At 26.8% G+C, this 57,671-nt stretch carries 46 protein-coding genes and 1 pseudogene (2 of these 47 running past the window's edge); 17 read left to right on the plus strand and 30 right to left on the minus strand.

What is annotated here, in order from left to right; genetic code table 11:
• The 5 genes from AVENP_RS11740 to AVENP_RS11760 form a co-directional block, all read right to left on the minus strand.
• Positions 1–89, minus strand: partial view of a 4Fe-4S binding protein gene (locus tag AVENP_RS11740; RefSeq protein WP_128359079.1) — the 5' portion only. 781 nt of this gene lie to the left of the window's left edge; 89 of the gene's 870 nt are visible here — the first part of the coding sequence; its start codon is at positions 87–89; its stop codon lies beyond the left edge, outside the window.
• Positions 68–541, minus strand: coding sequence for a TlpA family protein disulfide reductase (locus AVENP_RS11745; protein WP_128359080.1), 474 nt, complete (start codon positions 539–541; stop codon positions 68–70). The genes AVENP_RS11740 and AVENP_RS11745 overlap by 22 nt, the downstream gene beginning before the upstream one ends.
• Positions 538–1,866 (minus strand): c-type cytochrome, encoded by a 1,329-nt coding sequence (locus AVENP_RS11750; protein WP_128359081.1) that lies wholly within the window; start codon positions 1,864–1,866, stop codon positions 538–540. Before AVENP_RS11750 ends, AVENP_RS11745 begins: the two co-directional genes overlap by 4 nt.
• Positions 1,863–3,257, minus strand: a complete 1,395-nt coding sequence (locus AVENP_RS11755) for a c-type cytochrome (RefSeq protein WP_128359082.1) — start codon at positions 3,255–3,257, stop codon at positions 1,863–1,865. The genes AVENP_RS11750 and AVENP_RS11755 overlap by 4 nt, the downstream gene beginning before the upstream one ends.
• A gap of 108 nt (positions 3,258–3,365) precedes the next feature.
• Positions 3,366–4,031, minus strand: a complete 666-nt coding sequence (locus tag AVENP_RS11760) for a response regulator transcription factor (protein ID WP_128359083.1) — start codon at positions 4,029–4,031, stop codon at positions 3,366–3,368.
• Positions 4,032–4,132: 101 nt separating this feature from the next.
• On the opposite strand from AVENP_RS11760, the gene AVENP_RS11765 reads away from it, so the two are divergent.
• Positions 4,133–4,687 (plus strand): GNAT family N-acetyltransferase, encoded by a 555-nt coding sequence (locus AVENP_RS11765; RefSeq protein WP_128359084.1) that lies wholly within the window; start codon positions 4,133–4,135, stop codon positions 4,685–4,687.
• 7 nt (positions 4,688–4,694) lie between these two features.
• Here AVENP_RS11765 and AVENP_RS11770 read toward each other — a convergent pair whose 3' ends face one another.
• Both AVENP_RS11770 and AVENP_RS11775 read right to left on the minus strand, forming a co-directional pair.
• Positions 4,695–6,164 (minus strand): HoxN/HupN/NixA family nickel/cobalt transporter, encoded by a 1,470-nt coding sequence (locus tag AVENP_RS11770; protein ID WP_128359085.1) that lies wholly within the window; start codon positions 6,162–6,164, stop codon positions 4,695–4,697.
• Positions 6,161–7,015: a metal ABC transporter solute-binding protein, Zn/Mn family gene (locus AVENP_RS11775; protein WP_128359086.1), complete on the minus strand. Its 855-nt coding sequence runs from the start codon at positions 7,013–7,015 to the stop codon at positions 6,161–6,163. Before AVENP_RS11775 ends, AVENP_RS11770 begins: the two co-directional genes overlap by 4 nt.
• Positions 7,016–7,134: 119 nt before the next feature.
• Here AVENP_RS11775 and AVENP_RS11780 point away from each other — a divergent pair, with 119 nt between their 5' ends.
• The 5 genes from AVENP_RS11780 (at position 7,135) to AVENP_RS11800 (ending at position 11,807) form a co-directional block, all read left to right on the plus strand.
• Positions 7,135–7,515, plus strand: coding sequence for a Fur family transcriptional regulator (locus AVENP_RS11780; RefSeq protein WP_128359087.1), 381 nt, complete (start codon positions 7,135–7,137; stop codon positions 7,513–7,515).
• Complete coding sequence (gene nhaA, locus AVENP_RS11785) at positions 7,512–8,792, plus strand: Na+/H+ antiporter NhaA (protein ID WP_128359088.1); 1,281 nt, start codon at positions 7,512–7,514, stop codon at positions 8,790–8,792. Before AVENP_RS11780 ends, nhaA begins: the two co-directional genes overlap by 4 nt.
• 73 nt (positions 8,793–8,865) lie before the next feature.
• Positions 8,866–9,657 (plus strand): AraC family transcriptional regulator, encoded by a 792-nt coding sequence (locus tag AVENP_RS11790; protein WP_128359089.1) that lies wholly within the window; start codon positions 8,866–8,868, stop codon positions 9,655–9,657.
• 52 nt (positions 9,658–9,709) lie between these two features.
• Complete coding sequence (locus tag AVENP_RS11795) at positions 9,710–10,621, plus strand: DMT family transporter (protein ID WP_128359090.1); 912 nt, start codon at positions 9,710–9,712, stop codon at positions 10,619–10,621.
• The gene (locus tag AVENP_RS11800) at positions 10,605–11,807 is read left to right on the plus strand and encodes an APC family permease (protein WP_172664301.1); all 1,203 of its coding nucleotides are present in this window, start codon (positions 10,605–10,607) and stop codon (positions 11,805–11,807) included. The genes AVENP_RS11795 and AVENP_RS11800 overlap by 17 nt, the downstream gene beginning before the upstream one ends.
• A 9-nt stretch (positions 11,808–11,816) precedes the next feature.
• Here AVENP_RS11800 and AVENP_RS11805 read toward each other — a convergent pair whose 3' ends face one another.
• On the minus strand, positions 11,817–13,118 hold the full coding sequence (locus AVENP_RS11805; protein ID WP_128359092.1) for a dicarboxylate/amino acid:cation symporter: 1,302 nt from the start codon (positions 13,116–13,118) through the stop codon (positions 11,817–11,819).
• A 161-nt stretch (positions 13,119–13,279) separates the two neighbouring features.
• Entirely contained in the window at positions 13,280–15,190 is a 1,911-nt protein-coding gene (locus AVENP_RS11810) for a methyl-accepting chemotaxis protein (RefSeq protein WP_128359093.1), read from the minus strand.
• A 192-nt stretch (positions 15,191–15,382) separates the two neighbouring features.
• On the opposite strand from AVENP_RS11810, the gene AVENP_RS11815 reads away from it, so the two are divergent.
• On the plus strand, positions 15,383–16,180 hold the full coding sequence (locus AVENP_RS11815; protein WP_128359094.1) for an AraC family transcriptional regulator: 798 nt from the start codon (positions 15,383–15,385) through the stop codon (positions 16,178–16,180).
• A 44-nt stretch (positions 16,181–16,224) separates the two neighbouring features.
• Entirely contained in the window at positions 16,225–17,112 is an 888-nt protein-coding gene (locus AVENP_RS11820) for a DMT family transporter (RefSeq protein WP_128359095.1), read from the plus strand.
• A gap of 39 nt (positions 17,113–17,151) precedes the next feature.
• Here the strand turns inward: AVENP_RS11820 and AVENP_RS11825 are convergent, their stop codons facing one another.
• The gene (locus AVENP_RS11825; protein WP_128359096.1) at positions 17,152–17,856 is read right to left on the minus strand and encodes an SDR family NAD(P)-dependent oxidoreductase; all 705 of its coding nucleotides are present in this window, start codon (positions 17,854–17,856) and stop codon (positions 17,152–17,154) included.
• A 105-nt stretch (positions 17,857–17,961) separates the two neighbouring features.
• Here AVENP_RS11825 and AVENP_RS11830 point away from each other — a divergent pair, with 105 nt between their 5' ends.
• Positions 17,962–19,845 (plus strand): sensor histidine kinase, encoded by a 1,884-nt coding sequence (locus AVENP_RS11830; protein WP_128359097.1) that lies wholly within the window; start codon positions 17,962–17,964, stop codon positions 19,843–19,845.
• Between the two features lie 69 nt (positions 19,846–19,914).
• Here the strand turns inward: AVENP_RS11830 and AVENP_RS16115 are convergent.
• Positions 19,915–21,246: pseudogene (locus AVENP_RS16115) on the minus strand (methyl-accepting chemotaxis protein); the annotation flags it as partial.
• A 1,253-nt stretch (positions 21,247–22,499) separates the two neighbouring features.
• Here AVENP_RS16115 and AVENP_RS11840 point away from each other — a divergent pair.
• Positions 22,500–23,576: an RNA polymerase factor sigma-54 gene (locus AVENP_RS11840; RefSeq protein ID WP_172664302.1), complete on the plus strand. Its 1,077-nt coding sequence runs from the start codon at positions 22,500–22,502 to the stop codon at positions 23,574–23,576.
• Here the strand turns inward: AVENP_RS11840 and AVENP_RS11845 are convergent.
• The 3 genes from AVENP_RS11845 to AVENP_RS11855 form a co-directional block, all read right to left on the minus strand.
• Positions 23,546–25,171 (minus strand): EAL domain-containing protein, encoded by a 1,626-nt coding sequence (locus AVENP_RS11845; protein WP_128359100.1) that lies wholly within the window; start codon positions 25,169–25,171, stop codon positions 23,546–23,548. The two genes, AVENP_RS11840 and AVENP_RS11845, sit on opposite strands and share 31 nt — an antisense overlap.
• Before the next feature lie 178 nt (positions 25,172–25,349).
• Positions 25,350–27,146 carry a methyl-accepting chemotaxis protein gene (locus tag AVENP_RS11850; protein WP_128359101.1) on the minus strand — a complete coding sequence of 599 codons (1,797 nt, stop codon included), beginning with the start codon at positions 27,144–27,146 and terminating at the stop codon, positions 25,350–25,352.
• A 2-nt stretch (positions 27,147–27,148) separates the two neighbouring features.
• Complete coding sequence (locus AVENP_RS11855; protein ID WP_128359102.1) at positions 27,149–28,345, minus strand: EAL domain-containing protein; 1,197 nt, start codon at positions 28,343–28,345, stop codon at positions 27,149–27,151.
• A 395-nt stretch (positions 28,346–28,740) separates the two neighbouring features.
• On the opposite strand from AVENP_RS11855, the gene AVENP_RS11860 reads away from it, so the two are divergent.
• Positions 28,741–30,021, plus strand: coding sequence for an MFS transporter (locus AVENP_RS11860; RefSeq protein ID WP_128359103.1), 1,281 nt, complete (start codon positions 28,741–28,743; stop codon positions 30,019–30,021).
• 26 nt (positions 30,022–30,047) lie between these two features.
• The gene (locus tag AVENP_RS11865; RefSeq protein ID WP_128359104.1) at positions 30,048–31,676 is read left to right on the plus strand and encodes a bifunctional protein-serine/threonine kinase/phosphatase; all 1,629 of its coding nucleotides are present in this window, start codon (positions 30,048–30,050) and stop codon (positions 31,674–31,676) included.
• A gap of 9 nt (positions 31,677–31,685) precedes the next feature.
• Here the strand turns inward: AVENP_RS11865 and AVENP_RS11870 are convergent, their stop codons facing one another.
• Complete coding sequence (locus AVENP_RS11870; protein ID WP_128359105.1) at positions 31,686–33,683, minus strand: EAL domain-containing protein; 1,998 nt, start codon at positions 33,681–33,683, stop codon at positions 31,686–31,688.
• A gap of 250 nt (positions 33,684–33,933) precedes the next feature.
• Between AVENP_RS11870 and AVENP_RS11875 the strand changes: the two genes are divergently transcribed.
• Complete coding sequence (locus AVENP_RS11875; protein ID WP_128359106.1) at positions 33,934–35,922, plus strand: molybdopterin oxidoreductase family protein; 1,989 nt, start codon at positions 33,934–33,936, stop codon at positions 35,920–35,922.
• 164 nt (positions 35,923–36,086) lie between these two features.
• Positions 36,087–37,259: a hypothetical protein gene (locus AVENP_RS11880; RefSeq protein WP_128359107.1), complete on the plus strand. Its 1,173-nt coding sequence runs from the start codon at positions 36,087–36,089 to the stop codon at positions 37,257–37,259.
• 136 nt (positions 37,260–37,395) lie between these two features.
• On the opposite strand, the gene AVENP_RS11885 is transcribed toward AVENP_RS11880, so the two are convergent.
• The 7 genes from AVENP_RS11885 to AVENP_RS11915 form a co-directional block, all read right to left on the minus strand.
• Positions 37,396–38,574: an EAL domain-containing protein gene (locus AVENP_RS11885; protein ID WP_128359108.1), complete on the minus strand. Its 1,179-nt coding sequence runs from the start codon at positions 38,572–38,574 to the stop codon at positions 37,396–37,398.
• A 13-nt stretch (positions 38,575–38,587) separates the two neighbouring features.
• Positions 38,588–39,997: a methyl-accepting chemotaxis protein gene (locus AVENP_RS11890; protein ID WP_128359109.1), complete on the minus strand. Its 1,410-nt coding sequence runs from the start codon at positions 39,995–39,997 to the stop codon at positions 38,588–38,590.
• A 106-nt stretch (positions 39,998–40,103) separates the two neighbouring features.
• A complete protein-coding gene (locus tag AVENP_RS11895) occupies positions 40,104–41,126 on the minus strand; it encodes a sulfate/molybdate ABC transporter ATP-binding protein (protein ID WP_128359110.1) in 1,023 nt (340 codons plus the stop codon).
• 19 nt (positions 41,127–41,145) lie between these two features.
• On the minus strand, positions 41,146–42,003 hold the full coding sequence (gene cysW / locus AVENP_RS11900; protein ID WP_128359111.1) for a sulfate ABC transporter permease subunit CysW: 858 nt from the start codon (positions 42,001–42,003) through the stop codon (positions 41,146–41,148).
• On the minus strand, positions 42,000–42,854 hold the full coding sequence (gene cysT / locus AVENP_RS11905; RefSeq protein ID WP_128359112.1) for a sulfate ABC transporter permease subunit CysT: 855 nt from the start codon (positions 42,852–42,854) through the stop codon (positions 42,000–42,002). The genes cysW and cysT overlap by 4 nt, the downstream gene beginning before the upstream one ends.
• A gap of 69 nt (positions 42,855–42,923) precedes the next feature.
• A complete protein-coding gene (locus AVENP_RS11910; RefSeq protein ID WP_172664303.1) occupies positions 42,924–44,012 on the minus strand; it encodes a sulfate ABC transporter substrate-binding protein in 1,089 nt (362 codons plus the stop codon).
• A gap of 179 nt (positions 44,013–44,191) precedes the next feature.
• Positions 44,192–44,653 carry an RrF2 family transcriptional regulator gene (locus AVENP_RS11915; RefSeq protein ID WP_128359113.1) on the minus strand — a complete coding sequence of 154 codons (462 nt, stop codon included), beginning with the start codon at positions 44,651–44,653 and terminating at the stop codon, positions 44,192–44,194.
• Between the two features lie 296 nt (positions 44,654–44,949).
• Between AVENP_RS11915 and nirB the strand changes: the two genes are divergently transcribed.
• From nirB to AVENP_RS11930, 3 genes are all read left to right on the plus strand, one after another.
• Positions 44,950–47,415: a nitrite reductase large subunit NirB gene (gene nirB, locus AVENP_RS11920; protein ID WP_128359114.1), complete on the plus strand. Its 2,466-nt coding sequence runs from the start codon at positions 44,950–44,952 to the stop codon at positions 47,413–47,415.
• 1 nt (position 47,416) lies between these two features.
• Complete coding sequence (gene nirD / locus AVENP_RS11925; RefSeq protein ID WP_128359115.1) at positions 47,417–47,725, plus strand: nitrite reductase small subunit NirD; 309 nt, start codon at positions 47,417–47,419, stop codon at positions 47,723–47,725.
• A 96-nt stretch (positions 47,726–47,821) separates the two neighbouring features.
• Positions 47,822–48,916: an AI-2E family transporter gene (locus AVENP_RS11930; protein WP_128359116.1), complete on the plus strand. Its 1,095-nt coding sequence runs from the start codon at positions 47,822–47,824 to the stop codon at positions 48,914–48,916.
• On the opposite strand, the gene AVENP_RS11935 is transcribed toward AVENP_RS11930, so the two are convergent.
• From AVENP_RS11935 to AVENP_RS11970, 8 genes are all read right to left on the minus strand, one after another.
• On the minus strand, positions 48,913–49,551 hold the full coding sequence (locus AVENP_RS11935) for a hypothetical protein (protein WP_128359117.1): 639 nt from the start codon (positions 49,549–49,551) through the stop codon (positions 48,913–48,915). The genes AVENP_RS11930 and AVENP_RS11935 overlap by 4 nt on opposite strands.
• 221 nt (positions 49,552–49,772) lie before the next feature.
• The gene (locus AVENP_RS11940; protein ID WP_128359118.1) at positions 49,773–50,045 is read right to left on the minus strand and encodes a hypothetical protein; all 273 of its coding nucleotides are present in this window, start codon (positions 50,043–50,045) and stop codon (positions 49,773–49,775) included.
• Positions 50,046–50,114: 69 nt separating this feature from the next.
• The gene (locus tag AVENP_RS11945) at positions 50,115–51,242 is read right to left on the minus strand and encodes a cytochrome-c peroxidase (protein WP_128359119.1); all 1,128 of its coding nucleotides are present in this window, start codon (positions 51,240–51,242) and stop codon (positions 50,115–50,117) included.
• Positions 51,242–52,147 carry a sterol desaturase family protein gene (locus AVENP_RS11950; protein ID WP_128359120.1) on the minus strand — a complete coding sequence of 302 codons (906 nt, stop codon included), beginning with the start codon at positions 52,145–52,147 and terminating at the stop codon, positions 51,242–51,244. The genes AVENP_RS11945 and AVENP_RS11950 overlap by 1 nt, the downstream gene beginning before the upstream one ends.
• 3 nt (positions 52,148–52,150) lie before the next feature.
• Positions 52,151–53,095 carry an imelysin family protein gene (locus tag AVENP_RS11955; RefSeq protein ID WP_228201879.1) on the minus strand — a complete coding sequence of 315 codons (945 nt, stop codon included), beginning with the start codon at positions 53,093–53,095 and terminating at the stop codon, positions 52,151–52,153.
• Positions 53,095–54,453, minus strand: a complete 1,359-nt coding sequence (locus AVENP_RS11960) for a di-heme oxidoredictase family protein (protein WP_228201880.1) — start codon at positions 54,451–54,453, stop codon at positions 53,095–53,097. Before AVENP_RS11960 ends, AVENP_RS11955 begins: the two co-directional genes overlap by 1 nt.
• 1 nt (position 54,454) lies before the next feature.
• Positions 54,455–55,807, minus strand: a complete 1,353-nt coding sequence (locus AVENP_RS11965) for an imelysin family protein (protein WP_128359123.1) — start codon at positions 55,805–55,807, stop codon at positions 54,455–54,457.
• A gap of 220 nt (positions 55,808–56,027) precedes the next feature.
• Positions 56,028–57,671, minus strand: the 3' portion of a protein-coding gene (locus AVENP_RS11970) for a hypothetical protein (RefSeq protein ID WP_128359124.1). The gene runs 441 nt beyond the window's last position; only the last 1,644 of its 2,085 coding nucleotides appear in the window; its start codon lies off the right edge, out of view; it ends in the stop codon at positions 56,028–56,030.

Genomic DNA, 57,671 nt, shown 5'->3' on the forward strand with positions numbered 1-57,671 from the left:
TGTACATTATTAAAACTCAACCATGGAAATAGAATATACAAACAAGATGTAACTAACAAAGTAGGAGCTAAAATCTGTTTTTTTGCCATAAATCTATCCTTTGTTCTGGTGCTAAAGTACCATTTTCATATAAGTCATTTTTTAGATTATTAATCAATTTACTAATCAGATTTTCGTTAAAAGTATGATATTTTTTTACAAGTTCACTTTTTTTATCAAAAATCAAAATATAAGGAACACTTTGAGTCACTCCAAACTTTTTTGAATCATTAAAAGAAATTGAACTAAGTTTTAAATTAGCAGTTTGAGTTATTGAACTTGGAATATCTTCATCCACAAAAAGTAGGAAAACAGAAATTCCACTATTATTTTGAGATAAAGAGATTAAATAATCATTTGTATTAATACAAATAGGACACCAAGAAGTGACAAAGGCAACAACGTTTACTTTGCCTTTTTCAAGTGATTCTAATGAAAAAGAGGTGGCAAAAACCACCTCTTTTAATATCACTAATAGAAAAAAAATTTTAACTATTCTCATTTATTGGCATCTTTTAAAGAAAGAATCCAATCTACAAGTATTTGAGCTTCTTCAGCTGATACATCTTGTGCAGGCATAGGAATAACATCATATTTATTTGCACTTCCATATTGAATAGAATGAATTAAGACATCTTTGTCTCTTTCTTTATTTGATACCTCATTATATGAAGGTCCAACTAACTTCATATCCACACTATGACAAGCTAAACACCCTTTTGATTCAGCTAAAGTTACTGGATTAGTTAAATCAAGAACTGGTTTATTAGCCATCTCTTCTTTATATTTTTTATACTCAGCAATTGAAGCATTCATAAACTCTGATGTAGCTTGGGCTTGAAGAGCAAGTGGCTCAGCAAAAGATACAACTCTTACACCCTCTCTTGTTGTTGCCATTAAAAAAATTGATAATAATACCAATGCAATAGCTCTTATTGCTGATTGAGGAGTTACAATCTCATCTTTGAATTTACTTAATACAAATAAAAATGCAATAATTAAAAGTATTGAAGAGATAAATGGTAAATAAATAAATCCCGTATGCATTAAAGCTTCACTAATTCTTGCTGTAAATACAAATGGCAATAGAGGCATTACAACTATATTTAAAGGAGTTGCAAGTAAAAACCATTTTTTACCTTGGCTAATTGCAATTTTTCCAATTTCAACATCTCCTTTTTTTACCCATCTAGCTCCAATAAATATCATAACAACACCTGTTGCCATAAATGCTGTTAGGAAAAAATTTAAAAGTCTAAAACCAGTAACTGGCGTAAACATAATGTCCCAAATATTATTTATAGTTGCAAATAATTCTGGTTGCATATAAAGATTTGTCATTGACATAAATACAAAAGGAAGTGTAAAAAATGCTAAAACAGCAGATATTCCTATTGTTATATGAAAACCTTTATGATTTTCTAAAGCATGCCAAGAAAATTTATACGCATATGAAAGTAAAAAGGCAATAATATTTCCATAAATAATATGTAAAATATGCGGACTAACTTTTAAAATTGCTGTATAAAAAAATCCAGTAAAAAGTACAGAAATTACAAGTAATGGAGCAACTCCCCATAAAGCACCCATATTTTCTGAAACTGTTGTGTAGTTTGTCATTCTATAGGCAAACTTGTCATAATTTGAATCTTTTTTAAATACTCCCATAATATTATAAATAACAGAAGCAGTTGAAGCTCCAATTAACATATAAATAAAACAGATATGAACAACAAAAACTATAATTCCTAAAATACTAAAAAACTCTAAAGGTAATCCTAAAGTTGGTGTAATTAATGGAATATCAAATGGTAATTTCCAATTCATTTTATAACTCCTTTAGCGTTTATAGATTTAATATAAGCTGCAAGTGCATCTTTTTCAGCTTCAGTTCCAACAAATGGAGGCATATAAGGTGTTCCACCACCTGGAAGATTATTTAGTCTATTTCTAATAGCATCATGTGACCAACCAGCTGTTAATCCTTTTAGTCCATTAATACCATTATTAGTGTGACAGATACGACACTCTATTTGAAAAATTGATTTCCCAACTTCCAGAATATTTGATTTATCTTCTTTTACAACTTTTTTATCTTCATCTAAAAAAACTGCGTGTTTTAAAATACCAACTTTATTTAAATATGGTACATCTGTAGTTCTAATTCCATTTGAATACATATAGTTATAAATTAAGAATGGTTTTCGTATAAACTCTCTTACTCTTTCTTCATATCCCCAAAGAATCAAAAATCCTGCAACCATTAAACTAGCTGCAATATAAGGCATTCTTTTTGGTGAAAAATATGCAATAATAGTTGTAATAACGATTGAACCACCAACTCCAATAGCCATAAGATACATTAAATCAAATCTATCTTCAAAAGCTCTTGTCATAACAGCTGTTGGAATCATAGCAAGCGCAGCTGCTGGGATTTCTGTGTAATACCAATAACCAAAAACTGCACTTAAAGGAACAGTTATCATCATAATTCCTGCTAAAAACTTAACAAGTCTAGCTTTTGCTTCTTTATCTTCTTCATTTTTTGAAAAAGTTGCAATTATCCAAGTCCACATGATTGCAAGAGCTGCTGCAAAAGCAATAGATGTAAATGTTCTAAAAGCAAGTGATGGCCACCAAGTTGGATTAAATAAAGCATTGTTGTAGTTTACATTCCCAGGGTAAACTTCAGGGTCAACCCAAGGTTGTCCATCAAAATTTGGAGTAAGCATAAATGCTAAAATAGCCGTAATAATAGCCATTGTTAACCAAGAAGAAATGGCATAATAAACACCGATTCTTACAGTTTTTGCTCTTCCTTCAACACTTGTTTGATTTTTCTTCCAACTCATAAATAGTAAAAGTAAAAGTACAACTTCAAAGTTAAATACAATCCACTCTATAAACCATTTCCAGAAAAACACTCTAATTAATCCACCAATTGCATTCGGACTTAAAATATTCGCATGTATCCACATACCAACACCTGTTAATGCTCCAACTGAAGTAGAAATAATAAAGAAAACCATAACAACTTTAAATGTTAAATTATATGCTGCCATATCGTTCTTTTTATTTGCCCACCAAGCCATTGCTGCAAGTACTACAGATCCACCAACTGCTCCTCCATGAGATACAAAAACATGTATAATCGCATTTATTGCCATTAACATTCTTTGACCTATAAAAGGCATCTCAAAAATGGGGTAATCAAACATACCCAAATCCTCCCTATATTTTTATTTGCTTATGCAGCTGCTATTTTAATGCTACTTTGTTAATTGTTCGTTTGTGAAATTTTTATTATTTTAAGAGGATTAAGAAGTTTATTTGATATTTATTTTATAACCATTTACACGGCTTGAGCTTATAATATCATTACCTAAAAGTTGTCTAATTTTATGAATATGAAAACGAATTACTCCCATTTTAGAGTTGCTATTTGCAGGATATGCTCCTTTTTCTAAACTTTGCGTTGAGACATAATATCCTCTGAATTTTAATAGATAATCTAATATTAATAAAGCTTTATCTCCTAATATTATTTCATCTTTATTTTTTAATACTTTTTTACTAAAAATTTCATATTTAGTATTTTCTTTTAAAACTATAGAATCTGTATATACTTTATATTGTCTTCTAATAAGAGCTTTTATTCTTAAAAGTATTTCATCTTCATCTATATTTCTAATTACGCACTCATCACAGCCAGATAAAAAAGAGGGTTTTATTATATTTGGAATTGAAGCAATTACCATTTTCATTGTAATATCTTTATAATCATTTAAAAGCTTAATTAGTTGAAATCTTGGAAGTGATTTTTCATTAATATTTATTAAATATAAATCATATAAATTATTATAGATACACTCCAAAAACTCATTGTTATTACAGCAAATATCCACATAAAAATCATTACTTTCTAAAATTTCAATAATTTGAGAGATTGAACTATCATTACTTTCTAAGACTAAAATTTTTACAGCTTTCAATATTTTCTCCAATTTTACAATGGGAACATTTTAGAGAATATCTATTAATTATCTGTTAGTTTAATAGGATATAATTCATAAATTTATTTAAAAGAAACCAAATGATAAAACAAGCACACAAAAATAATATCTCAAATATTTCAACTCTGATTTTAGATGCAATTCATAATATTGCAAATACACTAACAGGTGAAGATGAAAAATCAAAAATATTAGAAACTTTAGACTCATATATAATGATGGATATAAATAGATTAAGTTATAAAAATATTTGGCTTTACGAAATAGAAAATCAAACAGTAGGATTAATCCTAGCTTACAATTCAAATGATGTAAAAAAGTTGGATGAGCCAATTTTAGAACATCTAAAATCTAAAAATATTTTCCTAGACTCTTTTGATAAAGAGTGTTTTGAAAATGAGTTTTATATTGATACAGTTAGTGTTAATGAAAATTTTCAAGGAAAAGGAATAGCAAAAGAGTTATTTGTTTTTATTGAAAAAAAAGCTAAAGAGTTAGGATTTGAAAAAGTCTCACTTTTAGTGGATTTAGAAAATCCAAAAGCTCTAGCTTTATATGAAAAAATAGGATTTAAAAAGAATACTATTTTAGAAGTATCAAAACATCAATATCATCACATGATAAAGATGCTTTGATAAAAAATTAGAATTTATTAGCATTTAAAAATAACAATAATCCCAAAACAAACATAAAAATTGGTGAACCTATTTCTAATATATTTACCAATTTTGTTGATTTACGAGATGCCTTATTTAAAGAAACTCCTAAAAATGAAGATAAAAAAATCACAAATGCCATTCCAAAACTAATACTAATACTTGCAAGTATAACTGCAAAATATGTTTTTAATAAAAAGGCATAAACAAAAAGTAAAACAGTACCTGGACAAGGAATTATTCCAGCTGTTAGAACAAAAATTAAATCTTGTCTCTTAGTTCTAATAGGTTTAATTACAGGTATATTTGAAGCTGCTTTTACAAAGTTCATATTTGAAGAAACTGCTGTGAAATTTGTAGTTTTTAAATCCACACTACAACAACAACCACATGATTTTTTGCTCAACTTTCTATATAAAATATAAATTGCAAGTAGCATAATAATCAAGGCTGAAAAACTTGTAATATAAGAAACTGAATCTTGCATAAATCTATTTAAAACACTTTGTAAAACAAAAACTGAAAATAAAACTATTCCTAAAGCCCCAAGAATATGAACAAATGCCGTAGCAAGAGAAATTATTAAAGCTTGAAAAACAGAGCTTTTTTGAGAACTAAAATATGAAAATGCCAAAGCTTTTCCATGACCAGGTCCAAAAGCATGAATAACTCCATATAAAAAAGAGGCCATTAATAAAAAGAATAAGGCAGATTTATCTTCACCTTTTTGAATTGCTATTAAATATTTTTTTATATTTTGTGTAAATTTTTCTAAAATATTTTGAGTTTGGATTTGAGTATTTACAGGAGTTTGTGACTCTTTATTTTCTACTTTTTCTTCAACTTTTTTTATTTCAGGTGTTACAATTTCTGCTTTTGGTGCGTCTTCTTGTTCTGGCAATTGTGGAGCATCTATTTGAAAACTCACATCATTTATATTTGAAGTTTCTATAATTTTATAAGGTATACTCATTAACTGTTTATTAGGATTAAAAACTATATCAAAATAATTTTGATCATCTACAATTTTTATTTGTAAAATATTTTTATCATAAATCTTATAGTTTAAATCAATATTATAAGTAAAACTCAAAGTTGAGTTTTTATAATTCATTTTAAAATCTTTAACTTCATAATCATTTGATTTTGAGTCTATTTGTTTACCATAAGAAATAGCTGTAATAAAATGTTTTTGTTCTAAATAATCAACCAAAGATGCTTGAATTAAAACTAGCTCTTTTTCATTAAAACTTCCATCTAAATTTGTATCATAAATTTGCATTAACTGTTTTGTAAAATCATCTGCAAAAGTCCAGTTTATTCTCAAAGTTTTGATATATTCTTTATCTGCTTTGATTTGTGTGTCAACGTGTGTTTTTGGAGTTATCATAGAACATAAAGAACATCCAAAAAGAATAGTTGTAAAAAGTAATAAACTTAAAATAAATTTTATCATTTATAACTATTTACTATTTGATTTGCTGTATCTAACATACTTTGTTCCCAATCTTGAGATAGAGGATCTATTTCAAAAATATTTGCTTTAATATTTTTTGAAATTGCTTTTGCACTTTTTTGTGAAAATTGTGGTGAAACAAAGATAATTTTTATATTATGTTCTTTTGCTTTTTGAATTAGTTGAACCAATTCACTAGGTTTTGGCTCTTTGCCCTCAATTTCAATAGAAATTTCTTCTAAATTATATCTTTTAGCAAAATATCCCCAAGATGGATGAAATACCATAAATGGTTTTTCTTTGTACGGATTTAAAATTATTTTAATATTCTCATTTAAAACATCAAGCTCTTTTAAAAATTCTTCATAATTTTTTTTATAAAAATCTGCATTAGAAGAATCAATTTTAATCATTGTTTCATAGATATTTTTTGCCTGAGTTTTTACTAAAATAGGATCTAACCAAACATGTGGATCCAAACCTGAATGATCATGCCCTTCTTCTTCATGATGATGTTCATCTTCTACCATTTGCATTTTATCAATTCCATTTGTAGCATCTACAAAAAGAGTATTTTGAGCGTTTTGTTTAAATTTATCCAACCAAGCTTGCTCAAAAGAGACTCCCGTATAAAAATAAACTTTTGAAGCAACTAATGATTTCATTTGTGAAGATTTTGGTTCATAAGTATGTGGAGAAGCACCTGGTTTTACCATAACATTTATTTCATATTTATCTTTAACTATTTTTTCAACAAAATATTTCTGAGGTAAAATACTTACAGATAATTCTGGTTTTGAAGCGTATAAAAATGAAATTAAAAATATAAAGATTAATACAATTTTTTTCAATATAAATTCCTGATTTTTTTTTGCAACCTTGTTGCAGTTTGGCAATTCTAATTAATTTTCTCTTTATCGCAACTTAGTTGTAAAAGTAAATTTAAAAATAAATTGCTATAATAAATACTATGGATAAAATAACAAACTTAACAAACATTACAAATATCAAGCTAACAAGTGCTAGAAAATCAATTTTAGAACTGTTGATTAGTTCTAATAAACCTTTATCGTATGAAGATATGAAAGATAGTATTTCAATGGATAAGGCAACTTTTTATAGAAATATAACTATTTTTGAAGAAGAAAATCTAATTAGTTCTTTTGAATCAAATGACAAAAAAAGATATTTTGAAATCAAAAAAACTCAACATTCACATTTTATTTGTTCTTCATGTTCAAAAATTGAGTGTATTCATGAAAAATTGGACTTTTTTCTACCTGAATATAAAATTGAGAATATCATCATAAAAGGTATTTGTAAAAATTGTTTACTCAAGGAAAACATATGATTAAGAAATTTTTATTATTAGAAGATTTCATTTCAAAAGAAGCATTAAGTGGTATTTTACTCTTTCTTGCAACTGTTGCTGCTGTTATAGTTGCAAATTCAAGTTTAGGTCAAGCCTATTATGATTTATGGCATATGCAACTTGGAATGACCTTAGGAGAAAAATCAATCTCTATGAGTTTAACTTATTGGATTGATGATGGCCTTATGGCACTATTCTTTTTAATGGTTGGGCTTGAGATAAAAAGAGAAATGGTAATAGGTGAACTTTCATCTGTTTCAAAAGCTGCTTTTCCAATTATTGCAGCTATTGGAGGGATGGTAGTTCCAGCACTAATTTATGTTGCTTTAAATACAGATAATCCATTAGGATTTGGTATTCCAATGGCTACAGATATTGCTTTTGCTCTTGGAATTTTAATGTTATTAGGAACAAGAGTAAACCCAGCACTTAAACTTTTTTTAGTTGCACTTGCAGTTGTTGATGATTTAGGAGCTGTTTTAGTTGTTGCCACTGTTTATACAAGTGAAATAAAAGTTGAATATTTTTTACATGCTGGTGTTACTTATGCTCTAATTTGGCTTTTAAATTATTTAGGTGTAAAAAAGCTTTTACCTTATTTAATTTTAGGTATTTTCTTATGGATTTTTATCCATGAAATTGGAATTCATGCAACAATTGCTGGAGTTTTATTAGCTTTTGCAATTCCTATTAGCTCAAAAATGAATGAAGATAGATTTATTGAAAAAACGAGAAATTCGCTGGATAAATTTGAAAGAAACATAGATGATGTTCCTATTTTGAATCATCATCAAATTAATGCTCTTGAAAAAATTGCACACAGTTATGATAAGGTTCAAAATCCACTTGTAAAATTAGAACATAATCTTCATGGTTTATCTGCCTTTTTTATTATGCCTTTATTTGCATTTTCAAATGCAGGTGTATTAATAGATTTTTCAACAATATCAGCAAATATGATGATAGTTTTAGGAGTAGTTTTGGGATTAATTCTTGGAAAACCAATCGGTATTTTTGGATTTACTTTCTTAGCTACAAAAATTGGAATCATTAAAAAACCAGATGATATTTCATGGTATGATGTAGTTGCAGTTGGTTTTTTAGGTGGTATTGGTTTTACAATGTCAATTTTTATCACTCATCTTGCATTTACAGATGAAACAGTTATTGCAGCAGTTAAATTAGGAGTTTTTGCAGCTTCTTTTATTGCAGCTATTATTGGAGTAATTCTTATTATGTTAAAGAAAAAAGCTTAAATGCTTTTTTCTTTTTACTAAAATAATACACTTATTATATTTTTTTAAACTATTACTTTGATATAATCTTTTAATGACTAAATTATTAAAAAATACGCTTTTTGAAAATGTAAAACATCTAAATGAAAACTTCTCAAAACACTACCATGATACCTATACTATTGGAATCACATATAATGGAGTTATAAAAACATATAACTCAAATAGAAGTTTAGATTTTTACAAATATTCAATTAGAGTAAATAATCCAAATGAAGTTCATAGTGGAGTTTCACAAGATTGGTCTCATTCAAATTTTTATCCAACTATTGAGCTTTTAAGCGATTTATATGAACAAATATTTTTTGAAAAAAAAGTTCCATATTTTGAAAACTATATTATAAATGACAAATTTTTATTTCTTAAATTTCATAACTTCTTTGACTCTTTTTTCAAAAAAGAAAATGATATGATTATTGAGTCAAATCTTATTGATGCTTTATCTTATTTAATCATAAATTTCACTTCTTATACAAAAGTTTATGACAAAATGTTTGAGAATAAAATTGTTTTGAAAAAATCATTAGAGCTAATAAATGACTGTATAGATGAAAATATTAGTCTTGATAAATTAGCAGATAACTGTAATCTTAGCAAATACCATTTTTTACGTGTTTTCAAAAAAGAGATGGGTTTAACACCTCACTCATTTATAATAAATGAACGATTAAATAGAGCAAATCATTTAATACAAAAGGGTAAAACAATTAGTGAAGCTTGTATGTTAGTTGGTTTTAATGACCAATCTCATTTTACAAGAAATTTCAAAAAATATTTTGGTTACACTCCTAGTTTATTTCAAAAAAATAGCAATATTATTCTATAAATAATTACGTATTTTTAATACTATTCCACCATATTATTACAAAAGATTTTAAATGACACAAACAAACAAAAATATATTTTATTTTATGATGGTTTTAGCAATGGCTGGCTGGGGAGCATCTTGGGTAAATGCTAAAGTGCTAAGCTCATATGTAAATGAATATGAGATGATGTTTTTACGAAATATTTTTACGATGATTACCCTTGCTCCTTTTTTAATCTTTACAAAAAAGTATTTTCACACAAATAAAAAAAGCCTTTTTCTAGCTTTTATTGCAGCTCTTGTAATGATTGTTTATTTAAAATTTTACTTTTTAGGAGTGAAATTTGGAACTGCAAGTCTTGGTGGAGCATTAGTTACAACATTAATTCCTATAAATACTTTTATTTTTATGGCCTTGTTTTTTGGTAGAAAAATGACAAAAAAAGATGTTTTTGCACTGATAATTGGTGTTATTGGGGTTTTAACTATTTTAAATATTTGGTCTTTTTCAGTTGAACAAATATTTACAATTCATAATATGTATTTTTTAATTGCCTCTGTTTTATGGCCAATATTTACAATTATTAGTTCAAAATCGACAAAAACTTCACCTTTAGTTTTCTCTTTTTATATGTATGCATTTATGACTATTTTACTTTTAATATTTTTTGTAGAACCTACAAAAATGCCTTATGCAAGTTTTGATTGGATTTTTTGGGCAAATATTTTATGTGTAGCAGTTATTTCAACAACCTTTGCCACTTCAATATATTTTGTTGGGATTGAAAAACTAGGTACAAATGAAGTAAGTTCATTTCTATTTTTAGTACCATTTTTTGCCATTAGTTTAAGTGTTATTTTCTTAAAGGAACAAGTAAATATTTCAATAATTATAGGTACAATTTTGACTTTAATTGCTGTAAAAATATTAAATAATATTAAAATATTCAGAAAGAAAACTACACTTGATTCAAACAAATAAAAAATTAAATACCTTTACTCTTTCAGGGCTTATAATTGGACCAATTTTAGGCTCAGGAGTGATACTTCTTCCTCCCTTGCTTTACAATATGATAGGAACTTACTCTTTAATTATTTGGGCCGTGATATTAAGTTTAGGTTTTATTTTTGCCCTTGTTTTTGGAAAACTAGCAATCATTTATCCAGGAGATGGTGGAGTTTCCCTTGCAACAAAAGAGGCTTTAGGTAAAAAATATCAACTTTTAACCTCTTTTTATTTAATATGTGCAGTTTTTTTTGGACCAGTTGCGGTATTGTTAATTGCAGCACAATTTATCAAACCTTTTTTTCCAAATGAATCAATAGTAAATTTGGGATTTTATGTTTATATAATTACTTATATTTTACTTTTATTAAAAATTGATTTCATTGGAAAATTGATGTTATTTGTTAGTTCTGCAATTACATTAATATTTTTTATTTCAAGTATAAATATTTTATTAAATACTACAAATTTTACTTTTGTTATTCCCTCTTTAGAGTTATCGCAAATTGGCTATTCATTTATTTTAGCCTTTTGGGCTATTGTTGGATGGGAAGTAATTGGAAACTATTCAAATGAAGTTAAAGAGACAAAAACCCTCACAAATGCTGTAATATTTTCAGCAATAATTGTATCAACAGTTTATATTTTAATGTGCCTATCAATATCTTTTGGAGATTTTCCAAATAAAACAAGTGAAAAATTTAAATTGCTTTGGTTAATTGAACCTCTATTTAAATCTTACTCAAATGTAATAATTTCAAGTATATCTTTAGTTTTATGTGTTGGAACTTTGATTTTATTTGTTGGTGGAGTTGCACGACTTATATCATCACTAAAATTAACTACTTATACCTCAAAACATCTAGCAAATAATACGCCAATTGGTGCTTTAAATCTATTATCTATGATTTATATTATGACTCTTGTTTTTGTATATTTTAATATTTTAACTTTAGATAATCTTGTAGCTTTTGCAGATGGATTTTTTATTGCAAATGCAATTATTGGACTTATAACTGCAATTGTACTTTTTGAAAAAGGATTTTTAAAATATTGCTCAGTTCTTTTAGCTTTAATATTTTTTATAATACTTCTCTTTTCAAATATTTTTATACTTTTGACTATTATTGCTTTATTTATATTTACCTATTTAAAAAAATAGTATTAAATACTACTTTTGCGCTTGAACCAAATTATTTGCACTTTTTTCACTTGTATTTGAAAAACCTGTTAGCTTTTTCATAACCAAAGTTGCAGTTAAATCTCCTGTAACATTTATTGTGGTTCTGCACATATCAAGAATTCTATCAACTCCTAAAATAAGTGCAATTCCCTCAACTGGAACTCCAATTCCCTGTAAAATCGTAGCAAGGATAACAATACCAACTCCTGGAGTACTTGGAGCTCCAATAGAAGCTCCAACTGTTGTTAAAGCTAAAATTACTACTTCAACTAAAGATAAATCAAGTCCATAAAGTTGAGTTAAAAAAATAGCTGCACATACTTGATAAATTGCTGTGCCATCCATGTTTACAGTTGCTCCCAAAGGTATTACAAATTTTGAAATAGTTGTTGGAACATTTAGTTTCTCTTCTGCTGTTTTCATTGATAATGGCATTACAGCTGCTGAGCTTGAAGTTGAAAAAGCCATTAATTGAACTTCTCTGATTTTACTCAAGAAATCAAAGGGTTTTATGTTTGCAACAAAATATACAATTGTCAAATAAAAACATAAAAGCAATAACAATCCTGAAATTACCGTTAAAACATACATAGACATAGAAGATATGGCATCAAAACCAATCTTGATAGTAATATTACATAAAAGTCCAAATACAGCATAAGGTGCTAGTTTCATAGCCCAATCTACTACTTTCATAGAAAAAGCCTGCATTGATTTTGCTAAATCTTTCATTGGTCTTGCATCTTCATCATCAATATTCATCAAAGCAACGCCTATGAATATTGCCAAGATTACAAAGGCTAAAATATTTCCATCAAGTTCAGCTTTTGCTGTACTTATTGGAATTAGTCCAACTATCATATCAGGTATAGAAAGATTTAAAACAGTTTTTTCAACTGGAACTGATGTTGTTGCAATTTGATTTATTATCTCACTTGAAACATAAGTTCCTGGATGAATTAGATAAGTTATGAAAATACCTAAAGTAACTGCAACCATAGTTGTAAGAACAAAATATGGAGCAATTTTAAGGCCTAAACTTCTTAAAATATCCACATTTCCAGCACTTGTAATCCCTAATATTATTGAACTCATTACAAGAGGAACAACAATCATTTTTATAAGTGCTAAGAAAATATTTCCACATAAAGCAACCCAAGGAGCTATAGCAAAAGCAATTTTTTCATCAACTAAAGCAAAAGCACTTGGAGATAATAAAAGACCTAAAACAATTCCTCCAATCATTCCTAACATTACTTGAAACCACAGTTGTTTTAATAAATCTTTCATTTTAAACCTTTTTTATTCTAAAAAATAGTGTATATAAACAGGAACAAAACCAAGAAAAATATTATTGATATGATTAAAAAAAGAAGTAATTGATATAGCCATGGGTTCCAACACCCATTACTATACCATAAAGTAAAAAATCTAGTAGAATTTAGCTTTTATTATATTTGTATATTTCCTTGTTTATCTATAACTTTTACTTTTACACTATCTTTTCCAATAAATTCTTTATCATTTGCATTTTTCACAACTCTATTTGCTATAAAAAGTGTAGTTTGAGCAACTTCTTTTGTTTGTAAAGCAACATTTGCATTTTGTTGAGTTTGTTGGTCAAGTTCTGATACAGCTGAATTTATTTGCTCTATTCCTGAAAGTTGTTCTTTTGATGAGTGTTCAACATCTTTTATTAAATCAATAGTTTTTAGAATTGATTGATTTAGCTCTTTATAACCAACTATCATATTATTTGCTATTTGTTTTCCACCATTTGCTTTAGACGTTGCTATTTCAACAATATTTTTTATTTCACGGGCTGCTTCTGCTGAGCGAGATGCTAAGTTTCGCACTTCTGCTGCAACTACAGCAAATCCTTTCCCTGCTTCACCAGCAGTTGCAGCTTCAACAGCTGCATTTAAAGAAAGGATATTTGTTTGAAAAGCAATTTGATCAATTACTGTTATTGCAGCATTTATTGCATTTACTTGAGTATTAATCTCTTCCATTGCTGTTGTAGTTTCATTAGCAAGTTTTTCACCTTGAGAAGCTGAATTTATAACTTCATTTGCATAACTTGACATTTGAATTACATTATTATTATTACTTGCAATATTTGAAGTTATCTCTTCTAATGCTGCTGCTGTTTCTTCAAGTGAAGCTGCTGCTTGTGTAGATGATGAACTTAATGTTTCAACATTTGACATTAAAATATTTGAACTACTTTGAAGAGTTAGTCCATTTGATTTATTTTCCACAAGCATATCATTTATAATATCAGCTAGTTTATTTAAACCAACGGTAACTTCACTACTACAACCTTTAATTCTATGTGTAAAATCAAGTTTTGAGTATTTCTCTAAAGCGAATGAAATATCATTTATATTTGTACAAACTTTTAATTGTAAATTAAATAACATTTCATTTATGTGTTCTCTTAATTTTTCCATACTTTCAGATTGAACTTTATTTTCAAGTTTTTTATTTAAATGCCCATTTTTAACTTCGTTAACTACCTCAGTAATTTCTGATAAAAATTTAGTATCTGAATCAATAATCTCTTTTGTTTTTGTAATATTTTCATTTATTACTGTTGACATTTTCCCAAATTCATCTTGAACCCTATCATCTAATAATTGAACCACTTTTGATTCCTTATTTAAATAGGCAAAAAAAGACAACAATCCACCTTGGAAAATTTCAAGAGAAGAAGATATTCTTCTTATTAAAATAACAAAAACTATTAAGTTTAAAATAATTATAAATAATCCTAAAATAACTAAGTTATTTTGAGTAAAGTTTATAGTATTTTCTATTTCTACAGATTTTTCACTATTTTCTTTAAGATGAACACTTATCCATTTATCTAATTTATCTGTTAGTTTTTCAGCAAAAGGATCAAGTTCTTCCATGATTTTATTTCCTTCTTCAGGACCAAATTTCACATAAGTATTAGCCATTTTTAGCCCTACTTCATAAAATTTATTAAAATTATTTTTAAACTCTTCTAACTCTTTTACATCAGCACTTTCATTTTTGTTTTTATGTTCAAGAATCATTTTATCAAGTAAAGTATTTGCTTTTATAAAATACTCTTTTGAAATATCAAAACCATCTGAAAAACCATCTGCAGCTCTTGTTGCGGAAACATCTGTTAGCCATTGTTGTACTTGAATTACATCTTTTTCTAACTCTAAAAAGTTAAACACTGAAGGTAAAATATCATGTTCTTTTTCTTTAACTTTATTTTCAACCGATGAGAGTTGAAAAATATTAACGACTAAATTAATAGAAGCTACAAAAAATATTAAAATACCTGACAAAACTAAAATTTTCTTAATTGAAAAATTCTTAAACATTAAAACCCTTGAAATAAAATAAAGCCCGCATCTTATAATAATTTTTCTTAATATTTTATCTTTTTAAACACTCAAATAAAAGGAAAGATGGGCATTCTTCTACTTCAAATAAAATAAAAAAATATTAAAATTTCTTTTGAAAATAGCAACTTTCTACTATATTTTATTTTTCATATCTTGATATAATATATTATGAAACTAAAATCTTTAAGTAATACTTTTTTTGAAAATGTTACAAATTCACATAGTGAATTTAAAAAACATTTCCATGATACTTATACTATTGGATTAACCCATGAAGGCTTATTTAAATCTATTCATGAAAATAATATTAATCTATCATACAAAAATTCAACCAAAGTAATAAATCCAGGAGAAATGCACGGAGGAAACTCAAACTCATGGAAATATACAAACTTTTATCCATCAATTGAATTAGTAAGCGCGATTTACGAACAAATATTTTTTGAAAAAAAAATTCCTATTTTTACAGAACATATTATTGAAGATTTGAATTTATACAAACTTTTATATAGTTTTTTTTTAAGTGCTTTAAAAAATGAAGATGAAATGATAGTTGAGACATATTTAATATCCAGCTTATCTTATTTGATAAAAAACTATACTTTTACAACTTTAAAAGAGCCTAAATTTAACAATAATATAATTCTTGAAAATTCTATAACTTATATAAAAGATTGTTTAGAAACAAATATTTCATTGGATGAATTAGCACTTAATTCAAGTCTTAGTAAATACCATTTTTTAAGAATTTTTAAAAATTCAACTGGAATTACTCCTCATCAATATATTTTAAATCAAAAAATTGAAAGAAGTAAAGAACTTATATTAAAAGGTATGAACCTTTCAGAAGTTGCTTTTAATTTGGGATTTAATGATCAATCTCATTTTATTAAAACCTTCAAAAAAACCTATGGTTATGTACCAAGTCAACTAAAACAAAAAAGCAATTTTTTACTATACAAATAACTTCTCTAGTTGATACAATCCTTCATCAAATTAGAAAGATTAAAATGAGCGAAAAAAACAAAAATATTTTTTATGCCTTTATGTTTCTTGCAATGGCAGGATGGGGATTATCTTGGGTTAGTGCAAAAGTTTTAAGTGCTTATATAAATGAGTATGAAATGATATTTTTTAGAAATATATTTACAGTGATTACTCTTCTTCCTGTTTTATTATTTACCAAAAAGAGTTTTTATATAAACCTAAAAAGTTTTATTTTAGTTCTTGTGGCATCAGTTGTAATGATAGCTTATATGAAATGCTTTTTTTTAGGAACAAAATTTGGAACAGCAAGTCTTGGTGGTGCATTGGTTACAACTATGATTCCTATAAATACCTTTATAATTATGGCTTTATTTTTTGGAAAAAAAATAGAAAAGAAAGATATTTTTGCTTTGATTCTTGGAGCTCTTGGAGTTTTTACAATGTTAAATATTTGGTCTTTTTCCCATGAGGAAATATTTTCACAAAAAAATATTTATTTTGTATTAGCTTCTATTCTTTGGCCAATTCTTACAATTGTAAGTTCAAAAGCTACAAAAATTTCACCTATGGTTTTTACCTTTTATATGTATGTAATTACAACTATAATGGTTATGGTATTTTTTGTTGATGTGCCAAATATAAATTATAAAGAGTTTGATTGGATTTTTTGGTTAAATGTTCTTTCAATATCAATTATTTCAACAACATTTGCAACAACTCTATATTTTGTAGGAATTGAAAAACTAGGAACAAATGAAGTGAGTTCCTTTATTTTCTTAGTTCCTTTATTTGCCATTATTTTAAGTGTAATTTTCTTGAAAGAGAATATAAGTTTATCTATAATTGGGGGAACTATATTAACTCTAATTGCCGTAAAAATTCTAAATAATATAAAAATTTTCAAGAAATAAAAATAGCAAAAAACTATAGTTTTTTGCTATTTTTTAATCTTATCTAGGATATGAACAATTATTTATATCTAAACAAATTCCATTTATATACTCTGGACAATCTGTTGCTAACCAAACAATAGCTTTTGCAACTTCTTCCGGTGTTGCGAATCTTCCAGTTGCTACTGTTTTTTTGAATTCTGCTTTTCTTTCTTCTGAATTATCTTTTTGCATATCAGTTTCAGTTGGACTTGGAGCAACACAATTTACAGTTATACCGTGACTTCCTAACATTTTTCCATAGATTTTTGTAGCATTTATAAGTCCTGCTTTTGCAATTCCATACCAAACATCTGGATGACCGATTTGTCCAGCAATTGAGGCTGTATTTACAATTCTTCCATATTTTTGTTTTTTCATATGTTCACAAAAAATATTCATTAATTCAACTGGAGTATATAAATCCACATTCATAATGTGTTCTTTCGCTTCCTTTGGATAGTTATTATAAGTATATTTTGGTTGCATATAACCAGCATTATTAATTAAAATATCAATATTTCCAACCTCTTTTGCAAGGGCTGGTAAACCATCTACATCCGATAAATCATATTCAATAGCCGTTACATTTTTAACTCCAACTATTGGACAAGTATCAAAATCACGTGCTACGATAATTACTTCATAACCAAACTCTAACATAGCTCTTGAAACAGCTAAACCTATACCTTTATTTCCACCTGTTATTAAAACTTTTTTTGACATTTTATTCTCCTATTAATAATTATATTTTATAAAACCATTGATTACAATCATTCTATTAAAATTTAAATTGTGTTAAAATTAATTTAACTATAAAATAGGAAATAAATGACATATAAAAATGAAAAATCACTTGTAAACATCATTAAATATACCCCTTTAATATTTATAATCTCCCTTTCTTTAATTATTAGCCTATTTTTATATTTTGAAAAACAAAATGAGTTAGAAAAACAAAAAGAATTTATAAAAAATGAATTTATAAAAAGAAACCAAGAATTTGTAAAAAATGAAGTAGAAAATTTATATGATTTAATTCTTAGAACTCAAGCAAAAACTGAAGAAAAATTAAAACAAAGTATAAAAGAAAGAGTAAATGAAGCAAATAATATTGCTATGAGAATCTACAATGAAAATAAAAATACAAAATCAAAAAAAGAAATTATTAAAATGATTAAAGATGCTATTGTTGAGATAAAATTCAACGATGGGCGAGGTTATATTTTTATTTATGATTTTGATTATAAATGTATTTTATTACCAATAAATAGAACAATTGAAGGAAGTAGTGTTTATAATTTTCAAGACTCAAATGGCATGTATTTAGGTAGAGAAATTGTAAATAGTTTAAAAGGAAAAGACGAAGCTTTTTTAGATTGGTACTTTCCAAAACCTAATGATTTAAATTCTTCTTTTAAAAAAATTGGTTTTAATGTTCACTTTAAACCTTATGATTGGTTTATAGGAAGTGGAGAATATGTTGTGGATTTTGAAGAGAGCATGAAAAAAGAAGTTTTAGAATATATCTCAAGATTAAAAACAAATGAAAATAATTACTTTTTTATTCTAGATTATAATAATAAAACTATTTTTCAAAAAGTTGACAATGTAGTTGATAAATCTTTTCAAAAGTTTACATCTAATGAAGATATTGAATTATTTGAAAGAATCTTAAGTTTAGCAAAAAAAGGAGGAGGATTTGCCACTTATGATTACAAAATTCTAGATAATGAAATACCTCTTACAAAAACCAGTTATGTAAAATCTTTGGATAATTGGGGTTGGATTTTAGGAAAAGGTTTCTACCATAACTATTTAAATCATCTAATTGAAGAAAAAACTTTACAACTAAATAAAGAATTCAATAACAATATAAAAAATATTTTATTAATTACTTCTGTATTAACTCTAATCTTATTAATTCTTTCTTTTTATATTTCTAAAATATTAGAAAAAAAATTTCAAAATTATAAACAAGAGATAAAAAAACAACAACACATTTTATCTCAACAATCAAAAATGGCTGCAATGGGTGAGATGTTAGGAAATATTGCCCATCAATGGAGACAACCACTTTCTGTTATTACAACCGTTGCTTCTGGTATGAAATTACAAAAAGAGTACAACACTCTTGACGATGAAACTTTTGATAAATCAATTGAAAATATAAATAATTCAGCTTTATATTTATCAGATACAATAGATGATTTTAGAAACTTCTTTAGCACAGACAAAACTAAAAATAAATTTAGTATAAAAAAAGTTTTTGAAAAAGTTTTTAAATTAACCGGTGCTCAATTTAGAAATCATGAGATTATTTTTATTAAAAATATAAATGATTTTGAACTATATGATTTTGAAAATGAATTTATTCAAGCACTAATTAACATTTTAAATAATGCAAAAGATGCTCTAGAAAATAAAGATAATCCTAAAGTGATTTTTATCTCTACATATAAAAAAGACAATACAGCTTTTATAACAATTACAGATAATGCAGGAGGAATAGATGAAGATATTATTGATAAAATTTGTGAACCCTATTTTACAACAAAACATCAATCAAAAGGTACAGGAATCGGCCTTTATATGACAGAAGAAATTATTACAAAACATATGAATGGAACTCTTTTAATCAAAAATTGTGAAGTAGTTTATGAGGATATAAAATACAAAGGTATAGAAGTTACTATTGAACTTACTATAAATTAAATTTTGATAGGATTTTTCCTATCAAAATTATTTTAACTTCTAATGCCCAAGATTACAAATTGGGAAGTGTTAGAAATTTTCCCAGTCCTCTTCATCTAATTTACTTGAAATACTCTTTTTTCTATTTGAGTTATTTTTATGTGTAAGTTGAGTGGTTTTTGTATTATTTTTAGTATTCATATCTTTTGCTTTTACTTCTTTCTTCCCTGCAAACTCTTTTTCATCTGCATTTGTAACAATCAATTTTGCTATTTCATCCGTAATTTCAGCTATATCTTGAGTTTGAGTTGCCACTGCTGCATTTTGTTGTGTTTGTTGATCTAATTGATTTACTGCATCATTTATTTGTTCAATTCCCGTTAATTGCTCTTTACTTGACATCTCTATATCTTGAATTAAATTTATTGTTTGTGATATATTTTGATTTAATTGTTTATATCCAATTATCATATTACTAGCAATATCTTTTCCTTGATTTGCTTTTATTGTTGCTGTCTCTACTATACTTTTTATCTCACGTGCTGCTTCTGCTGAACGAGATGCTAGGTTTCTCACTTCTGCTGCAACTACTGCAAATCCTTTTCCTGCTTCTCCTGCTGTTGCTGCTTCTACGGCTGCATTTAAAGAAAGAATATTTGTTTGGAAAGCTATTTGGTCAATTACTGTTATTGCTTCATTGATAAGGTTTACTTGATTGTTTATCTCATCCATTGAAACTGTTGTTTGATTAGCAAGTCTTTCACCCTCAGAAGCAGAAGCTGTTACATCATTTGATAGTTTAGCCATTTGTGCAATATTTTCTGTGGTACTTCTAATATTACTTGTAATCTCTTCTAGTGCTGCTGCTGTCTCTTCTAAAGATGCTGCTGCTTCATTTGAACTTTGGTTTAATTTATCTACATTTGATAAAAGTATATTAGAACTATTTTCTAATGTTAAACCATTTGATTTATTTTCAACTAACATTCCAGTGATTGAATCACCTAATGTATTTACACCATTTGCTAATTTTAAAAGTTGTTGTTTCAGATTTTTTTTATCAATTTTATTTAAATAATTATAATTACTATATTGCTCTAAAATTTTTAACACATTTTCAATATTATTTTCAAGATTATTTGCCATTTTATTTAAAACTGTTTTTAGTTCCATAAGTGCTGGATTATCTACACTTATATTTAATCTTTGACATAAATCACCTTGTTCAAATTCTCCTAAAACAGCGATTGCTTCATCTATTAATTTTCTATCTTCATCTATACTTTTTTGTGTTTTTTCTATATTCTCATTTACTATTTTTGCCATTATTCCAAATTCATCTGTTGAATTTATATTTATTAATTGAACAGTTGGAGATTCTCTATTTAAGTATGCAAAAAAGCTAAATAATCCATCTTTAAAAAGATTTAAAAGATTTGCTATATTCCGAGGAAGTGCAATGGCTATAAAAATTCCAAATACTAATATAACAATAGAAACGATAGTTATTAAAAATTTTGTTTCATCATTTAATTTTGCAACTTCTGGTCCAATTTCATCTTGTCTTTTTTTTAGTGATAATTTTATATCTTCTGCAGTTTCAGCGATTGCAGGTCCAATAATATAAATTTTTTCATCCAAAATTTTATTTCTTTGATTTATAGTTTCATATATCTCATTAACACCATTACTATATATTTTTGTTAATTCAATAATCTCTTTTATTTCTACGCTATCAAAATTATTTCTAAATTGCTTTACTTTATCTTCAAAATTCACAAACTCACTAAGTATTCGTTCATAATCATTTTTACTATTTGATTCTAAAAATTTCATAGTATATAATCTACATAAAAGAAAATCTTTTAAAATTTTCGAATACTCAAAAGATAAATCTATTCTATTTTTTTCTTGATTTTTTAATATTATAGAAGTTAAGGCATTTTCGACTTTTTTACCATTAACATTCAAATTATTAGTAAGAATATTATCTCTTTTTTTCATCAGTTCAACAACTTGTAAAAAACTCTCTTTATACGTATCAAGTGAACTATCCATATTTTTTAATAAAAGGTTATTATTTGTATCTTTTATATCAGATTTTGCTTCATTTATAAAGCTTTTTGAGTTATCAAGATAATCACTAAATTTTTCTAAATCTGCACTAGATTGATTATTTATATAATTCAAAACAGATAATCTCATCATAAGCATATTTGCTTGAACTCTACTTGCTAGAACGCTACTTTTTGCAATTCCTCGATATTCTGTAAAACCATCAGATGATTTATTTGTTGCATAAATACTATACACTGCCAATAATACTATCAGACCAATAATCACAGAAAAAGATAGTATTAACTTTATCCTGATTGTTAAATTATTAAACATGTTTTTCCTTCTTAATTAATATCTATATTTCAAAATATTTTCCTTTACTTTAAACTATAAGCCTTTTTACAAAAGATAATTCATCTTCTCTTAATTGGAATTATTTCATATTTAATTCCTCCCTATTTTATTAGTATTTTATTACTATTTTATATATGTAAAAAGTTATTATCTTATCTTATCTTATCTTCCAATTAATTGGCCAATTTATTTTTTAGCTTATTTTGATAAAATGCCGAATGAAAAAAATCTCTTTTTATTTACTCATTAACAAGCTCTATTTGATGAGTTTTAGGACTTATTTAAATTATTTAAAAACAGATATTTTGAGTTCTAGCTGGTTTAAAAAAGCATGTAAAGAGAAAAAAATTAAGATTAAATTTTTATCGAAGAGCTACTTTTGTGATGAAACAAAAGATTATTATTTTAAGTATGAAAAGAAAAATCTTTATTTTTTTAAACTATTTTTAATAAAATTTGAATACCAACAAGAGTTAGAGAATAATAATCATTTAAAACTATTAAATATCAATATCAAAAATGAAACTATTTTTAAAGTTGTTACTTTTTTATTTTCAATTCAAAAGTTATTTTTAAAAACAAACTATTATTTAGATATGAATATAATTGATAGAAAAATATTTATAAGTGAATATATTAAAAAATATGACTCTTACTTAGATACCTCAATACTATCAAAAATAATAAATAACACTTCTTATATGAATGAAAACAAAATTTATAAACTGACTAATTTATTTCCTAAAAAAACATTTATCTATTCTTTATATATAAAAGAATTGATTCATTCTGAATCTATAAAAAATGATGATAATTTAGTAGAATTATTATTTATTAAATATCATATTAAAATATCTAGAAGAACTGTTTGTAATATTAGAAATACATATCTGATACCAAGAACTAAAAAAGAGAATTTAATTGATTTAACTTTACATACAAAAGATTTTTATGTTGAAAGAAAGAAATTAACTAAAAAAAATATTTTTATTTTAGAAAATGATTTATCAGGTGTTTATGAACTATCATCTGAAAAAACAATTAGTTATCCTTTTTTAAAAAATAAAGTTATATATATAGGGTCATCAAATAATATAAAAAAAAGATTAAAAACATATACATTTAAATATGCTCACACAAAAAATATCAAAGAGTTTATAAAAGAGAATAAAAATATCTACTTTAGAATAATCAGAACTCTAAATCATAAAGAATTTGAAAGAAAACTTATCAATTCTTTTATAAATATTCATGGAGATTTGCCAAAATTAAATACTCAAAGAGTTTTAAATGTCCCAAATGAAAATAATTATTTTAATAAATCAGGTTTTCCAGTATAAAAACCTTGTGAGAAATCTACTCCAATCTCTTTTATGATTGAGAAAATTGTTTCATCAATTACATATTCAGCAATTGTTTTAGAGTTGGTTTTTCTTGCAAAATCAACAATTATTTCCACGATTATTCTATGTCTTTTATTTGTGTGAATACTTTTAATTAAAGAACCATCAATTTTTATAAAATCAACATTTAGTTTTAAGATATGCTCAAAGTTAGAATAACCTGTTCCAAAATCATCAATTGCAATTTTTGCGCCAAGTGCTTTTACTTGTGTTATAAAATTTGCAACTTCATCATAGTTTTCAATTCCCTCAGATTCTAATATTTCAAAAACTATTCGTGAAGCTGTATTTGTATTTATAATTGTATGAATAATTTCTTGTACTGTAGTTGCATCTTGAATATCATCTATTGATAAATTTACAGAAAAACTCTCTTTTCTATTTTTAAAGGTATTACAAGATTGATGAATAACCTCTTTTGTAATGTGAGAATAGAGTTTTGTTTTTTTAGCAATTTTTAGAAAATCTAAAGGGGGAATTATTTGATTATCTTTATCAACCATTCTAACTAATGTTTCGTATTTATTAATTTCACCTGTTTGAACATCCATAATTGGTTGATAATGACAAATAATTCTATCATCTAAAAGTGCTTCTCTTATTGAAGTTGCAATTGCAAGATTTTGTTTATATTTTTGTTCAATATTTGCATTTTCTTCATAAATTGAAACTTTTATTTTTTGCTCTCTTGCATAATTAATAGCAATATCAGCTTTTGTAAGTAGTTTATCTTTTACTTTTGCAATTCCTGCAGAAAATTGAATATGAATAGTTTCATCTTCAATATGAAATAGTTCTTCTTCAAATAAAGCTAAAAGATGCTCAATATTATGTTTTATATTTTCAACTGAAATATTTTCATAATATAAAATTGCGAATTCATCTCCATCAATTCTATATGGTTTTAAATCCAAACTTAAAAACCATTTTGAAATATCTTGTAAAATTTTATCTCCACTTTCCACACCAAAAAAATCATTTATTACTTTAAATTCATCAATATTAAAAATTACACATGCTGTTGGTGCTTTTTCATTAATATCCAAAATTATCTTTTGTCTATTTGGTAAATTTGTTAATTGATCATAATAGGCTAATTCTTCATTTTTCTTTTCTAATAAAACTTGTGCTGTAATATCTCTTCCACTTCCAATAGTTCCAATTAATTTCCCATTTTCATCATGTAAAGGAGCTTTATGAACTTCAAGATATACGAGTTTTCCTTTGATATTTCCATACTCTTCAAAAATCATAGGTTTCATTTGCTCAATTACCACATAATCAGAATTAAAACATAACTCTCCAAAAGTATGCCATTGTTTATTTTGTGGGTGTTTTTCTCTTTCTCTTTGGGCAAAAAAAACATCTTTTTGTCCAACTACTTCTTCTGGATTTGCCATTAATAATTTATTACAAATTGCATCATTTGCATACAAATATCTACCTTCTAAATCTTTTGCCCACAACATATCTGGTAAATGTTTTGATATAAGTTTCAAAAAGTTTGCAGCTTGGGGAAGAGTTAAATCCATAGAATTTCCTTGAAAAAGTTATAAAATATTCATATATAAGTATTCTATCAAATTATTTTATTTTTTATCTTAATATTAATATAATTATTATTTAATTAAGATATTAAATAAAATCCCTTAAATTGGCAACTTCTTCAATTATTATAATTAGCGATTTCTTATTTTCTTACATTATATTCTATTGTTTTGTATTTTTCATATTGTTTAATTCTACAAATAACTCGTCTAATATATTTTCTATTTCAACGGATGTAGTTAATATATTTTTTTCATCTCTTTGTTTTATTGCTAAACCATAATATGAAAGTTTTGTATCTAGTTGAACTGTTTTTTCTTTTATTTTATCTAAAGATAAAGTGTTAACTTTTCCTTTTGATTCATATTTTTTTATAAATATATCTATATTTTTTCTATTTTCAACATCTATATTTATATCTTTACTATTATTATTTACTTGATTTAAAATAGCTTGTTTATATTTTGCATAATCTATTTTTACATTGTTTATCTCTTGAACTAAATCAAAATCTGAAATTCTATTTTCCACACTTTTATCATATTTATTTAATGCGGCAGCTTTTATCATACTTTTTGCCACGTCATTAGTTTGAGTTGCAAGTTCTTTTGTTTTTGTTGCCATATTTGCATTTTCTTGAGTTATATGATCAAGTCTATTCATCGTTTCACTTATTTGTGAAATATTTTGCATTTGAATTTCATTTGATTTTGCAACATCATCAATGATTACTGTATTTTCTTGAATCATTGAAGCTAGTTTTTCAAAACTATTTTTCATCTCTTGTGAATAATTTTTACCATCTATTGATTTTAAATTTGCAACTTCAACAAGATGTTTTATCTGTTTTGCAGCATCGGCACTTCTGTTTGCAAGATTTCGCACTTCTGCTGCAACTACTGCAAATCCCTTTCCAGCTTCACCAGCAGTTGCTGCTTCAACGGCTGCATTTAAAGATAAGATATTTGTTTGAAATGCAATTTGGTCAATAATTGTAATTGCTTCTTGAATAGCACTTGTTGAATCATTTATCTCAAGCATTGATTTTTCAGTATTTTCAACTAACTTAATTCCCTCATTTGCATAGTTTTTTGTTTTTGTGGCAATTTCTAACATGTTTTTAGCTTTTACTGAAGTATCTGCAATATTTGATGTAATCTCAGCAACTGCTGCGCTTGTCTCTTCAAGTGATGCTGCTTGATTAATAGTAGCATTATGTAAACTACTAACTAAGGCTAAAAGTTGATTTGATTTTTCATCTAAAACATATCCATTTTTATTTATCATTGCTAAAAACTCAGATACATTTGTTCCAATCATATTTAAACATCTTAAAAGTGTATTTACAATTGCTCCAATATCACTTTTATCAGCTTTTATCTCAAAATTTCCATTTGCATAACTAAGTGATGTAATAAATGAATTAACAATATTTTCCCTTAAAGAGTCAATCATATGGTTAAAATTATCTTTTAATTCATTTATGTAAACATTATTTGCATTCCCATTTATTCGATAAACTAAAAAACCTTTCCCTATCATTTTTGATACAAATTTTGCTTCACTTATAACTTCATTATCAATTGCAAGCCCATCTTTTATTTTTTGAATATTTTGATTTAATTCTTGTGCCATTTCACCTAAATGGTCATTTGAATTTAAATCAATCATATCAAGATTTTTTTCCGTTGAAGTAAGATAGTTAAAAAATCGGCTAAGTCCTGATTTTATTGTCAATATAGAGTTATTAATATTGTTTGAAATTGATACAAACAAAAAAAGTGTAATTAAAATTACAAGTAGTACAAATATTACTATAAAAATTGATTTATTATCAAAATCACCTAATAACATCTGATTTATATAAAGTACTGAAATTAATAAAAATCCCAGAAAAGGGAATGTTATTAAAAATATTAATTTCGTTTTTAAACTAAGTTTGTCCAACAAACTTTTCATGATTAATTCCTTTTAATTATTATGTCTAAACATATTATGTAAGATTCATTTTCTAATTCAAATTTTTTAGCAAATGTTTTACATATATTTCCACTGGCATATGAGATATATTTTTCACTTAAAAATATCCCTTGTTTTGACTCCAAAGTTATGTAGTAATACTCTTTTAGATAATGTTCATCGCCATTTTTAGATGGTTTGAAACGGTCATTAATACTTTTTATACTTGTATCATGTACTTGTTTTGATGTTTTTACATCTATTAAATATATGGCTTCTAAAGTAGAATAATTATCTAACTCTTTTCCAATAATATTTTTTGCATTTTCAATATAATTAAATTGTTCAATGATTTTATCTGAGACTAAATTATAATTATTTACCAAATCTCTTTTTTTATTTATTGAATCAATTGTTCTTTGCTTAAATATATTCCCTATTTCAGCAATTTTTGACAAAATTTTATTTTCTTCATTACTATCTAATTCATTAATTGCTTTAGAAAAATAGTAACCTTGAAAAAGATTTACATTTGATTTCATTGAAAGACAAATTGGATCTTCATCTTCTACGCCTTCTGCTAAAACTGTAATTCCTGAATTGTGACTCATTTTAATTATTGCTTTTACTATCTCTTTATTTATTTGATTATTTCGTATATTTCTAAATAGTGATTTATCAATTTTTATTAAATCAGGTTTTATTAAATTAATCCTATCAAAAGTAGAGTTCCCCGTTCCAAAATCATCTAAAGCTATTGCAAATCCCAACTCTTTATAATAAAGACAAAAGTCTTCTAAAGCTTGAGTATTTGCTATTTCATCCTCTTTTATTTCAATTACAAAATTTTTGTAAGGAATTACAATATCATCAATTGTTTCAACAAAACAATAGTTTCTCAGATTTTTATCAAAAGTATTTATTAGTGAAGATTCAAAATTTAGAAATAGTAATAAGTCATTATTTTTCAAATAATATTGTTTAAATTTTTCTATAGCTTTATTTCTTGTTAATATATCTAATTCTAAACTCAAATTTGATTCCAATGCTAAAGCAAAAAGTTCATAAGGAGGTATAGTTTTCCCTTGATATGTACATCTAGTTAGTGCTTCAAAGGCATATATTTTTTTAGTTCGTATTGATACAATTGGTTGAAAATAGATTTCAACTAATTCTTTTTCTATTATTTCTCTTATCATTATCTTTACAACTTATTATGTTTATTTATACTTTATTATAGATAATTATTTATCTTTTAGCCATTATTTAATGGAAATTTTTTATACAACTGATAGTTTTAAATCGTTTTTAATAGATACTAAACATATTATTTTTTTAATACTTATTTTAAATAATAACATATAGACAAACTTATACATCTAACTAAATTGTATATTATACATACAATTTAAACTTAATTTTACATTAATATTATAACTATTAAATATATTTATAGATTAACATTATAAAATATCCTACTAAAAACTTAGTAAAACATAAAAATTAATAATTGAATACTTTATATACATTAAAATGTAAATTTAATATTTTTTACAGCTTATAATTACCCTATAAATTAAATGAGGAGATGGTTATGTCTTTAAAAGAATTAAAAGGTCAAGGTCACTGGCCAACACTGTTAGCTGCTTTTTTGTATTTTGACTTTAGTTTTATGGTTTGGACAATGATGGGTCCGTTAGCGACTGAAATTGCTGAATCATTAAAAGCTACTCAAAATTTTATTATGAGTGCAGATCAAAGTGCAACATTAGTTGCAGTTCCAGTTCTTGCTGGTGCAATTTTAAGAGTTGTATTAGGATTTTTTGTTGATAAAGTAGGAGCTAAAAAAACTGCATTAACATCACAATTTATTGTTGTTGTGGGTTTATTTTATGCTTATTATAAAGGTGCAACAATTACTTATGATGAGTTGTTAGCTGTTGCATTTATATTAGGTTTTGCAGGTGGTTCATTTGCAGTTGCACTTCCACAAGCTGGTCAATGGTATCCTCCAAAACTTCAAGGTGTTGTTTTAGGACTTGCGGGTGCTGGAAATATTGGAGTTGTAATTGACTTTATTTTTGCACCAAAAATTGCTGAAATTTGGGGATGGCAATCAGTATTTTTAGTGGGAGCTGTATTATCTTTATTCATTTTTGTTGTTTATATTTTCATGGCAAAAGATGCACCAGCTGATGTTTATAAATCAAATCCAAAAAAACTAAAAGATTATGGAAAACTATTAAAAGACAAAGATACTTGGTGGTTTAATCTGTTTTATTCTATTAGTTTTGGTGGATTTGTAGGATTTGCTGTGTATATGAAAGTTTTCTTAATGGGTACATATAAACCTGAAATGGCTGCATTTGGTCTTGATATTTTAACTGAACCAAATGTAATGGTAACAGCTGGATATTTTGGAGCTTTATGTATTTTTGCTGGTGCTGTTTTAAGACCAGTTGGTGGAGCAATTGCTGATAAATTAGGGGGAATTAAATCTTTATATTTCTTCTATGGTGTTGTTTGTTTATTATCAATTATTAGTGCTACATTTACTTTACCATTTGGTATAGCTATTGTGGTATTATTCTTAATTATGGCAAATCTTGGTATGGCGAATGGTGCAGTTTTCCAACTTGTTCCTCAAAGATTTGGAAAAGATATTGGAATTATGACAGGAATCATTGGATGTGCAGGCGGTCTTGGTGGAACTGCGATTATCAAAACTTTTGGTTGGTCAAAAGGTGTATTTGATGGATATGCAGCTGGATTTATAATTTTTGCTATTGTTGTATTTATTGCCATTTTAGGAATTTCACTTGTAAAAACAAGATGGAGAACTACTTGGGGAGTTCAAGCTGGCGGAAGAATCTAATTTTAATATATCAAAGGGGTGTTTAAATGAGTAAAAACAACATAAAAACTTCAGGCTTTTCTCTTGCTAAAAGAAAAGAGCTAACTGGTGATGATTTTTATGAAATTAAACAACTTGATGATATGACAATTGCAGTTGTTTGTGATGGAGTTGGAAGTGCGCAAGAAGGCGCACTTGCAGCCAAAAAAGTTACGCTTCATCTAATAAACAACTTTAAAAATCTTCCAAAAGCTTGGAGTATTGAAAAAGCTATAAAAGAGTTTATTACTTCAATCAATTCTATACTTTATGCCCAATCTATTCAAGAATATGAAAGACCTGAATATGCCACAACCGTAACAGTTTGTGTTATAAAAGGAAATCGTTTATATGGAGCAAATGCAGGTGATAGCAGAATTTATCTTTTAAGAGATAATAAATTAAATCAGCTTTCTTTTGACCATAATGAAGAGGGAATGGCAGATGTTTTATCAAATGCTGTTGGAATTAGTGAAAATATTGAGATATTTTATTTTGAAAATAATATTCAAAAAGATGACAAAATACTTCTATGTAGTGATGGTTTGTACTCTTTGATGAGTAATGACACCCTAAGTAAAAATATTCCAAATGGTGCGTACCAAATGGTAAAAAAAGCTAGTTCCTTAGTAAATGATAATCTTCCCGATGATACAACAGCCGTAGTTTTAGAAATTTTAGAAACAGATTATATTGAATCAATGAAAAATCTAAATCTTGAAATTCCTGAAAAACTAAAAAAAGGTGACATAATTGATGGTTATGAACTAACTCACTCTTTAATTCAAAACGATAGAACTTGGCTTTGCAAAAAAAACAACCAAGAATATGTAATAAAATTTGCACCCTACGAAGCAATAGAAAATGAAGAGATTTTAGATTTATATATAAAAGAAGCATGGAATGCAAAAAGATTAAAAGCTGGATTTTTCCCAAAATCTTTTATTCCAAAACATAGAAGTGCTAGATATTATTTAATGACAAAATTAGATGGGATTACCCTAAAACAATACTTAAAAAAAAGAAATTTATCTATTGATGAAGCAATAAATTTAGCAAAAACACTTGTTTCAATGAGTGAATATCTTTTAAAATTCAATCTTGTTCATGGTGATATAAAACCTGAAAATATAATAGTGATGGAAAGAGATGGAAAAAAAATCTTTAAAATAATAGATTTTGGTTCAATCACAGAAATCTTTTCAATCACAAATAAAGCAGGAACTCCCTCATATTTAGCTCCTGAGCGATTTACGGGAAGTGCAATAAATGAAAAAACAGAGATTTTTTCTATTGGAGTTACTTTATATGAAGCCTTAACTGGAAAATTTCCCTATGGAGAGATAGAGCCTTTTCAAAACCCTACTTTTGGAATTGCAAAAAAACCTCAAAAATTAAATAATAATATTCCCACTTGGTTTGAAAGTGTTATATTAAGAGCCATAAGTACAGATGAAAGTTTGAGGTATTCAAACTATTCTTATATGAGATTTGAACTTGAATATCCCCAAAAAGTAAAACCATTTTTTGAGAAAAAAACACCTTTACTAAAAAAAGATCCTTTGTTATTTTATAAAGTTGGATTTTATTTTTTATTAATTTTAAACTTCATTCTATTTTTAAAACTATCTTCTTAAAAAATAGTTTTAAATAGATATTTTTTTTGGCTTTCCAAAATAATAACCTTGAGAGTAATCAACTCCCATTTCATTTAAAATATTAAAAATTTCTTCATTTTCAACATATTCAGCAATTGTTATAATATTTTGTTTTTTCGCAAAAGAAACTATTGTTTCAACAATATTTCTACTATAAGCATCTTTAACAATATTTCGAACTAAACTTCCATCTATTTTCAAAATATCTGGTTCAAAGTCTAATAATCTCTCAAAATTTGAATATCCTGCACCAAAATCATCTATCGCAATTTTAACACCAAATTTTTTTACTTGTTTAATAAATTTTTTTATAACCGTAAAATCTCGAACAACTTCATCTTCTAGTAATTCAAAAACTACTCTTGAAGAATGCTCTTTGTACTCTTCTAAAAGTGAAAAAAGTTTTGTTCTTGTTTCTTCTTTTTCTATATCTAAAGATGAAAGATTTATTGAAATTTTTGTGCTTATATGTTCTAAAATTTTAAATGAATTCTCTAAAACACGCTCTGTTATTTTATTGTAATAACTTCCTTTTTTAGAAATATCTAAAAAAGCATAAGGAGATAAAACATTTCCCTCTTCGTCCACTAGACGAACTAAAGATTCGTATTTTTCTATTACTCTTGTTTTATTATTAATTATTGGTTGAAAATATGAAACTATTTTATAATTATCAAGGGCAATTTTCACCATTTTAATAATTTCCATATTTTTTTTAGCTTCTAAATGTTCTTTAATAGATGAATCATTTGCATACTTAATCAACATCTTTTTATCAATTGCTTCATCTAAACCACATTTAGCATCTTCATATAAATGCTCTTTTCCAAAAGAATAACTAACTATTATATTTAAGTCATACTCTATTTCATCAACTACTAAAATTGATTTTTTTATATTCTTTACAAAAATTTCCAGATATTCATTTATATTTGTTTTTGAAGATGTAAAATCAAAAAAATCAGATAAAAGGGCATATCTTCCATTTCCAATATTATAAATATCTTCAAAAATATAAGAGTTTGGTAAATAAGCCAACATATTAAATGCAAACATTTTTTCAATTTTATCTACTGTTAAAATATTATAAAATTTATCGAGAATATCAAAATTTTCAATTTGAATTAGAATTAATAAAAGTAAATTATTTGACTCAATTTTATCAATTAAATATTTTTTATCACTCATAATTGCACTTACATTACTTCTAATACTTACATATTCAAGAATATTATCTTCAGAGTCTAAAATTGGTTTGATTGTAGTTTTTATATAATAAGTTTTGCCAGTTTTTGATAAGTTTTTAATAACACCTGACCATTCAGATTTTTTGTCTTTAATTGTATCCCATAATTCTTTGTAAATTTCCTTTGAGTTATCAGGATGTCTTAAAATACTATGAGGTTTTCCTAGTAATTCTTCTTTTGTGTATTCAGAAATTTTACAAAAATTATCATTTACAAAAGTTATTACACCTCTTTTATCAGTTTTTGAAATAATAGAACTTTTATCTACTAAGTCTGTATATTGTTTTTGAATTCTTAGATTTTCTTTTTTTTTATTTTTTATCTCTTTTTTGTCTTTTAAATTTACTATTGACCTGTATAAAATTTCTAAGAAACTATTTTCATTAAAAGGAGGGATTAAATAACCATCTATTTTTAGTTCAATTGTCTTGAAAAAACTCTCTTTATTATCATTACTAGAATAGATAATTGTTAAAATATTTTTATTTATGTTTTTTATTTTTTCAATTAAATCAAAACCATTTAATCCTTTTATCTCAATATCTGTAATAATTATTGAAAATTTATTTTTATTAAATTCATTTAATGCCTCAAGACCATCATCAACTAATAAAACTTCATTAAAAAGATTTTTAAAATATTCTAAATTATTATTTTTTTCATTTTTATCTTTTACAACATAAAGTAGATTATGTTTTTTGCAAAAATAAGTAGACTCTTCTAACTTAATAGCATCCATTCTAGTCCTTGATTATTAAAGTTATAGTTATATCATAATTGAATATATAATTAACTTACTTTTAAATGATTAAATTATTTTTATCAAAATAACAAATTTATACTTTACATATCAAAATTAATAAAATTCATATTAATGCTAAAAAGTTCCAAATAATTGTATATATTTAAGACAATTCTTCTTAAATTTACATTAAATATTGCAGTATACTTATACATAAATTATACGATATGTTATGACAGGATTAAAAATGATTAAATCAGTTTGCGGTTATTGTGGTGTTGGATGCGGATTAGAATTTGAAGAAAATAAATTAATAGGTGACGTTGTATATCCCACAAATGAAGGAAAACTTTGCTCAAAAGGAGTTTCTGAATTAATAAGTATTCAAACGCCCTCAAGATTATTAAGACCAAAATCAAGAGATGATTTAACCCAAGAATTTAAAGAAACAACATGGAGTAATGCAATAAGTAAAATCGCAACTCAAATTGCAATTTCTCCAAAAGAAAAAGTAGGATTTTATCTATCAGGTCAGCTTTTAACGGAAGATTATTATATTGCCAATAAACTAATGAAAGGTTTTATTGGAACTAATAATGTAGATACAAACAGCCGAACTTGTATGTCAAGTGCCGTTGTTGCCTATAAAAAGTCTTTAGGAGCTGATTATGTTCCAGTTCGTATGAATGATGTCCATGATGCAAACTTACTTATTTTAGTTGGTGCAAATACAGCTGAAGCTCATGTTGTTTTTCATAATAGAATCAAAACTGCAAAAAAACAAGGTCTAAAAATCATTGTAATTGACCCACGATTTACAGATACAGCAAAAATAGCTGACTTATTTCTTCCAATAAAACCAGGAAGTGATATTGACTTTTGGAATTTAGTATCAAAAAGAATCATAGATGAGGGTTTAGTTGATGAAAAATTTGTAGAAGAACACGTAAATAACTATGACTTACTAAAAAACAAATTCAAAAGAGTTCCCGTTACAAAAATGCTAAAAAGAACAGGTTTAAGCACTGAGCAATTCGAAGAATTTTGGCAGCTCTACAAAGAGAATGAAAACATCATAACAGCATGGACCATGGGAATAAATCAATCATCTCAAGGTGTTGATAAAAATCTTGCTATTATAAATACTCACCTTTTAACTGGAAAAATATTCACAAAAGGAAATGGACCATTTTCACTAACTGGTCAACCAAATGCAATGGGAGGACGGGAAGTTGGCGGACTTTCAACAATACTTGCGGTTCATTTAGGATTTGAAAAAGAGTCCGTTGATAAAGTAAAAGAGTTTTGGAAAACAACAAAAGTTTCAAATATTCCAGGACTTACTGCCACTCAAATGCTTGAAGCAAATCTTGATGTTTTAATTATCTGTCACACAGACCCAATTTATCATCTTCCAAATAGAAATAAAATGGAAGAGTTAATGAAAAAAATCCCAATGGTTGTGGAAATAAATGCCTATGAAAATAGCGAGAGTGCAAAATTTGCCCACATCAGACTTCCAGCTGCTCCGTGGGGAGAAAAAGAGGGAACTCAAACAAATCTTGACCGAACAATTACAAAACAAGAAAAACTAACAAGAACTTCAATAGATTGTCTTCCTGATTGGGAAATTTTCCAACTAATAGCTCAAAGATTAGGATATAAAGAAGCCTTTAATTTTACGTCAACAAAAGAGATTTTTGAAGAGTATCAAGAGATGACAAAACTAAATCCACACCTAAATATTTATGAAGCTTCTTATGATAATCTATCAAAGGAACCATTTATTTGGGGAGAAAAAATCAGAGAAAATAGAGAGTTTCTAACAAAAGATAAAAGAGCAAATCTATTTTTTGTGGAAAATAAACTATTAAGCGAAAAAACAAACCTAAAATATCCCTTGACACTACTAACAGGAAGAACAAGAGACCAATGGCATACAGGAACAAAAACAAATCTTCCAAGAACTCTACTAAAATATAAAGAGCTAAATTTTTGCGAAATTCACCCAACAAACGCAAAACAGTTTGGAATCCAAGATGGAGATACAATAAAAATCTCATCAATTAGAGGAGAAATAGAATCAAAAGCAATTTTAACGCAAGATATAAGAATCGACACAATTTTTATGCCAATAAGTAATAGAGATATAAACTACCTAACACACGATTTATACGATAAAGACTCACTGCAACCTGATTATAATCATAGTGCTGTTAAGATTGAGAGGGTTTAAAGAAAATTAAATTTAGTATAAAATTTGTCTTTATTTACCTAGTATGCATTTAAAGAAATAAGTAATAACATATTTTTATTATTAATAACATATAGATTTTACATTATATGTAATATAATTATTAAAAATTGGAAAATAACTTATCACTACATAAAAGGAAATAAATGTCAAAGTTTGATGAAGAACAAATTAAAGGTAAACTAAAAGAATTAGAAAAATTTTATAATCAAATTAGAGATTATTATTCAATAAAAGAAGAATTAATAAAATCTGATGAAGAAGAATCTTTAAGAAATGTTTTCGAGAATGAGATAGCTTTAATAAAAAATAATGCAACTAAATCTTTAAGTATCTTAGAAAAGGCACAAGAAATTGATTCTTTTTTAAATGAAAACAACCGCTTCCAAAATGCAAAGAATTTACTTTCAGATGAAACTATAAATCAACTAGAAGATAATAAAGTAGCTATACAAGAAGCTTATACAAATATATTTGAGACTCAAAGCGGTAATCTAAGTGATGTATACAATGAAATGTATGAAAAAACGAAAAATGCTTATAATGATTTATTTGTTAATAAAACAGGTGAAAAAGTAAAAATTGAAATATTAAATGCACATATTGATAAATTTGAAGAGAAATATGCATCTATAATTTCTAATGAAAAATCAATAAGTAATGAAGTTGAAAATTTACATAAAGATTTTAAAACCAAGCAAACAGAATTAGATAAATTTTATAAAAAAATATTTGGAGATGAAGAAAAAGAAATTAACTCATTAAAAGACGAATTAGAGTTAAGATTATCTCAATTAAAAGAAACAGAAATAGAAGCAAGAAAAGTAATAAATTTATCAAGTGATGCGGGATTAGGTGGAGGATTTTTTCAAAAGGCTAAAGAAGCAAAAATAAATAAATATATAAGTTTAGGAGTTTTTGTATTTGTTTTGATTGTAATGGGATGTTTTAATTTTAATACAATTGATTTTAAAAACTTAAAAGAAATTGATTTAATTTCTATTACTGTAAGATTTATGATAAATGCTCCTTTTATTTGGATAGCAACCGTTGCAAATCTAAATTTAAATAAGTATGCTAGACTAGAGCAAGAGTATTCTCACAAAGAGTCATTAGCAAAATCTTTTGAAAGATACAAAACAGAAATAGAAAAACTTAACGATACAGAAACGGTAAAATCTAAAGAGTTATTAGTAGAGTTGATGACATTAAATTTAGAAGCTTTCAAACTCAACCCATCTTTAACTATGGATGGAGCAAAGAGTGATATGGATTTATTGGAAAAAATAAAAAGTATGAATTTAATATCTAAACCTTAATCTTCATAGATTAAAAGTTCATAGGATGGTATACTAATTTCTTTAAAATAAGTATACTGTTCCAAATCTTTATCCATAAATTTATTTTAATTTATAATAGCTAAGTCACTCTTAATTTGTTTTTTTTAGCCTTCAATTAAAGCCACCTTTTAGGCTCAGCCAAATAAAACCCTTGCAAAAAGTCAATATCTAAGGTTTTTAAAATATCAAAAACTTCTTTTGAATGTACATATTCAGCAACAGTTGTTGCATTTAACTCTTTTGCCATATTAACAATATTTTTTACTATAGTTTTTGATTCTAATAAGGTATCAATATTTTTTATTAAAGAACCATCAATTTTAATAATTTCTGGTTTCAGTTTCAAAATATTTTCCATACTTGAATATCCACTTCCAAAATCATCAATGGCTATTTTACAACCAAATTTTCTAACATATGTAGCAAAATCTTTTACAATATTAAAATCCTCAATAAAATCAGATTCAAGTATTTCAAATATAATATTTTCTGCTTTATGGAATGTTCTAACTTTTTTATAAATATATTCTCTAAAAGATTTATTTGCTATATCTTCATAACAAAGATTTATACTAAATTCTATATCTAAAGAACTAAATTGTTTAAAACTCTTTTTTATCATAATTCGCATCATTTTTTCATACAGCATTATTCTTTTAGCTGTTTGTAAAAATGCAAAAACAGAAAATACCTCTTTAGTTTTGGGATTGATTAATCTCATTAAAGATTCATATTTTTTTATCTCTAAAGTTTTTGTATCAAAAATTGCTTGAAAATATGGTTCAATAGATGAACTTTCAACTACATCTTTTAAAAATACAATATCACTTAAGAGTTTACTTTGTTCTTCATCTTTATATGCTATTGTTAAAATATCTAAATTAATATCTATTATTTTATCCACAGATTTTAATACTTCATATCTTTTTTCTTTAATTAAAATCTCTTTTAAAAATCCTCTTACATAACTAAATGCTGCATTAACATAATGAGCTGGTAAACCTATACGAACATGAATTTCACTAATCGTATGTAATTTCTTGAAATAGTTTTCATCATATAATCCACAAAAGAGATTTAGATACCAAAGTTCAATTCCTCTTTCATGTCTTGATAGAATTTCTTTATTATGTAAAAACATACGTGCATGGTCAAATTCAAATATAAACTCATAAAATCCACTTAATAATTCTTTGGTATAAATACGAGCAATACTTTCTAATTCTTTTAAAGATGAGGCATCTTCTTCATTAAATTTATAGTTTTTTAATAACTTTTTATAACTTAAATCCATAGTTTATTTCCCATTAACTGCATCGTTTACAAGCAATACTATCTTTCCCTAAAAACTCTTTTTGATTTGCATTATCCACAATTTTATTGGCAATATCTGATGTTCTAACTGCAATATTATTTGCTTGAGATGATACCTCAGCATTTGCTCGAACTTGTTTTTCAAGTATATTTATTGCATCATTTATTTGAACTATTCCTGTTTGTTGTACTTTTGATGTATTTGCTACATCACCTATTAATTCAATAGTTTTATCAATATTTGTATTTAAAATAGTATAACCATCAATCATATCATTTGCTATTTTTTTTCCATTATTTGCTTTTATATTTGCAGATTCAACAAGATCTTTTATCTCTTTTGCAGCTTCTGTACTTCTATTTGCTAAATTTCTTACTTCTTGTGCAACAACAGCAAATCCCTTTCCTGCTTCACCAGCAGTTGCTGCTTCTACAGCTGCATTTAAAGAAAGAATATTTGTTTGAAAAGCTATTTGGTCAATTATTGTAATTGATTCATTTATGGCGCTTACTTTTTCATTTATTTCATCCATTGCTGTGGTCGTTTTATAAGCTAAAGATAAACCCTCATTTGCATAACCTACAACTGCATTTGCAAGGGTTGACATTTGAATAGTTTGAGTTGAAGTTTTATCAACATTTTGAGTTATTTCACTCAATACAAGTGCTGTATTTTTCAAACTTATTGCTGCTTCATTTGAAGATAAATTTAATTTATCCACATTATCCAAAAGGCTTTCAGATGAATTTTGTAAAGATACACCATCTGTTTTATTTGCCAATAACATTTGAGTTATTGCCTCTTTTAATTTATTAACAGCCTCTACTAAATGTTGAAACTCTCCCTCTGAAGAAATAGTTTTAAATTCTAAAGTATCTCTATAATCATAATTTGTATATTTTTCTAAAATGCTATTAACATTTAAAAAATTTTGTCTTGTTTCAATAATCATTTCATTAACACCTTTTTTAAACTCTTCTAATGATTTGTTTGATGTTGTTGATGTTATGATTTGTGAATATAAACCTTGTTTTACCTTATCCATTACAGATTTTGCTTCTTCAATTAAAAATGATTCTTCTTTTTCTTTTTTAATAAGTTCTTTTTCTCTGTTATCTATAACTTCTTTTATTTCAGTATATTCACTGGCCATTGTAGTATTTATTTCAAAACTAACATTTTTATTATCCATATTTTTAAGAAAGCTAACTAACTCTTTTGATAATAATTTTCCATTTTTTCTTTCATCTAACTCATGAATAACAAGTGCTAATGCAATAATGATTTGAACAATTTGTGAAATAGTTGTTGTAGTAAATAAAAATGCATTCAAAGGAAGTATTATAATTCCCAAATAATGTACTATTGTCATTCTAAAATATAATGATTTTAAATTAAACATAAGATCTCCTATAATATTTATATCGCGAAGTATAATAGAATAGGAAATTTTTTATCTTGATTAGAATCAATAGAAAATTAATATGATATATCTTATGTAAAAGGGGCTAAATACCTGCCCCATCTTGGAATGTTCTTAGTTCTCTTGGAATTATTCCAATAATATCACCTTTATTAAGGTTTTTATTTTTAAATTCATGGTGAGAGATTTCAACTAAAATGGTTTTTGTAGTATCTTCCACATCTTCTAAATCAATTTTAACCTGTGAACCTGCTAGTTGAATATATTTAATCTTAGCTTTTGAAATAATATCTTTATCTTCACTTGAAACTATTTCTAACTCATGTGGTCTGATATGATATTTTTGCTCCGTATCATTTTTTCTTTCATGAAACAGATTTACATTTCCCAAAAAGTTTATAACAAACTCATTTGCAGGATTATGAAATACCTCTTCAGGCGTTCCTACTTGCTCGATTTTTCCTTTACTTATTACTACAATTCTATCTGCAACTTCAAGTGCTTCTTCTTGGTCATGGGTTACTAAAATCGTTGTAATTTTCAACTCTTCTTGAAGCTGTTTTAACCATCTTCTCAAATCTGAACGCACTTTTGCATCTAAAGCTCCAAAAGGCTCATCAAGAAGTAAAACTTTTGGCTCAACAGCTAGAGCCCTCGCAAGTGCAACTCTTTGTCGCTGACCACCTGAAAGTTGCCAAGGAAATCTGTTTGCAAATCCATCAAGTTGGATAAGATTTAAAAGTTTTGTAACTTTTTTATTTATCTCATCATTTGATAATCTTTGTTTTTTAGGTTTTACTCTTAATCCAAAAGCAATATTTTCAAAAACTGTCATATGTCTAAATAGTGCATAATGTTGGAATACAAATCCAATATCTCTTTGAGCTATATCTTTTTTTGCTACGTTTATTTGATTAAATAAAATCTCACCACTATCAATATCTTCAACTGTTTCAAGTCCTGCTATCATTCTTAAAAGTGTAGTTTTCCCACTTCCCGATGGCCCAAGAAGTGCCAGTAATTCACCTGGGATTATCTCTAAATTTATATTTTTAAGAGCAACAAAGTTTCCAAAATATTTTGTTAAATTTTTTACTTCAATTTTCATCATTTTTTCCTAAAGTTTATTATTGCTTATCTAATTTGTCTAATTGTCTTTGAACTTTCCACTCTAAAATATATTTTAGAACCAAAGTTAAAAGAGCAAGAATTGCCAAAAGTGTTGAAACAGCAAAAGCTGCTACAAAATTATATTCGTTATATAAAATCTCAACTTGCAAAGGCATTGTATTTGTAACACCTTGGATATGTCCAGAAACAACTGAAACTGCTCCAAACTCTCCCATCGCTCTTGCGTTACATAAAATTACTCCATAAATTAAACCCCATTTTATATTAGGAAGTGTAACGTACCAAAATGTTTGAAAACCGCTTGCTCCCAATAAAAGTGCAGCTTGTTCTTCATCATTTCCTTGTTCTTGCATAAGTGGAATTAACTCCCTTGCAACAAAGGGAAAAGTTACAAATATAGTAGCTAGTACAATTCCTGGAACTGCAAAAATAATCTGAACATCATTTGCAATTAACCAATGTCCAAACCAACCTTGCGCTCCAAATAGTAAAACATAAACAAATCCTGAAATTACTGGCGAAACTGCAAAAGGCAAATCAATCAAAGTTATCAAAAAACTTTTTCCAAAAAATGAATATTTAGCTATTGACCAAGAAGCTGCCACTCCAAAAATTAAATTTAAAGGCACTGCAATAGCAGCTGTTATAAAGGTAAGTTTTATTGCTTGTAAAACATATTCATTTGTAAATGATTCAAAATATGCTTCATAACCTTTTCTAAAAGCTTCTGCAAAAATTGTTATCAAAGGAGCAACTAACATAATCAATAAAAAAGTAACCGCAGTTACTATTAATAAATATTGAACTAATTTCGACTCTTTTTGTGATGATTTTGAATTACTAATAGTTTTCATATAGCCTCCATTCCTTTTCTTCTTGAGCTCCATCTTTGAAGCATATTAATTAATAACAACATTACAAATGAAATCAAAAGCATCACAACAGCAATTGCAGTTGCTCCTGCATAATCATATTGTTCAAGTTTTGTAATAATCAAAAGTGTACTTATTTCTGTTTTCATTGGCATATTTCCAGCAATAAAAACAACCGAACCATATTCACCAAGAGCTCTTGCAAATGACAAAGCAAAACCTGTCAAAACAGATGGGAAAATAGTAGGAAGAATTACTTTATAAAATATTTGCCATCTCGTAGCTCCCAAACTTGAACCTGCTTCTTCTTGCTCAATTTGAATCTCTTCAAGGGCTGGTTGAATTGTTCGAACTACAAAAGGAAGTCCTATAAAAATTAAAGCAATAGTAATTCCAATTGGAGTAAAAACTACTTTTATTCCTAGTGGTTCTAAATATTGTCCAAACCAACCTTGAGTCGAATACAAAGTCGTAAGTGCAATTCCTGAAACTGCTGTTGGAAGTGCAAAAGGTAAATCAACAATTGCATCAAAAACTCTTTTTCCCCAAAATGTATATCTTACTAAACACCAAGCGACAATCAAACCAAAAACAGTATTTACAAGAGCTGCAATTAATGAAGTAAAAAAAGTAAGCTTATAACTTGCAATTACCCTATCACTTGTTGTTGCATTTATAAATGCTTGCCATCCCATACTAAAAGCTTCAGAAAATAGCGCAATTAGAGGAATCATAACTATGATACTTAGATAAAAAACTGTATATCCCATAGTTAATCCAAAGCCTGGAATGGGTGATTTTTGCCTTTTTAGTATTCCAAAATTTAATCTCATTAATTTCCTTTGTAAAGTTTTAAACTATATTTTTCAAGTATCTACCAAAATTTGGTAGATACTTTTATTTTAATTTTTATAAATAGAATCAAAAGTTCCACCATCATCAAAATGTATTTTTTGTGCAACTGCCCAACCATCAAATACATTATTGATTTTTACAAGTTCAAGTTTTGGGAATCTTGCTATATCTTCTTTGTCTGCAAGTTCTGGTTTATATGGTCTATAGTAATTTTTTGCTGCTAATTTTTGACCTGCTGGTGAATATAAATATTCTAAATATGCTTTTGATACTTCATAAGTTCCATGTTTTTTTGCATTTTCATCAACAACAGCAACAGGAGGTTCAGCAACTATAGATATACTTGGAACAACTATTTCAAATTCATCTTTTCCCAACTCATTAATAGCTAAGAATGCTTCATTTTCCCAAGCAAGCAACACATCTCCAATTTTTCTTTGAACAAATGTATTTGTAGAACCTCTTGCACCAGAATCAAGAACTGGAACATTTTTAAATAACTTAGAGATATATTCAAGTGCTTTTTTATCAGCATCTTTATACTTTTGTGAATTTTTATCAACTTTACTTAAATCACCCAACTCTTTTTTTAAAGCATAGGCATAAGCTGCTAAATAGTTCCATCTTGCACCTCCTGAAGTTTTTGGATTTGGAGTAATCACAGAAACTCCATCTTTTATTAAATCATCCCAATCTTTTATGCCTTTTGGATTTCCTTTTCTAACTAAAAATACAATAGTTGAAGTATATGGCGATGAATTATTTTCTAATTTTGCTTGCCAATCTTTTGGAAATAAAGCAGCTTTTTGACTTATTACATCTACATCATAACCTAAAGCCAAAGTAACAACATCAGCACCTAAACCATCAATTACAGCCCTTGCTTGTTTTCCAGACCCACCATGTGATTGTTTGATTGTTAAATCTTGACCTGTTTTTTCTTTCCAATAAGATGCAAAATCTTTATTATATGAAGCATATAACTCCCTTGTTGGATCATAAGAAACATTTAAAATCTCTAATGACTTTTTTGCTGCCTCTGCTTTTGAATCATAACTCTCACTTGAAATCCCTAATACTGGTATTAATAATGCACTTAATGCAATATTTCTTAAATTTTTTACTATTTTTTTCATTTTTATTTTCTCTTTCAAATATAATGTACACTAAATGTGTGATAATTAAAGATTTAAAAAAATCTCACCTCTTACTTTTTCTTATAACAATTTTTTACACATGTCGCACATCATTTTAATCCTTTTAATATAATATACACTAGATTGATGAATATTAAAAATTAAAAAAAATTGACGGTTTAGATTCCTAAACCACCAATAAATTCTTCTTTATAAATATCTTCTTTTTGTATTGGTTTTTGACCCAAGCATGAAGCTATAGTCATCTTATCCAAAATTTGAGCTGTTAAATTTCGTATATTTAAAAAAACTCTTCTAAAATAACATTTACTCTCTTGAGAACATGGTTCATAATTTGAAACACTAACACAAGAAATCATAGCAATCATTCCCTCGAAGTGTCTTATAACCTCACCTAATGTTATCTCATTTGCATCTTTTGCAAGTGCATAACCACCATATCTTCCTGGAATACTTTTCACCCAACCTGCATTATTCATTTCAAGCATTATATTTTCTAAAAATCTTCTTGGAACATCAATGTTTTCAGATAGAATTTTTGTTGAGATTGACTCCCCTTTTAACTCTGCTATTGCGAATAAAGCTCTAAGAGCATAATCTGTTTTTTTTGATACTTTCATTTAACACCTACTAAATTGGTGATAATTATAATCTATAATTTTTTATTTGTCAACTTATTTAACAATAATTTTAAGAATTAATTTGCAAATCAGAATTCAGTAAAAATATTCAAAATCAATATTTTAATGTAAAAATAAGTTTAAATATATTTATATTAGTTATAAATCTCAATAAAAACCATATATTAAATAAATTTAATTAAAAATTAAGAATATTGAATATTTTATATACAAAATTTCAAATCACAAAAGAATTCTTTATGCAATAATTATTTAACGTAATAAAAGGATTCAAAGTGAAAGAAAAACTAGTAGTAATCGGAAATGGGATGAGTGGACTTCGAACCATCGAAGACCTTTTAGAAATAAATAAAGATAAATATGACATCACTATTTATGGTGAAGAACCTCATGTAAACTATAATAGAATCATGCTCTCATATATTCTTTCACAAGAAAAAACTTTTGAAGATACAATCATCAATCATTTATCTTGGTATGAACAAAACAATATCACTTTACACAAAGGCGATAAGATTGTATCAATAGATAAAAATAGTAAAACAATCAAAAGTGATAGTGGAAAAACTGAATCTTACGACAAACTTCTAATAGCAACTGGCTCAAGAGCTTTTGTTCCTAAAACAAAAGGAAGTGACCTTGAAAATGTAATTGCTTTTAGAACAAAAGCCGATGTTGATGCAATTATTAGCACAATTAGAAAAGATAAAACTGCCGTTGTTGTGGGTGGTGGACTTCTTGGACTTGAAGCTGCTTATGGAATTGCAAAACATGGAATTAAAACTATTTTAGTTCATAGAAGTGGAAGTATCCTTTCTCAACAACTTGACTCAACTGGTGGAAAATTACTTCAAAAAAATCTTGAATCTTATGGAATAGAGTTTAAATTAAACACAACTATCCAAGAGATAAGTGGTGATGGAATTGTTGAAAAAGTGAGTTTCACAGATGGTGTTAGTGTTGAGTCAAACTTAGTTGTATTTGCAACTGGAATTATTCCAAACACAGCACTAGCTCTTGAAGCAGAACTTGAAACAAAAAAAGGAATCATTGTAAATGATTTTTTGAAAACTTCAGATGATTCTATTTTTGCCATTGGAGAGTGTGTTGAACACAATGGAAATACTTATGGTTTAGTTGCCCCACTTTATGAACAAGCAAAAGTTTTAGCAAAAGTTCTAGCAGATAAAAAAACTGAAGGTTATGAGGGTTCAACTTTATCAACTAGACTTAAAATCTCAGGTGTTGATTTGTTTAGTGCAGGAGATTATTTAGGTGATGTTACAACTGAGGATTTAATTTTACTTGATGAAAAAGTTGGAATCTATAAAAAACTTGTAATCTATGAAAACAAAATCATTGGAGTTGTACTTTATGGAGATACAAGTGATGCTTCTTGGTATTTAAAACTTCTAAAAGAACATACTGATATTTCAGATTTACGAACAAAAATCCTATTTGGAAAATCAGCAATATCTGGAGATAGCGGTCATGGTGGAAATGACATAAATGCCATGAGTGATGATGAAGAAGTTTGTGGATGTAATGGAGTTTGTAAAGGTGACATTGTATCTGCCATCAAAGATAAAGATTTAAAATCACTAAGCGATGTAAAATCTTGCACAAAAGCTGGAGCTTCTTGTGGTTCATGTTTAGGTTTAGTTGAGCAAATTTTAGTAAATACTTTGGGTGATGAATACAACGCTGTTGAAGAGGGAATTTGTTCATGTACAACACTTGGACACAAAGATATTAAAAAAGCAGTTGATGAGGGTGAATTTGAAACTGTTTATGACGTTTTTAAATCATTAGAGTGGAAAACGCAGGAAGGTTGTTCAAAATGCCGACCAGCAGTAAACTACTACTTACTTGTAAAATATAATGATGATAAATATAAAAATGATAAAAGAAGTGCACTTGTAAACGATAGAATGTTTGCAAATATCCAAAAAGATGGAACTTATTCTGTGGTTCCTAGAATTTGGGGAGGACTTACAAGTCCACAAGAGTTAAAAGATATTGCAGATATTGCAGTTAAATACGATGTTCCAACTGTTAAATTCACAGGTGGTCAAAGACTTGATATGTTGGGAGTAAAAAAAGAGCAACTTGAACCTATGTGGAAAGATTTAAATGATGCTGGTTTTGTATCAGGTCAAGCTTATGCAAAGGGTCTGAGAACTGTAAAAACTTGTGTTGGAAATACTTGGTGTAGATTTGGAACTCAAGATTCTATGAATATGGGTGTGATTATTGAAAAACTAACATGGGGATCTTGGACTCCTCACAAATTTAAAATTGCAGTTTCAGGCTGTCCTAGAAATTGTGCGGAAGCAACTATCAAAGATTTAGGAATTATTGGAGTTGATTCTGGTTGGGAAATCTCAATCGCTGGAAACGGTGGTATAAAAGTGAGAGTTACAGATTTCCTTTGTAAAGTGGAAACCGATGAAGAGTTATTAACTTATGTAAAAGCCTTTATGCAATTTTATAGAGAAGATGCTTATTATCTAGAAAGAACAGCTCATTGGGTTGAAAGAACTGGATTACAATATGTAAAAGATGTGCTGTTAAACAAAGAAAAAGTGGCATATTATGCCCAAAGATTTGAAATATCACAAAAATCAGCACAAGTTGATCCTTGGGCAAAAGCAATTGAAGATGGATTTACAAAAGAGTTTAATTCAATTGTTATAAACCCAGAAGAATCTTTTAGTTTTGAAGCAAAGGAGCAAATTTAATATGTCAAAATGGTACAAAATCACAGAAGTTGAAAATATCCCTGAAATGGGTTCAAGAAAAGTAGAAATTGGCGAAACTGAAATCGCAATTTTTAAAACAAGAGATGGTGCAATCTTTGCTGTAAACAATGTATGTCCCCATAAAAAAGGAAAACTAAGTGAAGGTTTAGTTCATGACAAAATAGTAACTTGCCCTTTACACAACTGGGAAATAGATTTAAAAACAGGACAAGCTTTGGGAAATGATAGTGGTTGCACGGGGGTTTATGAAACGAGAGTTGAGGATAATTATTTATATATTAGTATTTAATATATTTAGCAAATTATGATTAGATATAAATGTGCTATAATGAATTTTAAGCAGAAATAACACTCTTTTTAATTAAATATCAAAAAGGTAACTACTATGAAAAAAGATTATTTCTTACGCTGGATTGGATTTGGAGTTTTTGCGCTTATAATTTGGTTATTTTTCCCTTTTTTAAAAAGTTTTTTTGTGGCATCACTAATGGTAATAGCTACCTTTCCCCTATTCCAACTTATTGAAACAAAAATTAAACAATATGAAAAGTTAAAAACTTTTGCGCCTGTAATTTCTGCTGGCACTATTACCTTGATAGTTTCATTAATTGTTTTTATGCCCATATCAATATTTTTATTTAATCTTTTTAGTCATCCAACAGATAGCATAACAATAATTCTATCTTTCGTAGATAAAATTGATAATTTGAGTCAGCATATTCCATCTTATTTAGAGTGGATTAGAACTCCCCTTGATACTATAATTCCAATGATAGTAACTAGAAAAGAAGAAATTACTGCCTTTCTTGCAGGGTGGCTTGGAAATGGATTAAAAGACTTTATGCTAATGTTAGGAGATATGATGATGATTGTTATATTTTTCTTCTTTTTAACTTTATACAGCAGAAAACTTATTCTGTTTTTTATGCCTATTATTCCCCTATCACGTCCACTCAAACGAGATTTTTTTAATGAGATGACAATTATGGTATCGGTTGTTTTCTATACATTAGTAGGTGTGATGATTGCACAAGGATTAGCATTTGGAATTTTTATTGCTTTTTTTGATGGATATAATGCTTTATTACTTGGCTTTATAGTAGGTATTATGTCAATTATTCCAGTTTTAGGAACGGGGATAGTTTGGATTCCAATTGCTATAAACGAGTATCTTCAAGGGAATATTTTTAATGCACTTATTATCTCTATTTATTCATATGCCATGATGTCATTTTTCATTGACAATGTTGTCAAGCTTCTCATTTTAAATTTTATAAATAAAAAACTAAGCAAAAACAAACATCGTATCAATGAGTTTATTATATTTTTTGCCATAGTAGGTGGATTGGCAACTTTTGGGTTTTGGGGATTTATCTTAGGACCTGCAATTATTGCACTAGCAATTACAACTCTTATGACTTTCCGCAAAACCAATCAATTAAGCCTTAGGCATGAGAAAACCCACTTAGATAAAAATTAACTTTTTATACTAAGTGATTCTATCTCTTTTTGTAATTTATCAAGTTTTTTAACCATTAACTTAATTTCATTCTCTTTAATTCCATCTACAATTCCACCATGTAAAAATTCTTGTGCAGTAGATTGAAATACTTTCATTAATTCTTCAAGTTTCTCTTTTGCTTTATTAACAACTTCTCCATAATCATCTACCAAAGTCTCTTCAAGAGCATTGATTTTTTTTGAAATTTCATCTTTATTTTTGAAAACATAATAGGCACTAATACCGGTGATTGCGGCACCAACTGTGAAACTTAGTAGATTACTTTTGTTCATATTGTCCTCTTTTCTTTCTGGATTTTTTTTAAAAAACTGAGAAAATGCCTTAAGTGCAAGAGAGGCATTTGTAAATTTAACGACCCCATTAGTTAATAATTGACTTTCATTTCCTATTTTTTCGATTAAATCACTACTCTCATTAATGATTAAAGAAATATTACTAGAAAGAATAGAAAGTTTATCTTCTCCACTATGAACAAAGTTATTTACTTTATTCATAGTTTTTGCATATTGAATAGCACAGAAGATAATTATTCCAGTGATGATTATCATGCATGTAGCAATAATTCCTAAAAATAGAAGCTGTTGATCAATCATTTTATACCCTTTTTCATCACCATGATTATTTCAGTGTACTCTTATTATTCATTTCACAGCTTAACATTTTTTATATATCTAAAAATCAAAAAATTATAATGTGTAATTTAACATGTAAGTAGAATTTATTCAGTAGATAATGAAAAATAAGTGCTATAAAAGTTTCAGGGTAATATGAGGTATATTACCCTAATTCGAGATATTTTTTGAGTTTTAAATAATTAGTAATTTTTCCCGCTAACTATATCCATAATTCTTTTTCTCTCATCTGATTTACAATTTAAAATATCTCTTTTACTCTTTGAATCTATAAAACAATTTAACGTAACATCCAACAATCTAACTCTATCTTCTAGATTATCTTGTCTTGCTATATCAATTCTTTCATAGTATTTATTTATTAGTCCATTTTTTTCTTTTTCTAAATCAAGTAATGTGTTTTCATTAGCAAACAAAGAAGAAGTAATAAAAAATAATATTATTTTATATGTCATTGCAAGCCTTTTTTAGGTATTCTATCATCTTTTAGATAATAGAATATTAAAAAATAACTTTTATATGACCTATTTTTCTAATAAATGTTCATACCTCTTATCTGTTAAAAGTTTTAAAAATGCAACTAAAGCATCAACTTTTCTGTCTGTTAACTCTTTTGCTTTTAACTCTTTTAGTGAAATAGTCTCTTTTACTTCTGGTTCATCCCAAACTTTTCCAGTCTCTTGATTTATAGTTCTATTTTTATTGTTATATTTATCATAAAACTCAATTACAGTTCTTAAATCAGTAAATACACCATTATGCATATATGGAGCTGTTACTGCCACATTTCTTAAAGTTGGAACTTTATATTTTCCCCTTTGAGCTTCATCTGTAACAGCTGGATTATTTAAAAGACCTTTATCTAAATCTTTTGCACCATTTTTTGCTCTTAGTGTTTGATTTGCTGGAACTCCAATATTATGAAACTCATAGTTTGTAAATGTTTCACCCTCTTTATCTTCACCTTTTAATACGTGACAAGTTGAACAAGAGTTATTATTATTTGAAAAGAATAATGATTTTCCTAAATCTTCTGTAGGAGTTAAATCATATTCACCTTTTAAATATCTATCATATTTTGAATCAAAAGGAGAGAACTCATCTGTTCTTTCAAATGCACCTATTACTTGAGTTAATGCAGTATAAGCTTTTTCTTCATTTTCTAAAATATCATTTCCAAAAAGATTTTTAAAAGCATTTACATATAATTCATTTTCTTTTATTCTATTTACAACTTCTTTTTTACTTATCATTCCCATTTCATCTGGATTTAAAGGTGGACCTCCAGCTTGGTCTTCAAGAGTTGATGCTCTTCCATCCCAAAACTGTCCACCAATATATTTTTGTTTTTTCTCATCAAAATGAAATGCTGGTGAAAATTTTGCATAAGATGCAGTTGGAGCTTCCCTATCTCCAATTGACTTATTATTATCACCCATTGATGCCATTTTTTTTACACCATTATCTCTGTTATCCACAAAACCACTTTCTGGGTTGTGACATGTTGCACAAGCTTGTGTTCTATTATTTGATAAATTTTTATCAAAAAATAAAATTTGACCTAGCTCCTCTTTTGATAAGGCATCACTTGCACTTAAACTAATACTTGAAAAAGCTATTAACATAGCAACTAATAATTTCGAACTTTTCATTAAATCCCCCTATTTTTTAATAAATTTCTAATTGGTCTAAATATTAAATCTTTTAATGAAAGATAATCTTTCATTTGTTCAGTCCTTAGTCCAAATTTCATAACTTTTACACTATTTGATAAACATAAAGTTCCAAAAACTCTATCCCAAATAGCAATATATCCACCATAGTTTTTGTTAAAATGCTTTTTACTATGATGTATTTGGTGCTGTTTTGGAGACATAAACCATTTTTCTATTAAACTTCCATATGAAAATGGCACATGAGAATGTCTCAAATTTGAGCCAAATATAGAAAATATAAAAAGAAAAACATTAACTCCCAAAACCATATAAATATCTATCATTGCACCAAAAAAATAGATAAAAATTCCCGTAACAAATCCAATACTTAAAGAGTATCTCAATCCAAAAAGAAAATTTTCAACTGGATGAACTCGATAAAATGTAATTGGTGTTAAAACTTTTGCGCTATGATGAACTTTATGGAATTCCCATAAAAATGGAATTGTATGCAAAAATCTATGAAGCCAATATCTCGAAAAGTCACTAACTAAAAAAATACTAACTGTATACATAAAAATAATCATTTCATATGAGAAATAGCTATTTTCAAAATAATCAAACTGCTCGTATAAAAATTTATTTACACTAAAAGCGATAGTTTTTGCACTTAATATAAAAGGTATCAACAGAAAAATATTTATAAAATATGATAAAAAGAAATAGTAATAATCTAACTTTGCACTTGGATGTAACCAAAGTTTTGAAGAAAAAATCACCCTTGTATTTTTTTTACTAACATAAAAATACACCATTGCCAATAATATTGAAGATACTATATAAATCCAAAAGAGTCTTTTATTTGGATTTATTAAATATTCTAGTGCAAAAAAATCGTTCAATTTTTAATCTCCATCAGCATCTAAAATTTTTCCTGTTACACTTAATTGACCAATTAATGATGAATAATAAGCATTATGTAAATCTTTTGCGCTATTAAAAAGTGCTTTTGCATTTGTGAAATCATCTTTTTTAAGTTTTTTTAATTCATCTTGAGTTTGTGCAATGTCATCAATTACCGTTAAAAGTTGAATTGCTGCACCTTTATTCATTGCATATGCAGCAAAGTCATAATATTGATGTTTTTCAACTATTTGTTTATGAGCTTCTAAAATTGCTTCAATTGCATTAAATGAGTTTTGACTTAAAAAATATTCAGCTCTTTCATTTTTTGGATCATTTTTAAATTTACCAGCAAATCCACTTGGATTACCAATTCTCCACTCTTTTAATCTATATGAACTAGCAATCAATGTATTAATTACTAAAGAGTTTTCCCATTTTTCATCTTTTGCAGGAGCTGTTAAATATGTTTTATAAACTCCTTTTATTCCCTCTAAATAAGAAATCATTGAATCTAAAATAACAACACTTAAATCTTTTTCTCTTTGTGAAATATCATTATCATTAAATAAAACATATTCTAAAGCATTTATAGTTTTAAATGAATTTTTAAATAAAGCAATCTTTGCCTCATCTTTTGATTCAATAACCCTTTGCATTTGAACACTTAAATCCTCTTTTAGATTATTAAAAATATCCATATATCTTGGTGTATCAGCATAATTCTCATCTAAATCACCAGCAATATAAAAAGCCTCAACCTTTTTCCAATCCGTTAAAAAATTTGTAAAATTTTGTGCATTTACATCTTTTTGTAAAATTTTTGCGTCTTTTATTGCTGTCTCAACATTTGGAATTGATACATTTTTTATTATATTAACAAGTACTCTTTCATTGGCAAAAACAACACTTGAAAATAACAACACTAAAAACAACACTCTTTTCATTATAACTCCTGTAAAAATTTAAGTAATTTATCTCTTTGTTCTTTTGGCAGATTCATAAAATTTTCTTTACTTTGAATTGCTTCTCCACCATGCCATAAAATCGCTTCTTGAAAACTTCTAGCTCTTCCATCATGTAAAAGTCTAGGTTTTTGTTTATTTATTTTTTCATGTAATGCTAATCCCCATAAAGGAGCAGTTCTCCACTCATTTTTGTCTGCTTTAAATTCAACTCTTCCATCACTTAAATCTTCACCCATATCGTGAAGTAAAAAATCAGAATAAGGGAAAACTTTAAAACCTTCTTTTGTTTCAAAACTACTAATATGACACTTTGCACATGAGATTTGTTCAAAAATTTCTAAGCCTTCTTTATACTCTTTTGTAATTTTTGGAGCATAAGCTTTTATATGTTTTAAATAGTATGTAATTGCATCAAGTCTTTCATCAGGTATATCAATTGCATCTTTGGCTTTTGGTGCTTCATTACAAGCTTTTTGAGTTGGAGTACAATTATCATCTGGGAATATTGATGTAGTTAATCCCATATCATTATTTGCAGCACCTGCAACTTGCTCTTTTAAAGAATAAACACTTGCTTTCCAAGTATATTTTCCTAATTCATCTTTTTTTGTAATATTAGAATATACCCAATTTGCTTTGCCTGATATTCCATCACCATTGGCATCATTTATATCTTCATTTTTTAAAATATCTTCATTTGAAATTAAGTTAATTAAACCCATACCATTTAACGTTGGAGCTAATCTATATGAAACATTTCCATTATCTAAAGTTCCATAATTTAAATTTGCCAAAGAGTATTTTGGTTTTAATAAAATTTGTTTTTCTCCATCTGGAAATAAAACTTCTTTTTCTTCAAAATCTATTTTAATATTACCTTCAAAATCTACTCCATAAATTCCATTTATTGATAATTGATTTCCATAAATGCTATGTGGAACAAAACCTTTATATTTCAATAATTCTTGATCTTGGTTGGAATTTGTTGCTTCTACAGATAATCTAGCAACTAACGATCTTGAAACAAAACCATCTTTATTAAATAGTGTACCTTTCCCATTTCCTGGATGGCAACTAATACAGGTATTTGCATTAAAAAGTGGGCCCAAACCATCTCTTGCAGTTGTAATAGCTGGTGCTTCAACCCAAGGAATTGAAAAAAAACTTCTTCCTAACATAAATTTGTCATATTCATCATTATTTAAATTATCAATAGGTTTTAGAAGTATTGAATTACTTTTATCATTTGATAAAAATTTACTACTACTATCAACGGCAAAAAGCCCTGTAGCAAATATTGCTACAAGGCTTTTTAATAAAATAACTTTTTTTAACAAATTATAGTTTTGTTTCTTCTGGATCTGTAACATCATCTGTACTTAAACTAATTTTATTAGCAGCTGCAACATTTACCATTTCATCACCTAGTTTTCTCAACTCATTTTTAAGTTTTACAATAACTTTAGATTGAGAACTTTCTGGTCTGATTTGATAATCGAAGTGCTCTTTAGTTTTTGCAACTTCATCAATACTATTAATTTTTTCTTCAATAGATTTCATTAAATTTGTAATTCTAGTTTTTGTTTTAGCATCAACAGCATCTAATAAAGAAGGACCATATTTTTTACCTTTATATGTTGCTGTTAATATATTTTTAAATCCTATATAATTATTTAAGATATCTCTATGTGTATTATCAGAAAAACAAGAGTGTTCATCTTCTTCACTTGGAGTTAAAACAGCAACTGCAATTCTTTCATTTGCTAATTCAGATTTAACAAAAACACCCATTCCTGCAATGATTTGTTTTAAAGCTTGTGCTGATTCGATATTTTTAGAAGCATTATCTCCTTTTAATTTACCTTTTAATGCAGCTTGATATAAACCTTTTGTTCCATCTATATTTTTTTCCCAAGCTGATTTTATAGTTTCTAAATCACTAACTAATTTTTCAGCTGATGCTTGTAAATATGCTAATCTTCTATCTGCATTTTTTTCAGTTGTAAAATCTTTTAAAGTTCTAAGTCCAGCTGTCATTGCACCAGGAGTTACACTATCTTTTAGGAAATTAGAGTAATCTTGATCTTGTCCCCATAATAAGAATTCAATAGCATGATAACCAGTTGCAACATTTGCCTCTCCACCATTTTCATTTAACTCTGTGATTGCATCAACAGTAATTTTACTTACATCAACTTCTTTTGATTCTTCTCCACCTGGATTAAATTTTCCAACTGTGTCAATAATATTTCCAGAAGTTAATTTTCCATCTGCGTCAATTGTATAGTCAATCATATTTTCATCAAGTGGCCAAGCATTGATTTGTCCTTCAGGTGCACCATAAGCTTCAGCTATCCAACCATCTTCAGAATCAATTGGACCATTAGAAAGTCTAAAAGCTTCTGTTTGCCCATAAGATTCTCTTGAATTTAACCAAGCTTTTTTTGCTTTATCTATATTTTCTTGAGTTGGATTTTTTGCAAATGCATCTATTGCAGTTTTTAAAGCAATTGCGTCATTTACAGCATCAGTATAATTTGCTAACGCAATATCTGAATACGCATCTAAAAACGAACTATTTTTTGTCATTTCTTTCTTTTGAACTCCATTTTCAGAAGCAGCACAACTTGTTAATGCAACAGCAGTAACAACAGATAGAGAAACTAGTACTTTTTTACTAAAATCTAACATTTAATTCCTTTTTTTTAATCTTAATATTAATTATCATTAATGAATTAAAGCTAAATAAAACTTTTATTTATCTTAAATTGATAATAATTATCATAACAATTTAGCAATTAATATTATTTTCAGTATATTAAATTTAAATGAGTATAAAGTTAAAGGATATTAGGGATAAAAATTATGTATTTTTAAGTTTGCTAGTAATAATAAAATAGAGTTTAATACTCTATTTTATTAAAAATTTTAAATTTTCAATAAGTTTTTTGGCTTTGTCATCTTCACTGTTTCCACCTAAAACCTTGTTTAACTTCTCTTCAATTTTATCTTTCTTTTTTTCAAGTTGTTTATTTATCTCTTCTTTTATTAAATCTTTTGTATTAAAAGAGATTTTAGGATGTGAAGTTTCTCCATTTACACCAACAACAAAAGTTTTATCTTTTATTGTTGCATTAATTTTCGCATCTATTTGTTTTTGTTCTAAATCTAAAATAGAGTCTTTTATATCAATTTGAGTATTTACACTTTTCATAAGTAAATCAGATGTTAGTACTTTATCGTTAATTTGACTGTTTATATCAAAAGTTTCATACACTTCTTTTGTTAAATCAAATTTTGCTAATTTATCAAGTATCATAGAAAAGTCATTTGGTAAAAAATGCCCATTAAGTAAATTTCCTTTTAACTCACCTTTTTTTACCAATAAGTCATAATCTAATACAAAAGTTCCTTTTGAATCAAAGATTTTTGGATAAGCTAACATATTTAATAACTCTTGAATATCTACATTTTTTAAATTTGCGTTTAATTTATTATTATTTAAATTAAAGTCTAAATTTCCACCTAAAGTATTAGATTTTCCATTTAACAAAAAAATATCATTTTTATTTGAGATATTTCCATTTATATCCATTTTACCTCTTAAATTAATTTTTAAAAAGTTTTTCATTTTTTCTAAAGATGGAAGATTCAATAAATAATCACTATCAAAAGATTTATCACCAAAGTCATACACACTTTTTTGTGTTGTTAAATTACCAAGTGTAGTTTGTAAAGTTGCTTTTGATACAGCTTGATTTGGTACTAAATTTGTATTAACATTTAAATCAAAATTTACTTTTTCTTGTAGGTTTTCTTTAAATACAGTGTTTGCAACTTCATTTACAATTGATGCATTAGTTATTTTTGAACTAATTGTTCCATCTAATTTATCTAAGTTTGCATTTTTTATATCACCTTGAATATTTAAATCACCTAATGCATAAATTGGTTCATTTAACATTTGTAATAACTTTTCTAATTTAGCATTTTCAATAGAAAATTCAAAAGATGATGGTTTAAAATCTTTTAATTTAGTATCAAACTTTGTTGTACTTTCAAAAATATTAGAAGTTCCATCAATTTCTACAATATCATCAGCTGATTTTATATTTCCATTTGTAGAAAACTCACCATTTAATTTTTTAGAAAATAGTCCTTCTAATTTACTTAAGTTTTTAACATCAATTTTATAATCAGATTCTATTTTGTTTGATAATAAATCAATTGAAGTTTTATTCACAAAAATATCAGCAATTGAGCTAATCAGGTCGGTTTTAATTTCTGCTTTGTTTGGATATAAAAGTGCATTTATATCACTATGAAAACTAATTGGCGATGTAAATGTTTGGTTAAACTCTTTATTTATAACTTCATTATTGATTTTTGCATTTATAATTTTTAATACAATCATTCCATCTAAATTTGAAATATTGGCATCTTTAATATCAGCTAAAATATTTAAATCACCTTTAGCATATTTTGGTTTATTTAATAAAACCAATAAATCTTCAATTTTTGCATTTTTTATTTGTACATTTATATTTCGTGCTTC

Source organism: Arcobacter venerupis (genome assembly GCF_013201665.1).
In the GTDB taxonomy this organism is placed as follows: domain Bacteria; phylum Campylobacterota; class Campylobacteria; order Campylobacterales; family Arcobacteraceae; genus Aliarcobacter; species Aliarcobacter venerupis.

What these genes read in the sequence shown, in the direction of transcription:
- AVENP_RS11745 (WP_128359080.1), bottom strand. Translation starts at nt 541, where the DNA reads ATGAGAATAGTTAAAATTTTTTTTCTATTAGTGATATTAAAAGAGGTG.
- AVENP_RS11750 (WP_128359081.1), bottom strand. Translation starts at nt 1,866, where the DNA reads ATGAATTGGAAATTACCATTTGATATTCCATTAATTACACCAACTTTA.
- AVENP_RS11755 (WP_128359082.1), bottom strand. Translation starts at nt 3,257, where the DNA reads ATGTTTGATTACCCCATTTTTGAGATGCCTTTTATAGGTCAAAGAATG.
- AVENP_RS11765 (WP_128359084.1), top strand. Translation starts at nt 4,133, where the DNA reads ATGATAAAACAAGCACACAAAAATAATATCTCAAATATTTCAACTCTG.
- AVENP_RS11770 (WP_128359085.1), bottom strand. Translation starts at nt 6,164, where the DNA reads ATGATAAAATTTATTTTAAGTTTATTACTTTTTACAACTATTCTTTTT.
- AVENP_RS11780 (WP_128359087.1), top strand. Translation starts at nt 7,135, where the DNA reads ATGGATAAAATAACAAACTTAACAAACATTACAAATATCAAGCTAACA.
- nhaA (WP_128359088.1), top strand. Translation starts at nt 7,512, where the DNA reads ATGATTAAGAAATTTTTATTATTAGAAGATTTCATTTCAAAAGAAGCA.
- AVENP_RS11790 (WP_128359089.1), top strand. Translation starts at nt 8,866, where the DNA reads ATGACTAAATTATTAAAAAATACGCTTTTTGAAAATGTAAAACATCTA.
- AVENP_RS11795 (WP_128359090.1), top strand. Translation starts at nt 9,710, where the DNA reads ATGACACAAACAAACAAAAATATATTTTATTTTATGATGGTTTTAGCA.
- AVENP_RS11805 (WP_128359092.1), bottom strand. Translation starts at nt 13,118, where the DNA reads ATGAAAGATTTATTAAAACAACTGTGGTTTCAAGTAATGTTAGGAATG.
- AVENP_RS11810 (WP_128359093.1), bottom strand. Translation starts at nt 15,190, where the DNA reads ATGTTTAAGAATTTTTCAATTAAGAAAATTTTAGTTTTGTCAGGTATT.
- AVENP_RS11815 (WP_128359094.1), top strand. Translation starts at nt 15,383, where the DNA reads ATGAAACTAAAATCTTTAAGTAATACTTTTTTTGAAAATGTTACAAAT.
- AVENP_RS11820 (WP_128359095.1), top strand. Translation starts at nt 16,225, where the DNA reads ATGAGCGAAAAAAACAAAAATATTTTTTATGCCTTTATGTTTCTTGCA.
- AVENP_RS11825 (WP_128359096.1), bottom strand. Translation starts at nt 17,856, where the DNA reads ATGTCAAAAAAAGTTTTAATAACAGGTGGAAATAAAGGTATAGGTTTA.
- AVENP_RS11830 (WP_128359097.1), top strand. Translation starts at nt 17,962, where the DNA reads ATGACATATAAAAATGAAAAATCACTTGTAAACATCATTAAATATACC.
- AVENP_RS11840 (WP_172664302.1), top strand. Translation starts at nt 22,500, where the DNA reads ATGAGTTTTAGGACTTATTTAAATTATTTAAAAACAGATATTTTGAGT.
- AVENP_RS11845 (WP_128359100.1), bottom strand. Translation starts at nt 25,171, where the DNA reads ATGGATTTAACTCTTCCCCAAGCTGCAAACTTTTTGAAACTTATATCA.
- AVENP_RS11850 (WP_128359101.1), bottom strand. Translation starts at nt 27,146, where the DNA reads ATGAAAAGTTTGTTGGACAAACTTAGTTTAAAAACGAAATTAATATTT.
- AVENP_RS11855 (WP_128359102.1), bottom strand. Translation starts at nt 28,345, where the DNA reads ATGATAAGAGAAATAATAGAAAAAGAATTAGTTGAAATCTATTTTCAA.
- AVENP_RS11860 (WP_128359103.1), top strand. Translation starts at nt 28,741, where the DNA reads ATGTCTTTAAAAGAATTAAAAGGTCAAGGTCACTGGCCAACACTGTTA.
- AVENP_RS11865 (WP_128359104.1), top strand. Translation starts at nt 30,048, where the DNA reads ATGAGTAAAAACAACATAAAAACTTCAGGCTTTTCTCTTGCTAAAAGA.
- AVENP_RS11870 (WP_128359105.1), bottom strand. Translation starts at nt 33,683, where the DNA reads ATGGATGCTATTAAGTTAGAAGAGTCTACTTATTTTTGCAAAAAACAT.
- AVENP_RS11875 (WP_128359106.1), top strand. Translation starts at nt 33,934, where the DNA reads ATGATTAAATCAGTTTGCGGTTATTGTGGTGTTGGATGCGGATTAGAA.
- AVENP_RS11880 (WP_128359107.1), top strand. Translation starts at nt 36,087, where the DNA reads ATGTCAAAGTTTGATGAAGAACAAATTAAAGGTAAACTAAAAGAATTA.
- AVENP_RS11885 (WP_128359108.1), bottom strand. Translation starts at nt 38,574, where the DNA reads ATGGATTTAAGTTATAAAAAGTTATTAAAAAACTATAAATTTAATGAA.
- AVENP_RS11890 (WP_128359109.1), bottom strand. Translation starts at nt 39,997, where the DNA reads ATGTTTAATTTAAAATCATTATATTTTAGAATGACAATAGTACATTAT.
- AVENP_RS11895 (WP_128359110.1), bottom strand. Translation starts at nt 41,126, where the DNA reads ATGAAAATTGAAGTAAAAAATTTAACAAAATATTTTGGAAACTTTGTT.
- cysW (WP_128359111.1), bottom strand. Translation starts at nt 42,003, where the DNA reads ATGAAAACTATTAGTAATTCAAAATCATCACAAAAAGAGTCGAAATTA.
- cysT (WP_128359112.1), bottom strand. Translation starts at nt 42,854, where the DNA reads ATGAGATTAAATTTTGGAATACTAAAAAGGCAAAAATCACCCATTCCA.
- AVENP_RS11910 (WP_172664303.1), bottom strand. Translation starts at nt 44,012, where the DNA reads ATGAAAAAAATAGTAAAAAATTTAAGAAATATTGCATTAAGTGCATTA.
- AVENP_RS11915 (WP_128359113.1), bottom strand. Translation starts at nt 44,653, where the DNA reads ATGAAAGTATCAAAAAAAACAGATTATGCTCTTAGAGCTTTATTCGCA.
- nirD (WP_128359115.1), top strand. Translation starts at nt 47,417, where the DNA reads ATGTCAAAATGGTACAAAATCACAGAAGTTGAAAATATCCCTGAAATG.
- AVENP_RS11930 (WP_128359116.1), top strand. Translation starts at nt 47,822, where the DNA reads ATGAAAAAAGATTATTTCTTACGCTGGATTGGATTTGGAGTTTTTGCG.
- AVENP_RS11935 (WP_128359117.1), bottom strand. Translation starts at nt 49,551, where the DNA reads ATGATTGATCAACAGCTTCTATTTTTAGGAATTATTGCTACATGCATG.
- AVENP_RS11940 (WP_128359118.1), bottom strand. Translation starts at nt 50,045, where the DNA reads ATGACATATAAAATAATATTATTTTTTATTACTTCTTCTTTGTTTGCT.
- AVENP_RS11945 (WP_128359119.1), bottom strand. Translation starts at nt 51,242, where the DNA reads ATGAAAAGTTCGAAATTATTAGTTGCTATGTTAATAGCTTTTTCAAGT.
- AVENP_RS11955 (WP_228201879.1), bottom strand. Translation starts at nt 53,095, where the DNA reads ATGAAAAGAGTGTTGTTTTTAGTGTTGTTATTTTCAAGTGTTGTTTTT.
- AVENP_RS11965 (WP_128359123.1), bottom strand. Translation starts at nt 55,807, where the DNA reads ATGTTAGATTTTAGTAAAAAAGTACTAGTTTCTCTATCTGTTGTTACT.